We start from the raw sequence: 57,326 nt of genomic DNA, 5'->3' as shown, positions 1-57,326 counted from the left end.
CGACCTCGTATTCCGCCTCGATGGTGACGCCGAGATCCTCGGCTTCGGGCGCGGGTTCGGCCGCTGCCATCTCATCTACTCGCGTGCCTGAAACCGGTACGGACCGATAGACCCGCTGCTCGCAGGGATTCTCGTCATGATACTCGACCAGACGCGGGGCGGTATAGGCATCGAGATGGCCGATCAGGCCGGGATTGGCGACATTGATCTGCTCACGCTCGGGCACTTCGACCACGGGAACGACCATGGCGAATTCTGACGGTTCGCCGCGATAGTCCGACGACATGGTGATCACGGTGCGGTCCCCGTCGCGCGCCAGCGCCACCTTGGAGGCGTCGTTGAACAGGTCGGTATCGGCCTTGGCGACATAAAAGCCGCAAAAGGCCGAGGCCGGGGCGCTAAGGGCGAGCGAGCCGAGACCAAGCGCCGCCGAGCCTGCCAGATGTCTGAGTTTCATAGTCACGTCCCTCCTTGGACTTTTGGTGTATGCCCCACTGGAACCGGCGGGCGGGAAGCCACCGGTCGAGAAATGGTGTGAAGACCGACAGCGCCGCCAGCGCCATCATCGGCGCGGCGATCACATTCGGGCCGATGATGAGCCAGGCCGTCAGCCCCGCCACTCCGGCCGCGAAGAGCAGCCGGCCCGGACAGGAATCCGGCGTCGAGCGCGGATCGGTAATCATGAAGAAGGTAAAGACCAGCAGCGTGCCCGAAGAGAGCTGATGCATCGGGATCGCCATCGGATCGCCGAGCCAGAGCGCGCGGCCAAACAGAATGGCGGCGAAGGTCGCGATAAAGCCGAGCGCGATGTCGAGCCGCTTCACGCTGGAGAGCACCAGCGCGGCCAACGCCATGGCCCAGCCGGCAATCAGCGGCGCCTGTCCCCACTGTCCGGGCGACACCCAGACATCCCGGCCGAAAAGAAGGATCATGGCGACGATGCCGAGACAGGCCGGGTTGAAGAGGTGCTTGCCCTTGTAGCGGATCGCAAACTTCGCCCCGACGCCGACCAGGCCAGCCGCCACCCACATCCAGGGCTCGCTTGCCCGCAACAGGATCGAGAGCGAGAGCGCAGTGATCGCCGCCGACTTCCACTCGAACCGGCAGCCAACGGCCCACGCGCCAATGATCTGCGCGGTGAGCGTGCCGGTCAGCGCGGCAATGAGGTGTTCGGGCCGGGCACCGAAATCCGTGGTCCAGACAGAGATCGCAAACAGACCTGACAAGGCCAGGATCTGCCAGTGGCGCGCGTCACGGTTGAGCCCGCGAAACACGCTGAGCGGTGCGTCCCTCACATCCATTCATGACAGAGAATACACGAAAAACGGGCAAAATGGGGCGAAGATTTGGAATCTCGCCCCGCCTGGTTGGCCGGCTTACTTGCTCGCCGCGCTGGCCAGGGTCTTCACCGACTGGGCCTCGGCCATGTCGCAGGCCATATAGTGGTCGCCGGTGGCGATGACGATCTTGTCCGTCAGACCGGACACCGAGAGCGGACCGGCTTCGGAACGGATATAGCAGTTGCGGCAGCCCGTGGCCGTGACCGGCCCCATCAGGACATTGCCGTCTGCATCCTTTTCCGACAGCTCCCAGAGTGCCTTGTAGTCGCCGACATCGCTCCAGCCCATTTCGACCGGCACAGCCATGACGGAAGGAAATTTCTCCATGATGGCGTAGTCGATCGAGGTGTTCGGGCAGGCATCGAAGACACCGGCGTCGATCTCGCTTTCTTCCTGGGTCGCAATCGCTTGCGGCAGGGCGCGGGTGACATTGTCGAGAATTTCGGGCGCATGGGTACGGAACGCGTCCAGCATTGTCCCCGCCCGGAACAGAAAGATCCCGGCATTCCAGAGATAGTGTCCGGAATCGAGATAGGCTTGCGCCTTGTCCAGAAGCGGCTTCTCGACAAATTTCCGCGCCTTGCGCACACAGGTCTCGCCCGGCTCGATATCGATATAGCCATAGCCCGTGGCCGGGAAGGAGGGCGTGATGCCGAAGGTGACGATATGGCCGTCCCGCGCAGCCGCCGCGCCAGCCCCGACGGCCTTGCGGAAAAGGTCCGGGCGCAGGATGGAGTGATCGGCCGGCAGGACGAGCAGCAGGGCGTCTTCCGGCGCGGCCAGCGCGGCCGCGGCAACCGCAGCGGCGGAATTACGCCCGAACGGCTCCAGGATCCGCCGGGCGCCGGGCACCTCGTCGCGGATCATGTCCCGATGGCGCACACTGCCGACGACGAGCGTCTGCGCGAAACGCAGGCCGGCCTTATCATCATCGCACATGCGCGCGGCTGTCTGGGCGAGCATCGAGGCCTGCCCGTCCAGCTTCAGAAACTGCTTCGGGCGCTCGGGCGTCGACAGCGGCCACAGCCGCGTCCCGCTACCGCCACAGAGAATGACAGGGGTGATCTCAAGCGTTTCCAAGGCGCTCTCCTGTTCCGCCCGCACGGCAAGGGTCCGCTGCAGGCATGCTGGTTCGTCGCATGAGCTCCTGCAAGAACCATGTCAGTTTGCCCCGGCACCGCGGACCGGAACGATCAGGGGGATTTTGCGATTTTTTCGAGATAAGCGCCATAGGTGGACGATTTGAGCTTCCTAGCCTGTTTCAGGAGCTGTTCACGCGTGAGATAGCCGAGCCGGTAGCCGATCTCCTCGAGGCACGCGATCTTCATCCCCTGACGCTCCTCGATGGAGGCGATGAACTGGGCAGCTTCCAGCAGCGAATCGTGGGTGCCGGCGTCGAGCCAGGCAAATCCGCGCCCCATCAAATTCGCCCGCAACTGCCCCTCTTCCAGGTAAAGGCTGTTGAGCTCGGTGATTTCAAGCTCCCCGCGGTCGGACGGCGTCAGCGTGCGGGCCTTGGCGGGCGCTGTTGAATCGTAGAAATAAAGCCCGGTCACGGCGAAGTTGGACTTCGGCTTGCGCGGCTTTTCCTCGATCGACAGGACCCGGCCTTCACCGTCGAACTCGACCACGCCATAGGCGCGCGGATCGGCCACCTGATAGGCGAAGATCTCCGCGCCGCTCTCGAAGCCTTTCGCCTCCGCCAGAATTTCGGGCAGGCCGTGGCCATAGAAGATATTATCACCCAGCACGAGCGCACAGGGCTCTCCGTCGAGGAAGTCCTCGCCGATAATCAGGGCTTCCGCGATGCCGCGCGGCTGGTCCTGTTCGGCATAGGTGATGGAGACCCCGAATTCCGATCCGTCGCCCAGCAGCTTTTCGAAGGCGGTGCGGTCTTCCGGCTTGGTCAGGATCAGGAAGTCCTGGATCCCGGCGAGCATCAGCACGCTGATCGGGTAATAGATCATCGGCTTGTCATAGACCGGCATCAGCTGCTTCGAGATGCTGCGCGTCAGGGGATAGAGGCGCGAGCCATTGCCCCCGGCCAGTACGATGCCCTTCATTTGCGCTCCTCCTGCATCAGGCCGAGTCTCGATCCGGCACGCCCGTCGGCGGCCAGCCTGTTCAGCCACTCGCCCTGGCCGAGATACCAGTCCACCGTGCGGACCAGGCCCTCTTTCAGGTCGCAGGCCGGGTGCCAACCAAGCGCCTCGGTGATCTTTGCGTGGTCGATGGCATAGCGCTGGTCATGACCGGGTCGGTCCGCCACCATCTCGATGAGCTGGCGGCTCGCACCCGCCTCCCGGCCGAGACGGTCATCCACGAGGTCGCAAACGGTGCGCGCGAGGTCGAGATTGGTCATGGTGGCGTCCCCGCCGACGCAATAGGTCTCGCCCGCCTCTCCGCTATTGGCGACCCGCAGCAAGGCGTCGGCATGATCGTCGACGAACAGCCAGTCACGCACCTGCTGGCCGTCACCATAGATCGGGATCGCCTCTTCACGCAGCGCCTTCATCACGATGGTGGGGATGAATTTTTCCGGGAATTGCCACGGCCCGTAATTGTTCGAACAGTTCGTGATGATGGCTGGAAAGCCATAGGTGCGGTGCCAGGCCCGCACCAGCATGTCCGCCGAAGCCTTGGAGGCTGAATAGGGCGAATTAGGCTGATAGGGCGAGGCTTCGTTGAAAGCGCCCGAGGCGATGGAGCCATAGACCTCGTCGGTCGAGATCTGAATGAAGCGGAAGCCGTCTTCGTCTCCAGCTTCCTGCAGCCAGGTCCGGCAGGTGTCGAGCAGCGTATGCACGCCGTTGATATTGGTGCGGATAAAAGCCTGCGGATCGTCGATGGAGCGGTCGACATGGGTTTCCGCGGCCAGGTTGAAGACCCGGTCCGGACGAAAGGCCCGGAGGCTCTCGGCCATCGTCGCGCCATCGCAGATGTCGGCCTGCAGGAAGCTGTAGCGCTCATCGCCCGCAATCGCCGCGAGGCTGTCGGGATTGGCCGCATAGGTCAGCTTGTCGATATTGAGGACACTATGGCCCTGCGCAAGCGCGCGGCGGATGAGGGCTGACCCGATGAAGCCGGCGCCGCCGGTGACGAGAAGTCTCATTTCTCTACCCTACCGCAATCACGTTCGACCGGAATGCCCGCAAGACACTGTGCGCAGATCATGGCCGGCCCTCTTCGGCACCAGAGGGTGGCCTAGCCTTTCGCCCCGCCTCTCGGCAAGGGATTTTGCACGAAGGCACACAACCGTCTGGAGAAGGCCTTGGGGCGCCCTGCACTCAGAAACGACATTGACGGGGATGACCGCGCAGGCAATCAAGCCCGCATGGGCATACAGAATCTCGAGACATTTTCCATTCCGGGCCCCGCCCTGATCACGCTGGCGACGCATGGCGACGAGCGCGGCTGGTTCTGCGAGACATGGAATGCGCGCGACTGGGCCGTGGCCGGCCTGCCCCAGGTCGACTGGGTGCAGGACAATCAGGCCTTTTCCGCCGCGCCGGGCACGACGCGCGGCCTGCATTTTCAGGCCCCGCCGCATGCCCAGGCCAAGCTGGTCCAGGTCATCCGGGGCGAGATCTTCGACGCCATCGTCGACCTGCGCGAAGGCTCACCGACCTATGGCCGCAGCCTGCACGTGACGCTGAGCGCGAAACAGCCCCAGCTTTTCTATGTGCCGGTCGGGTTTGCCCATGGCTACCAGACGCTCGCGACCAATACGCTGGTGACCTACAAGGTGTCCGACCACTACGCGCCGGACTGCGAGGGCGGGCTGCTCTGGTGCGATACCGGGCTTTCCATCCCGTGGCCGCGCCCGGACGATGTCGTCATGTCGGGACGCGACTTTACCTGGCCGGGCCTTGCGAAACTCGACTCCCCCTTCACCTACGACTCATGACCGAGACGAACCGCATATTGGTGGCCGGCGGGATGGGCCGGCTCGGCCAGGCGCTGGCGCGGCAGGGCTGCCGGGCGCTGGGCCGCGACCGGATGGACATCACCAACCCGACCCAGCTCGCGTCCGTGATCGAACAGACCGCACCGTCGGTCATCATCAATGCCGCTGCCTACACGGCGGTCGATCACGCCGAAGCCGAGCCCGAGACCGCCAACCGGATCAATGCCACCGGCGCAGGCCTGCTGGCGCGTCTGGCCGCCGTCGCCGGCATCCCGCTGATCCAGGTCTCCACCGACATGGTGTTCAGCGAGGGCGATCCCGGCGAGCCAAAGCGCGAATCGGCCTGGACCGCGCCGACATCGGTCTATGGCGCCTCAAAGCTCGAAGGCGAGACGCTGGTGCGTTCGGCTGGCGGGCGCCATCTCGTCACGCGGGTAAGCTGGCTTTTCTCCGATGAGGGCGAGAGCTTCATCACCAAGATCCTGGCGCATGGCGCGAAGAATGCCGAGTTGAAACTGGTCGATGACGAGACCGGCCGCCCGACCCATGTCGATGCCCTGGCGAGCCAGCTCGTGGCCCTGGCGGCTAAATTGGCAAAGGGCGAGAGCTTGCCCGGCGTGCTGCATCTCGGGCCGCCCAATCCTGTCAGCCGGTTTGGCTGGGCCGAGCAGGTCTTTGCCGCCGCCGCGAAGGCCGGTGGGCCGTCCCCAGCCCTCACGCCTGTGCCCGGCTCCGCATTCGAGACCCCGGCGCCGCGCCCGAGAGGCGTCGTGCTCGATGTCAGCGCGGCTGAAAGGCTGCTGGGGCCGATGCCGGACTGGCGGGCCGCCAGCGATGAGGTCGTGCGCCTGGCCCTGAAGGCCTAGCCGAGCGCGGCCTCGTAGATGCGCTCATAGTCTTCCTGTCCAGCCGGCTTGGCATTGCCGCGGTGGGCAAGGTCGGCCAGGGCATATTCGACCACGCCCGGCCCGTCGGAAGCTTCCAGACCGATGTCCTTCAGCGTGTTCGGAATACCGATCGCCTCATTCAGCCGTGAGATGGCATCGGCGAGGTCGGCCCCCTCCTTCAGCCCCATGGCAAAGCGCAGGCGCTCGTATTTGCGCTCGGCCGCGCCCTCATTGAAACGCAGAAGATGCGGCAGGAAAATCGCGTTCAGCGTGCCGTGGTGCAGCTTCTTCTCATGCAGGCGCCCGGCGGCATGCGACAGGGCGTGGACACTGCCAAGCCCCTTGGAAAAGGCGAGCGCGCCTTCATAGGAGGCCATCATCATGTTCCAGCGCGCATCCGGATCGGACCCATCCTCGACGGCGCGCTGCAGCCAGCCATCGCCAATCGCGCGGGTGAGCCCGTCATAGCCGACACCCTCGGCCGGCGGATTGGAGGCCGGCACCAGCACCGCCTCGATACAGTGGGTGACCGCATCCATGCCGGTCGCCGCCGTCATCATCTTCGGCAGGCCAAAGGTGAGGTCCGGGTCGCAGATTGCCACCGGCGGGATGAGGTTGGGCGACGCAAAGGTCTCCTTACGGCCATTGTTCAGCGTGGTGATCATGCCGACCGAGACTTCCGACCCCGTACCCGCCGTCGTGGGAATGGCGATCAGCGGCGGCAGCTTGCTGATATGTTTCGAGCCGCCCGACATGGCCGCATACTTCTCAAGCGGGCCGCCATGGCTCGCCAGCAGGCCGACCGCCTTGGAGAGGTCCATACTGGAGCCGCCGCCCAGAGCGATGATGCCGTCGGCACCTGCGCTCTTGTAGAGATCGGTGACCTTGATGGCCTGGTCTTCGGTCGGGTTCGCGACCGTTTCAGCGAAGACGCCTGCCGGCTCGACGCCCAACGCATCGAGGATGGTCTCGAGGATCCCGGCGGTCTTGATGCCCGGATCGGTGATCACGAAGGGCTTCGACACCCCTTGTCCCCGCAGCACGCCGGGCAGCTTCTGGATCGCGCCGTGGTCGAAGATGCAGGTGTTGAGGAAAGTCATGACAGGCATGGATCGTCTCGCTTTCAGGCGTGGAAATAAGTCACTTCCCGCCAAGTAAGACGAGCGGGATCGGCGACGCAAGACTGCCCCGCGCGTCAATCTGCCCGCACGCCCCCTTGAGACAGGCCTTCACGTCCGGCAGGACAAGGGCCACAACAGGAAGAAAGGCGAGCAGAATGGCAGACACTCTCCGCATCGGATTGCTTGGCGCCGCCCGGATCACGCCGAAAGCCGTCTGCGATCCGGCGCATGTCATCCCGCGCGTCCGGCTGGAAGGCGTTGCCGCGCGCGACAAACGCCGCGCCGCCGAGTTCGCCGAACTTCACCGGGTCCATCAGGTCTTCGACAGCTACGAGCCGCTCCTGGAAAGCCCGGACATCGACCTCATCTACAATCCCCTGCCCATCAACCGCCACGCGGAATGGACCATCCGCGCCCTCGAAGCCGGCAAGCATGTGCTCTGCGAGAAGCCCTTCGCTATGAATGCCGGGGAAGCAAAGGAGATGCAGGCGGCCGCCGGAAAAGCGGGCAAGCGCCTGATCGAGGCATTCCACTATCGCTATCATCCGGCCTTTCAGCAGTGTCTCGACTGGATCGAGGCGGGCCGCATCGGCACGGTGCGCGAGATCGAGGCCGATTTCTGCGTCGAAATCCGCGACAGCGATGACGAGATCCGACAGCTGCCCGAGACCGGTGGCGGGGCGATGATGGACCTTGGCTGCTACCCGTTGAGCTGGACGCTCCAGGCCCTGGGCGAAGCGCCGATCTCGGTCGAGGCGGAAGCCACGCTGACCAGGCGCGGCGTCGATGAGAGCCTGACGGCGACCCTCGGCTTCGAAAGCGGGGCCGTGGCGAAACTCTCCACCAGCATGGCGCCCGGCACACCGTTCAAGGCGGCCATGACCATTGCTGGCAGCAAGGGGCGCATCCACTTCGAAAAACCCATCTTCCCGCACCGGGGCGGGCACCTCCGGCTGGAAACAGAAAACGGCGGGCACGAAGAGGCCACGATCAGCCCCATCTCGACCTATACCTGGCAGCTCGCGGCTGTGCTCGATGCGCTTCACACCGACACACCGCTGCCGACCGAAGGCGCGGTGATCCAGACCCAGCAAACCCAGCTCGACGCGATCTATGAGGCGGCCGGCCTGCGCCACCTGCGCGATCGCTGACTGGTGCTGCCTGTTGACTTGGCCCGGCCCGTCGGGCCCGATACCGGCTGGATATTCTTCAAAGACAACAGGACGTGCCCGTGAGCGACCCCATCCTTTCCGTCCGAGACCTGAAGATCGATTTCGACACCCCGGACGGGACGGTGAACGCCGTGAAAGGCACGAGCTTCGAGGTCGCCCCGGGCGAATGCGTCGGCATTGTCGGGGAGTCCGGCTCCGGCAAGAGCCAGTCGGCGCTCGCGGCCATGGGCCTCATCGCGGACAATGGCACAGTCACCGGCTCGGTCAAATTCGGCGGCCAGGAAATGGTCGGCGCGAAGGCGTCTACGCTGCGCAAGGTGCGCGGCGCCCAGATGTCGATGATCTTCCAGGATCCGCTGACCTCGCTCACCCCGCACATGACGGTCGGCGCGCAGATGCGCGAAGTGCTGGCCCTGCACAAGGGGCTGAAGGGCGAAGCGGCCACCAAGCGCTGTGTCGACTGGCTCGAACAAGTGCGCATCCCGGAAGCCCGCCGCCGGCTCGACCAGTTCCCGCATGAGCTCTCCGGCGGCATGCGCCAGCGCGTCATGGTCGCCATCGCCATGCTGTGCGGGCCGAAACTGCTGCTCGCCGACGAACCGACCACCGCGCTCGACGTCACCGTTCAGGCGCAGGTTCTGGACCTGATGTACGACCTGAAGAAAGACACCGGCACCGGCATTGTCCTGATCACCCACGATATGGGTGTCGTCGCGCGCATGTGTGATCGCGTGGTCGTGATGAAGGATGGCGAGATCGTCGAGACCGGTACCAGCGACGACATCTTCTACGCCCCGCAGCACGACTACACGAAAATGCTGCTTAACGCCGTGCCGCGCATCGACCAGCCGAACCGCGAAGGCCGCCCGAAACTGGGCGAGGTCCCGCAAGCAGCCACCGAGCCGCTGGTGAAGGCGCGCGATGTGAAGGTGCAGTTCCCGGTCAATATCGGCGGCGGGCTGTTCGGCAAGACCAAGATGCTGCGGGCCGTCGACGGCGTCTCCTTCGACCTGCGCCCCGGCGAGACGCTGGGCGTGGTCGGCGAATCCGGCTGCGGCAAGTCCACCCTGGCGCGCGCGGTGCTCAACCTCGTGCCATCGACCGCCGGCACCGTCGCCTGGATGGGCCGCGACATCACCCAGGCCAGCCACAAGGAGATGAACAATCTCCGCGACGACCTCCAGATCGTCTTCCAGGACCCGCTTGCCTCGCTCGACCCGCGCATGACCATCGGCCAGTCTATCGCCGAACCGCTGACGGTGCACAAGCCGGAGCTGTCCAAGGCCGAGCGCGAGAAACAGGTGAAGGACTTCCTGCCGCGCGTCGGCCTGTCCCCGGCGCTTATCAACCGCTATCCGCATGAGCTTTCTGGCGGCCAGAACCAGCGCGTCGGCATCGCCCGCGCCATGATCCTGCGGCCCAAGCTGCTCGTCTGCGACGAGGCGGTCTCCGCCCTCGATGTCTCGGTGCAGGCCCAGGTGGTCGACCTGCTGATCGAGCTGCAGAAGGAATTCGACCTCGCCATGATCTTCATCAGCCACGATCTTTCCGTGGTGCGCGAGATCAGCCACCGCATCATGGTGCTCTATCTCGGCAAGGTGGTGGAGCTGGCCGACCGACACGCGATCTACGAGGATGCCCGCCACCCTTACACAAAGGCGCTGATCTCGGCGGTGCCGACACCGGACCCGAAATTCGAGCGCGGCAAGGACCGCGTCAAGCTGCATGGCGACCTGCCCTCCCCGCTCGACCGGCGCTCGCCGCTGCGCTTCATGAAGTCCGTGATCGTCGACGATCCGGATGCCGAGCAGTACAATCCGAAGCTGATCGAGGTCGCCCCCGGCCACCTCGTTGCCGAGCACGACCCGTATGAGGGCGTTGAAGGGCTTTACTTAAAAAGGACCGAGGCGGCATGAGAGGCTGAGACGCCAGCGAAGCGACGTGTGGTCCCCTCTTGCATAAGGTCCCTGGCGGAATCGATCGAGCTGAGGGCTATTTCGAAAAATTCCAGTTCCAGCTCACTCTCTGCCGCTTGTTTAAGCTCCTGCAAATCAAACATTATCTTGGCAATAATCGTGTGACGGCGTCTATCGACCCTGAATGCGCCAAGCAGGTTTTCCGTACTACATGCCCAGCTTTCAGCCTTGGAGCGTTGCTTGAAGGTCCTTGAGAGATAGGCTGGTTTGCGGCGAATTTGCACACGCCAGCTGCCGGAAGGGAGTTGATAAATCGTTGCCATTCCAGTCTCCTGCTCGAGGGTGCGGTCAGCCATTGCGCCGACAAACCCGACGCCACCGATTGTGAAATAAGTGTAGCGCCGTTTAGCTGGCGGTTCAGTGTCATTGCAGGCCGAACGATGCAAAGAGGTACACTGCCATACACAATGCCGATGGATACGCCTCAATAAGCGCAAGGTAACGGCCTCCGCCTGGCTTTCCGATACATACCCCGAAACCAGTATCAGGCGCGCCCTCACTCCCCTGCCCGCCGCAGCACGATCTCCCCGCCCGAGCGCTCCACCTCCAGCGGCAGGAAGAGTTCAAGATTCTCGGAAAAGGCGTCCGGCTCACCGGCCGGAAAAGCCCCGCTCACCCGTTCGCCAGCGAGCCCTTCATCGGCAATCACAAGCGTCACATCGGAATACCGGTTCATCTCGGCGACGGCCTCGGCAAGCGTCGTTGCGTCAAACACAATCATCCCGGCCTGCCAGCCGGTGACCTGCGCGGGATCGACCCCGGTCACAGACACCGCCCCCGCACGATCCATAATGAGCTGCTCGCCCGGAGAAAGCCTGCGTCCGGGCCTGCCCGTCCCGCGCACCTCGACGGAGCCGTCCACCAGCGTCACTGCGACCGCGTCGTCACCGGTGCGGATATTGAACCGCGTGCCAAGCGCCTCCGTGCGGCTTGGTCCCGCCCTGACCACAAAGGGCCGGTCTTCCTTTGCCACATCGAACAGGGCCTCGCCTGAAGAGAGGAGAATGCCGCGCGTCTCCTTGCCAAGCGTCACCTCGACCCGGCTCGCCGTGTTCAGCGTCACGGATGAACCATCGGCAAGCGCCACCTCCCGGATCTCGCCCACCGCGGTCTGGTAGACCTCCGGCTCGGCCGCCCTGCCCTGCGGCCAGAGACCGATCACGACCAGTCCGACAAGCAGCGCGGCGGCCACCCCGCCAAGCCAGCCGGCCCAGGCGGGAACACGTCCGTCCCTCCGCTTGTGGCCACCCGCCTTCGCGGCCCGGCCGAAGGCGGTGCGGTCGGTGACCACCAGCGTGCGTTCGATTTCGGCAAAGGCGGCGGCATTGGCCGGATCGCTCTCCCAGGCCTGGAACGCGTCCCAGCGCTCGGCAGAGAGGTCGGGCTCCTGCAATTCGCCATACCAGGCCGCGGCGGCTTTCAGCCGCGCGGAATGCGTGTCGTCACCAGCCGCCATGCGTATCACCCTGCCGGGGGATCTCCCCCGCCTTCCAAGCGTGAGAGGCGTTCGGCAATGGCTGCCAGCGCCTCGGCGACATCACTCTTGGCGGTTCTGACCGAGACTGACAAGCGCCGGGCGACCTGGCTGTAGGTGAGCCCCTCATAGCGGTGCAGCCGCAGGGCCTCGCGCCGGCGTTCCGGCAGGGCGGCAATCGCCTGTTCGGCAATCCTGAGAAGCTGGGCATCCATGAGCTGTCTCTCCGGGGTGGCGGTCCGGGCACAGGCGATCACCTCGCCTACCCCGCTGAATTCGACAGACGCCCTCGCCTGGCGCCGGTATCCGGATTTCAGGAAATTGACCGTCAGATTGCGCAGCGTCACGAACAAGAGCCGGCGCAATTCCTCGCCCTCCCTGTCCGGATAGGCCCGCCCCACAGCCACAAAGGCCTCCTGCACCAGATCCTCGGCATCCGCCCGGTTGCCCACCCGCAGCCGCGCCAGCCGCAGGAGCTGCTCGCGCTGGCCGGAAAAGACTGCTTGCAATGAAACGGCACATTGTACTGAAGAAACGGACGTTTCATCGGGTGCCGAAACGCTAGTCGTAGCGATCAATTTCTGAGTCATAAGCAAGTCACAATAGCTGAGTGCAACTATCAAAGCAGGCAGTGTGATCGCCATCCTGACGTCTATGCCCGCAAAAAGGATGAGGCTTTACTCTCAAGCTGGATCTGTTCGGCACCAGTTACCTCCTACACAGACGGTGGGCATCCTCACTACTGAAATACACACTATAGTACATAACACAAGAATATGTAAGCGATATTCTTGTGGCATGGATATGCGGAAGCTGGTGGGCCGAAATTTTGCGCGTCTGCGCCGCGAGAAGCACCTGACCCAAGAGGAGGTCGAGGTCCGTTCCGGTTTCAGTCAACAATATCTGAGTGGTCTGGAGCGGGGCAAACGAAACCCGACCATTGTAACCTTATATGAACTTTCCCAAGCACTTGGCGTATCGCACGTGGATCTAGTGATGCCAGACAAGAAGACCCACCTAAAAGATTGAAAGCCTACGCTGCGCTATTCCTCTAAGAACGAATATATAAGCCAAATTTGCGATGTCTAAGACCGCTCCCTTGGCAGATCCGGCTACGGTAATTCCACTCTAGAACACGCGGTATTCAACCTTGTTTCATCCCGGCTCGACTGTCGCTCGCCGCTGCGCTTTATGAAGTCCGTGATCGTCGACGATCCGGATGCCGAGCAGTACAATCCGAAGCTGATCGAGGTCGCCCCCGGCCACCTCGTTGCCGAACACGACTCGTATGAGGGCGTCGAAGGACTCTACGTGAGAGAGACAGAGATGGCTTGAGGCACAAGCGCTGTTGCCTTCACCGCCAATCGGGTAAGACGCGGCATGTCTCTTCCACCGGACCTACAGGACAGTCTCCTCGCCCTTGGCCGCGCATTGCAGACCTGCCGGGATGATTGGGCGCTGATTGGCAGTGCCGCGCTTACCCTTCATGGTATAGACGCCGGCGATGTAGGTGACCTTGATATCCTGCTAAGTGCGGACGACGCCCGCTCGATAGCCAAAGACTACGGCATCGCCGTCCAGGCCCCGGCAGAGCATTCGCTCTTCAGGTCCGACGTCTTTTTTGGGCTACGCCTTGGACAGTACGACGTGGACTTCATGGCAAATTTCCATGTCAGGAAAGCCGGAGAATTGCACCAGGTCCCGGTTCCCGAAACCGAACCGGTTCAGCTTGGTAAGATCACCCTCAAAGTCGCCACGCTGGATGCGATGAAAGCGCTGCTGACCCTCTTCGGGCGCCCAAAGGATCTAGCCCGCCTGAGACGGCTTTGAGCCTGGCGAAAGCCTAGGCCCGCACCGTTTCATGGATGGTCTTGAGCGTTTTCAGCAGCGGTTCGGCACTTTCCAGCGGCAAGCAGCTTGGCCCGTCGCAGAGCGCCTTGTCCGGGTCCGGGTGGAATTCCAGGAAAATGCCGTCAGCACCAGCCGCCACAGCCGACTTCGCGATCACGGAAACCCCTTCGCGCCGCCCACCGGTCGAGCCGCCGGCGGTGCGCGGGTCGGCGCCCGGCAGCTGCACGGCATGGGTCGCGTCGATCGTCACCGGCACGCCCAGCGCCTTCATCGCCGGAATACCCAGCATGTCGACGACAAGATTGTTGTAGCCAAAGCTCGCGCCGCGCTCGCAGAGGATGGTCGGGTTCTTCGATCCCGTAACTTCCCCCACCTTGGAAATGATGTTCTTGCAGTCCCACGGTGCCAGGAACTGGGCTTTCTTCACGTGCAGCCAGCCATCGCGCGCGGCGACGGCCTTCGCCCCGGCGACCACGAGATCGGTCTGGCGGCAAAGGAAGGCCGGCACCTGGATCACCTCGGCCACTTCGGCGACCGGCTCTGCCTGCTCAGGCGTGTGATAGTCGGTGATGACCGGCACATCGAAGGCGGTCTTCACATCGGAGAAGATCTTCAGCCCCTCCTCGAGCCCCGGCCCGCGATAGGAACTGATCGAGGAGCGGTTCGCCTTGTCGAAGCTCGCCTTGAAGATATAGGGCAGCTCCAGGCGCTCGCAGACGGCTTTCAGATGCTCGCAGATGGTGAGCGCCAGATCGCGGCTCTCAAGCACATTCATGCCGGCCATGACGGTCAGTGGCTGGCCGTCCCCGATGGAAATGCCGTGTGCGGGAAGGGTGAGTTTCGCCATGTCAGGAGCCTTCTCTCTTTGCGCTGAGCGATTAGACAAGTCCGGCGAAACGGGCAAGGTTCCGGGCGTGGGCACGCTGCAACTTGACGCTGTCGGACACAGAGCCCACAGAGCTAGACACTTATAGCGGATGTATTTTTCAGCGCATGCAGACCCTCATCGTCATCCCGGCCCGCCACGGCTCCACACGCTTCCCGGCGAAGCCCCTGCATCAGATCGCCGGTCATACGCTGGTCGCGCGCGTCGCCGACATTGCCCGGCGCACCGCTGAGACCCGCCCGGATGTGGCCTATGTCATCGCGACAGATCACGATGAGATCGAAGCGCATGCCAAGGAAATCGGCGCGCCCGTCGTGATGACCGATCCGGACCTGCCCTCCGGCACAGACCGGGCGCTCGCGGCCGCGCGGGGCTTCGGTGAAGCCCCGGATTTCGTGCTCAACCTGCAGGGCGATGCGCCTTTCACGCCGCCGGCCTATCTGAACGCCCTCATCGAGGCCGCCGAGACGAGCCAGACCGATGTCGTCACCCCCGTCATCCAGCTCGACTGGGCCGCCCTCGACCTGGTGCGTGACCAGAAGACGCGCGAACCGTTCAGCGGGACGAGCTGTATCCGCACAGCCGACGGCCGCGCCCTCTGGTTCTCGAAACAGGTGATCCCGGCGATCCGCAAGGAAGCAGCCCTGCGCCAGAGCGATCCGCTCTCGCCGGTGTTCCGGCATATCGGACTTTACGGCTACCGCATGGACGCGCTGGAGCGCTTCGCCAGCCTGCCGGTCGGTCATTACGAACAGCTGGAAGGCCTTGAGCAGCTGCGCTTCCTTGAGAACGGCATGACGATCCAGACCGTCGCTGTCGAGCCGGGCGACAATGCCATGTGGGGCGTCGATACGCCGGAAGATGCGAGCTATGCTGAAGCCCTCATCGCCCGCCATGGCGACCCGATGGAGGCCCCGAGCTAATGGCCCGCACGCTTTACATCGTCCGCCACGGCAACACATTCGACTCCGGCGACACCGTGACCCGTGTGGGCGCCCGCACCGACCTGCCCCTCTCACGCTCGGGTACGGCTCAGGCCGAAGCGCTGGCGCGTCATTTCGCCGAAGAGGGCCTCGCCTTTACCGACGCCATTACGGGCCCGCTGCGGCGCACGCGCGAGACGACCGAGATCATCATGGAAGGCCAGGCCCGGCCGCCACTGATCGAGATCGCCGACTTTCTGCGCGAGATCGATTACGGCCCCGACGAGAACAAGCCGGAAGAGGACGTCATCGCCCGCATCGGGGAAGACGCTCTCAAGGCCTGGGAAGAGCGTGGCGTCCCGCCGCCGGGCTGGATTGTCGATCCGGACATGCTGATGCGCGCCTGGCAGGACCTGTTCACCTATCTCGCCCGCCGCGGGAACCAGGATCCAGCCCTTGTCGTCACGAGCAATGGTATTGCGCGCTTTGCCCTTCTCGCTGGCGGCGCGCCTTTCGAAGAGGCCCATGACCTGAAGCTTAAGACCGGCGCGTATGGCGTGCTCGAGGTCTTGCCGGGCCGGACGCCACATATCGCGGCCTGGAACGTCCGCCCCTGACAGGCCTTCAAGCCAGTCCTGCAAAATCGCACGGGCCATGGCTTGCCCCGGCTTCCCCGCAGGCATAGGGTCCGCCGCGCCCGTAGACAGGACAGGATACAATGACCGAGACACTGCCGATCAGCCTTGAAGACGTGAAGGATGCTGCGCGGATTCTCGACGGCCAGATTGAGCGCACCCCGCTGCGCAAGTCGCGCACCCTGTCCGAAATCACGGGGGCGGACGTCTGGGTCAAATTCGAGAACCAGCAATTCACCGCCGCCTTCAAGGAGCGCGGCGCGCTGAACAAGCTCGCCCGCCTCACCGATGCGGAAAAGTCCGTTGGCGTCATCGCCGCCTCCGCCGGCAACCATGCCCAGGGCGTTGCCTATCACGGCCGCCGGCTGGGCATCCCGGTGACCATCGCCATGCCCGTCACCACACCGTTCAACAAGGTCGAGCATACCCGCGCCTTCGGCGCCCGCGTGCTGCTGGAAGGCAAAACGTTCGACGAGGCCAAGGCCTATGCCGAAAAGGTGCGCGAGCGCGAGGGGCTGACCTGGATCCACCCGTTCGACGACCCGGACATCATGGCCGGACAGGGCACAGCGGCGCTCGAAATGTACGAAGACAAGCCGGACTTCGATGTCCTCGTCGTGCCGATCGGCGGCGGCGGGCTCATTTCCGGCATGTCGACGGTCTCGAAGGCGATCAGCCCGGAAACGAAAGTCATCGGCGTGCAGGCGGCCATGTACCCGGCCATGTATGCAAGAATGCAGGGCCGCGAGGCCAAGGTTGGCGGTGCTTCCATTGCCGAGGGCATCTCGGTGAAGGAGCCCGGCGAGCTGACCAGCAAGGTGGTCCGCGCGCTGGTCGACGACATCGTCCTGGTCGAGGAAGAGCATCTCGAACGCGCCATCACCCTGTTTGCCGATGTCGAGAAGACGATTGCCGAAGGCGCCGGCGCCGCCGGGCTCGCCGCCCTGCTCGCCCATCCGTCGCGCTTTGCCGGCAAGAAGGTCGGCCTGATCCTGTGCGGCGGTAATATCGACACTCGCCTGCTCGCCTCGGTGCTGACACGCGCGCTGGTGCGCGAAAAGCGGCTGTCGAATATCCGCATCATCGGCGATGACACGCCGGGCCTGCTGGCGCTGGTCTCCAAGATCATCGGCGACAATGGCGCCAACATCATGGAAGTCGCCCATAACCGGATCGCGCTCGACGTGCCGGCCAAGGGCGCGGAGTTCGACATCCTGATGGAAACCCGCGACGCCCAGCATACGCAGGAAATCATCGACGCGCTTGCCCAGGCCGGCTATCCGCCCCGTCAGAATTAGGGCCGGCCTGCGCGGGACATCGTGACAGCGCGTGACGGCCTATCTAGGCTCGCGCCGGAATTGAGGATTGCAGGAGGCACGCGCCCCATGTTCAGACGTCTATCGACCGCCCTCATCGCGCTGACCCTTGCCGCCTGCGGCGGGCAGACTTCGGCTGATTTCGAGAGCTACTTCCCCTGGGACCCGGAGGCCCAGGAGATGCAGGAAACCGATAGCGGCCTGCAATATCTCGTCGTCGAGGAAGGCCCGGAAGACGCCCCTTCCCCGGAGATCGATTCCACGGTGCAGGTCTTCTATGAGGGCCGGCTGCCCGACGGCACGGTGTTCGACGGGAACTTCGACTCCAAGCGCCCGGCCATCTTTGGCGTCGGCCAGGTCATTCCCGGCTGGACGCAGGGCCTGCAGCTCATGTCGGAGGGCGACGAATACATCTTCTACATCCCCTCCCGGCTCGGCTATGGCGACAGCCCGCGCCCCGGTGGCAAGATCAAGCCGGGTGACGATCTCGTCTTCCGGGTGCAGCTGCAGAAGGTCTTCGAGCCGAAACCGGCCGATGCGGAAGCCTGGAGCGAATATACCCCGTGGGACTCTTCCAATGAGGACGTTCAGAAGACCGATTCCGGCCTCGAATATGTCGTGCTGGAAAGCGGCGATGAAAGCGGCAAGAGCCCAACGCCGAGCGATACCGCCGTCGTCTACTATGAAGGCCGCTTCGCCGAGAACGGCGAGGTATTCGACAGCGCCTTTCAGCGTGGCGAGCCGATCATGTTCAAGCCGGGCGAGGTTATCCCCGGCTGGAAGGAAGCGCTCACCATGATGAAGCCCGGTGACCGCTGGCTGATCCACATTCCTTCCGCGCTTGGCTATGGCGAACGCGGCTATCCCGGCGCCATCCCGCCCAACAGCGACCTCGATTTCGAGGTCGAACTCGTCGACGTGCTGCAAGGCGAATAGCCGGCCACAGCAGGCAGACCATCAAGGCGTGCCGCCCTAGGTCTCCGTCCGGCGCGCGATCAGGCGTTCGCAGATCTCGCGCACGGCCCCCTTCCCGCCGGGCTTGTCCAGGACGAGGCCGGCGGACTTGCGGACCGGCTCGAAGGCATCGCTGGGCGTGACGGCAAGCCCGACAAGCGCGAAAAGCGGCAGGTCGTTCAGGTCATTGCCAACGAAAACGACTTCCGAGAGCGGAATGCCGGTTTCCTTCGACCAGGCGGTGACATTGGCGACCTTGTCCTCGACGCCGTACACACACGGAACGTCGAGCTTCCTGCAGCGCGCAGCGACAACGGGATTGGTCTCCTTCGACACCACGGACACCTGTATATCGGTGTGCTTTTTCAGGCGCTCGATCCCCATCCCGTCCGAGCGGCTGACCCTGACCGCCTCCTTGCCGTCCTGATCGACGATGGCGCAGTCGTCGGTCAGGACGCCATCGAAGTCGAGCAGCAGGGCGGAGACCTTTTCGGGGAAGATATCCTCCACGCCGGCAGTCTCGATCTCGTTGGCAATTTCTTCGGCGATGGAGAGGTCGAGCGGCTCATCGATTTCAACGGAGCGCCGGGGCTCCACAACGTGGTGGGCAACAGTACCGAAGAAGCGGTGCCGGGCCGCCTTGAACCCCTCGGCCTTCATCGCATAGACCGCGCCGGTCTCGAGGAAGGCCGGGTCACGGTCCTGGCGTCTTGGCCGATGCTCCTTTTCATGGCCGACAGGCTCCACGCCCTTGCCCTCGGGCCTCCATAGGAAACCGTGGAAGGGCGTGACCGTCAGCGCGCAGTCGGCGTCGCCTTGCTTCAGCGGCGCCACGACGCCTTCGACATCGCCAGCCTGCACGAAGGGCGAGGTGCACTGCATGAAAACGATAATGTCAGGGCTTTCGCCGTTCTCCTCGATGACGCCAATGGCGTGAAGGAGAGCGGCTTCCGAACTGGCGGTATCATTGGCCAGATCTGCCGGCCGCCGGATCGTCTTCGCTCCACTCTGCGCAGCTTCGGCCAGGATCGTCTCATCGTCGGATGTGACATAGACCTCCGACACGCTGGAAGCGCCGCTTGCCGCCTCGACGGCACGGCGCAGGAGCGAGCGGCCGCGGATCGGCTTCAGGTTTTTTCCGGGAATGCCCTTGGACCCACCGCGGGCGGGGATGATTGCCACAGTTTTCACACTTCTTCTCCCTGCGGGTCGCCTGGATTTCGCGACATTGCCTGTAGCGGCACGGACCTCGGCCAGCCGGTGCCGACCCTGCCCCTGTAGATATCCGACCGGAAGGGCCGTCAACTATCCTGTGCGCAGTTATCCGACACCGAACGGGAATAGCCGCCATGACACCCAATCTTCTCCTGCCTTACCTGCAACAGAACCAGGCCCAGAAACATGTCACCCTGAACGAGAGCCTGAAGCGCCTCGACGCGCTGGTCCAGCTCGCGGTGGAGACCATTCAGCCGGAGCCGCCCTCCGCCCCAGCCGAGGGCGCGCGTTATATTGTCGGCCCGGCCCCGCAAGGCACCTGGACCGGGCACGCCGGAGAGGTCGCAGCCTGGTATGATGGCGCCTGGGATTTTCTTGTGCCGGAGGCCGGCTGGCAGGCCTGGATCCGCGATGACCAGCAGATGCGCGTCTGGAGCGGCGCTGACTGGACGGCGCAGGGCGCGCTCGACCAGCCGGCCCTTCTCGGCATCAACGCCACGCCCGACACGACGAACCGCCTGGCGGTGAGCGCGCCCGCCGCATTGTTCACCCATGAAGGCGACGGCCATCGCCTGACGGTCAACAAGGCTGACACGCCGGATACGGCAAGCCTGGTCTTCCAGACCGGCTATAGCGCGCGTGCCGAAATCGGCCTGACCGGCGACGACGCCTTCAGCGTCAAGGTCAGCGCCGACGGGTCGGCCTGGACAACCGGGCTGACGGTGAAGTCGGAGACAGGCGAAACCCTCGCGACGGGCCTGCATTCCGGAGAAGTCATGATCGCAGATGATGCGGCTGTGCTTGTCGTTCCGCCTGCCGCCGGAGGGATGATGGCGATCGCGCTCTTCTCGGAAACATTTCCGCAGGTCTCTTATTCCGGCATTGTCTGCTTCGACACCGGCACCACTCCGGGCCTCCTTGCGCTCGCCAATGGCGGCAAGCTCGGCCTCTATCCCGACCAGGCGCTTTCGGGCACCACAGGCGCGGATGTGCAGCTGAATGTCGGGGCGGTCACGGACAGTCTCTGGATCGAGAACCGGTTCGGCTCGGCCCAGACCTTCCGGTACTTCTTCTTCTGCTAGTTCGCGGTCTCGCCGGAGCGGCCGAGAAGCCGCTGCACGCGGGCTTTCAGCGAGGTTCGCGCCAACCCGTCCTCGAGGATATCGGCCTGCGCCAGCAAGGCGCCCAACCCAGGCCGGCCGGCTTCGATATCCTGGCGCACATGATGATTGATGAGGTGCGTGCGCATTGCCTTGTGCAGGTCCCGCGCCCCGGTGATGGAGTTGGCCGTGGTGCCGGAAGCCTGTTCGCGGACATGCTGATAGGCCAGCGTCTCCTCCAGGCTGGCAAGGTCGCCCTGCAGGAGGAGGCGCAAGTTGAAATCCCAGTCTCCAAGGACGGGCAGCGTCTCGTTGAACCCGCCGGCAGCCTCCCAGGCCGTCTTGCGAAAGAGCAGGGCTATGGGTGGAAAGCGGTTACGTACGGCCAGGCGCGGAAGGGTGAGTGCGCCGGCTGACTGGGCCGCGCCCTCGCTTTTCGGCGTGATCGCCCCCCCGGCCTCCGTCTCGAGGATTTCCTGCCACTCGCATACCACGCCTGCCAGGTCCGGTTTTGACGACAGGGCCCCCGTCATGCGGACAAGGAAGTCCGGCGCCCAGCGGTCGTCATCGTCATGAAGGGCTGCATAGTCGGCGCCCTCGCCCAACCGGCTGCGCATGCCGATGTTTCCCGCCGCCTCCATGCCGGCATTCTCGTCCAGATGGATGACTTCGGCTTTCAGGGTCTCAGGAAGCGTTTCCAGGACAGCATCGACCGGCTCGCGCTCGCCTGCATCATTGACGATGACCCAAGCAAAGGCGTTATGCGTCTGCGCGCAGAGGCTCTCGGCAGCCCGGCGCAGGAAAGCCGGCCGGTTGCGTGTGCGCGTGACCACAAGCGTATCGATTGGCGCCATGGGGCGGGAATCCCTCTATCAACAAGGCCGTCTGCAGGAATGAGACAGCAATTGCCGATTTGTCAAACCAGTGTAGCAAGAAGCAGACACCGCCGCGTCCGGCAATCGCCACCTTGGCCTTCCGCCGGACCGTCGCCCTCGATGCCGACCAAGCGAAGCTGAACCATGCCCTCTGACCGCCCTCTCGAACATGTCGTCGCCTTCTGCGAATCGGACACGCATGCCGCAATGATCGAGGCCATGCTCGACCGCGGCATAGCCGGTATCGAGCATGTCCTGGCGACCGGGACCTTTGACCGGCTCGCCAGACTGAACATCCCGGTGACGCTGCTCCCCGCCCCGGCCGGCCAGTCCCCCGGGACCGCGTGGGTGCTGGCCCAGGAGGTCGCGCGTGAGATGCTGGAGGGCCGCCAGCTCCTCCAGTTCCAGGACCAGGGCTGGACGGCGCAGGCCGTCAGCATGGCGGCGAAGGCCATGGGCGTTCCGCGGACGCTGGTCCAGGATGGATACCTGACCTTCGACACCCGACGCAGTTTCGGCGCCCGCCGCTGGCTGTGGCCGCTCACCGCGCGGCTGGACCGGTTACCTCTCACGACGCCGCGTCCACGCCGCCGCGTCCTGCTGAACAGGCTCCTCTACAGAAATCATTTTTTCGGCATCACACGGCCCGACAAGGCGCTGGTCTTCGGGGAAGCCATGAAGACGCGGCTCAGGCAGCAATGGGGCATCCCCCCCGGCGCAATCCACGTGACAGGCCCGCTCCTGCGGCCTGCCAGCCTGCAAACGGGCTATGCCGCACCCGATCCCGGACAGCCCCTGCGGGTCCTCTTTCTCGACCAGTGCTTCCTGCGCTACGGGCGTATGGACCGCAGCGACTGGGATGAGCGTTACCTACCCCTCATCCGGGCGCTGTCGGCATACGAGCTGACGGTCAAGCTCCACCCCTCCCAGCCGGAGCCGGAAGTGGGCGATATTGAAGCGGCCGCCGGCAAGAAGGTCCTGATTGCCGGCCGCGAGCGCCTGCCCGAGAAGCTCGACATGGCGGTGGACGTCGCGGTGACCGTCTCCTCCACAGCGTTCATATCGTGCTTGGCCACAGGGATACCCGTCATATTCTGTGATTGTGGGGCGCTGGACGTCATGCCGGCGTTTCATCACCCCCTGATAAAAAACTGTTCGGCAAGCCACCGCGTCGAACAGGCCCTCGAAACCTTCCGGAATTCCGGCACTTTTCCGGCAAATACAGGCGGTGAACCCCTTGAGGACCACCTTCTTCTGGCCGGTGACAAAGCCTTCATGTCTGCGCTTCAGGCATAGCTAGATGACGGCATTGTATGGTTGTATCCGTCACCCGACTTGGGATATCGGAGTAAAGTCTGAGAACAATATGGAGCGCGATGTGCAAGCCCCAAAGGTAGTCGCCGAAATCGGCTGTAATCACAAAGGCGATATAAAAATCGCCAAGGAAATGATTTCCATCGCCAAAGTGTTTTGTGGCGCAGATTTCGTGAAATTCCAGAAGCGGAACAACCGGGAGTTGCTTCCGCCCGACCAGTATGATGCGCCCCACCCCGTGCCGAGCAACGCGTATGGCGACACTTACGGGGCCCACCGTGAGTATCTCGAATTCACCGTGGACCAGCACAGGGAGCTGATGGACCATTGCGCGGAAACCGGCATCGGCTATTCGACCTCGGTCTGGGATGTCACCTCGGCGCGCGAAATGGCGTCTCTCCAGCCCGAATTCCTGAAAGTCCCGTCCGCCTCCAACCTCCATTTCGAAATGCTCGGCGTCCTGTGCGATGAGTTCAAGGGCAAGATCCAGCTTTCGCTTGGCATGACGACGCAGAAAGAAGAAGAGGACATCGTCCAGCTCTTCGAGAAGAAAGGCCGCAACAAGGATCTTCTCCTCTACGCCTGCACGTCCGGTTATCCGGTCCCGGCGGACCAGACTGCCCTTTTCGAAATCACGCGCCTGAAGAATAAGTTCGATGACCGGGTGGAAGCCATCGGCTTTTCCGGCCACCATCTCGGCATCGCCCTCGATGTCGCCGCCTACACGCTCGGCGCGGAATGGATCGAACGCCACTATACGCTCGACCGCACTTGGAAGGGCACCGACCACGCCGCCTCGCTCGAGCCCGACGGTCTGCGCAAGCTGGTTCGCGACCTTCACCTTGTCGCCGACGGCATGACCTACAAGGCCGAAGAGCTTCTGCCTATCGAGATCGAGACGCGCCGCAAGCTGAAATGGGGCGAACCGGCTTCGGTTTGATGCTTTCCGCGGATCCATCCGCCTTCGAGAGCCGGTCAGCCCTTCTGACCGGCTCTTTTTGCATTCCTGCCTGTACAGTGAGCCAGAGGCCCGACGCCTGATTTTCACGGAGGACCCGCATGCCCCTCTTCGTCACCGATATCGAAAGCCTGAAAACCTCGCGCGAGCTCCCACGGGACCTGCGCATGCAGGAGGCCCAGGCCCGGCGGCAGGCGAACCGCCCGGCCATTCTCTATTTCCTGCATATTCCCAAATGCGGCGGCACGAGTGCGGCGCATCTCTGGCGCTCGGCCTATCCGGGATGTGTCGCGACCGCCCGCCTCAATGCGAAATCCGACATCAAGCACTGCCGCCTACATGAAGTGGACGACGTTTACGACGTCTCCTTTGCAACGGTCCGGCACCCGCTGACATGGTATGAATCCTGGTGGCGCTACCTGTTGAGCCCGAAAGTCACGGACCGGGAAGAGACGCTGGACGCGGACGGCCGGCCGAACTTCGACACATGGATCGGCGAAGGGGTCTGGCATCCGCTGCGGCGCATCGCGCCCTGCCATGCCCCCTCCTTCAGCACCTTTATCGACAATGTGATCAGCCACCAGCCGGGCTTCGTTTCCAGCATGTACGATGAGTATTTCGGCCAGAGCTCCGGGACATTCGCCGTCGACCATGTTCTGAAAATGGAAAACCTGTATGCCGGGTTCGGATCGCTGTGCGAGCAATACGGGCTGAAACGGCCGCCCGGCGAAAAACATGAAAACCAGTCCCAGACCCTGCGGACCGACTGGTCTGAACGACAGGTCGAGAAGATGCTCGAGCTGGAAAAGGACGCGCTGAAGCGCTTCGGATACGATCAGGCCTGAGCAGGAGGCCGGTCGTCATCAGGCGACGTCGGCGTCGTCTCCGAATTTCCATTCCGCAGGCAGGCGCACCACGCCGATGGAGCGTGCGCTCGAAACGACGCTGATTTCCTCAAGGACATTCCGGTAGAGGAGCAGACCCTTTTCGGAAATGGCAATCGTGGTGACATAGCGGCCGGGCACCAGCGAGAACTGGGGCAGGGAAACTTCGCCCTTTACCTTGCCGGAGGCCTCCCGCAGGCGGTCGGGCTGGACGAACTCGGTCGTGATCGGGGCGAGCTTGTTGCCCTTTTCATCCCAGATCATCAGGCCGATCTCGATATCCTGGATGGTCTCCAGGCATTCGATCTCGAAATGGAAGGAGGCCGGCTTGCACGTATCGAGGACGTTGGCGGGCTTGCCATCCATTTTCCAGTAATGGTCGGCGCGCGAGACCTTCTTGCGGTCCATCGCGATCACGCCAAAACGTGTGTCCTTGATGATGTTGGCTTCGGGACTGTCGGGCGTCTTCGCCGGCGAAGCCGCTTTCGCGGGCTCTTTCGGGGGCGCCTTTTCCGGTTCCTTGCGAGCCGGGGCGACGCGCTTGGATTCGATCTGCGCCTGCATGTCGGTATAGAAGTCGATGGCGAGATCGGGTTCGCCACGGAACATGATCTGGCCCTTCTGGAGCACGATGGCCTTGGTGCACATCGACCGGATGTCGCTCATCGAATGCGAGGCAAAGACGACGCCGGCGCGTTCCGACATCTCATTGAGGCGGCTTCGGCATTTCTGTTTGAAGCTAAAATCACCCACCGAAACGATCTCGTCGAGCAGAAGGAGATCCGGTGTTATGGTCGATGCGATGGCAAAGGCCAACCGCAGGCGCATGCCGGAGGAATAGCCGGAGATCGGCGAATTGATGAAGTCCCCGAGCTCGGAAAACTTGTGAATGGCCGGGAACATCTCTTCCATCTCGCGCCGCGACCGGCCCATCAGGGCCCCCTTGATGAAGACGTTCTCCCGGCCCGAGAGGCTTGTCTCGAACCCGGCCCCCAGTTCGATCAGCGCGCCGGTCTCACCATTCACCTCGATCTCGCCGAGGTCCGGTGCCATCAGGCCATAGAGGACCCTGAGCAGCGTGCTCTTGCCCGCCCCGTTGAGTCCGATCACCCCGAGAACCTCACCGCGTTGCACTTCGAGATTGATGTCCTGGAGCGACCAGAAATCCCCTGTCCGGATACGCTTGTGCCGGGCAGACCGGCCCGTCAGGACAGCCCCGAGGCGTGCCGCTAGCTGGCGCCGGGCGACGAGGTTGCTGCGCCCGAATTTCTTGTAGACTCCGGAGGCCTTCAGAATGACGTCGTTCGATGCTTCGGTCATGGCGCCCGCCTATCCCGAGGCTCGCAGATGCGGCTCGGCCCTGTAGAAAAGGGTAATCGCCACAAGAAAGATCACCATGCCAAGGCCTCCGGTCCAGGCCATGACGGCAGGATCCGGCAGATAGCCTTTGACGAGCAGGGTCCTGAGCCCGTTCACATAGGTGTGGATCGGGTTGAAATCGGTCAACTGGCCGGAGAGCCCGCCCTGCGGCATGGGAAAGAAGACCGCCGAAAAGAAGACCCCGAACCGCAGGATAACGCTGACCACCTTCTCCACGTCGGCCGCCACCGCATTGAAAATCGCCAGTAGCAGGCCGACGCCGAGCGATGACAGGAAGACCACGCCCAGCAGCGGAAGGAAGGCTGCCGACCACCAGTGCGTCGGATACCCTCCGAAGAACACCATCAGGATCGCGATCAGGCCAAGGCGGACCAGCGTCTCGAACACGACCGTACCGAACCGTCCGAGAATGACGGAGAACACACCGATATGGGTCGAGGACAGCAGCGCCTTGTCGCTCTTGAGCGCAGCCATGGTCTGCTCGATCGGCGCGGTGACATAGGCATACAGCGTCACCCCGAGGGCGATATAGACCAGGTGCGACATGTCATCGGTCGTCGACACCACCCGCATGGTCGCCAGCAGCGTATAGGCGCCGATCGGCACGAGTGGCAGGGCAAAGGCCCAGAACATGCCGGCAAAGGTCGTGCTGTAGGAGGATTTGAACTTCCTGAGGAAGTTCATCCAGACCTGCCAGCGGTCGCGCCGGATTTCCCGCGCATAGGCGGAAATCGCCTCTATCGGGCCGCTGCGGGCCCGATAGCCCGGACTGTAGACAATGGAGCGCCCGGACCGGGCCTTGGCCGCGTCTTCCCGGCCCCGCTCTTCCTTGTCCGCGGAAAGATCAGTAGCCAAGCCCCGCCTCCCCGGCCGGCCGATCAAAGTCACGGTCGTGCAGGGCCACCAGGGCGTTGATCACCTCTTCCGGCAGCGGGCCGGCCGAAGCATCCTCGATAAGGCCGCCCAGGTGTTCCGGGCGGCCAACGCCGCAGATGACGCGGTCAATGGAAGGATGGTGCATCAGGAAGCGCCGGGCCGCAGACGGCACGCTCATGCCGTCCGGCAGGACGCTCTCAATGGCTTCCACACGCTTGACGATAGAAGACAGGCGCTCGCCCTTCAGCCACCCCGAACGGTGATCGTCCGGCGGGAAGGTCGAGTTTTCCGACAGCCGGCCCGACAGCATCCCGGTCGCCAGCGGCGAGCGGGCAAAGAAGGTCCTGAAGCGCGGCCGTGCGCCATCGGCCTCCTTGAGATAGAGCAGGTTGGCATCCTGCTGGAACATGTCCAGCCGACCTTCCGGCACGGCGGAATAGTCATATCCCTTCGCACCACTGAGGCCGATCTGGTTGACGACGCCGTTTGCCTTCAGCGCCTCGAGACGCTCGATCACGGGCTCGTAATCCTCGACCTCGGTCCGCGGATTGTGCAGGAAGACGCCTTCGATGCTATCGCGCTTCAGGCGTTTCAGCGAATTGCCGATGGAGGCTTCCAGCGCGTCCGGCGAGAAATCCTTGCCCACGAAAGGCACGTTCCCGCACTTGGTGAAGACCTGCACGTCGTCCTCGCCGGCCAGAACCATGCCCAGCGCGCTTTCGGCGAAGCCGAGGCCGTAATTGGGCGCCGTGTCGAAACTGCGGATCCCGGCATCCATGGCCCGGGTGATGCAGGTCTCGATATCGGCCAGGGAGCGTACGCCGAAATCACCACTCAGCGGCCAGGTGCCGATCACGATCTTGTTCGTCAATGTCATCGAAACTGGTCCCTATGCGCTCACACGTTTCGGCGTGGAAGCGCCGACGCCGCCGTCCTGCGCGGCCTGCTCGCGGAAATACTCCGCCTTCATGGCCTCGAGGTCGTCCAGACCATGCTCGACGAGATCCTTGAACTTCGCCTTGTAGAAGCAAAGCGTGTCGGGATCGACCAGCGTGTCGTGGCTCATCGTGCGCAGCTGGCCGTCGACGTGGAATTCGTACTCGTCGAAATAGCCGAGCTCGTTGCCCTTCTTCTGCTGGGCCGTGCCCTGATAGGGCGAATAGAAGGCCACCGTCACATTGTCCGGATCAATCAGGCGATTGAACTCGATCGTGCTCTTGATGGATTCTTCGTCAGCATCCGGCAGGCCGATAATGTTGTAGGAGGTGCGCTTGATGCCGGCCTCCTTGAGGACCTGGAACGCCTTGATGATGCGGTCCTGCGAGGCGAAACGGCGCAGCTTGTCTTCGCGGAAATCCTGCGTGGACAGCTCGACGCCCATGCCGATGCCATCGACCTTGAGCTTCTTCAGCAGGTCGATCGTCTTCTCGTTGATGCCTTCGGGACGCGTCTCGATATAGAGCTTGATGTCGAGATCGCTGGCATCCATCAGCTCGGCCAGCTCGGTCAGCGTCGAGCGCGTGATCGTCAGGAAGTTGGTATCCTGGCAGCGGAAAAGCGTGACGCCCTGCTCCTTGTGCAGGCGCGTCATCTCTTCCATGATCCGCTGCGGCGACTTGCTGCGCAGGTATTCCGGCGCGCGCTGGATGGCCCCGGACCGCGTCGTCTTGTCGAAGCCGTAATAGCTCTGGATCACGGTCTCGACACAATACTCGCAGGCATAGATGCAGCCACGCGACATCTCATAATCGACGGCCTTCACCACCTCGCCATTATAGGCGCGCCAGAAGGTCTGCGGCTCGAACAGCGAATAGTCGTAGGCCGGCAGTTCATCGAGGTCGCGCAGGATGGGCTGGGGCGGGGTCGTCTTGACCTCTTCCGGTCCATTGATCGCGAGGCCGTTGATCGCCTCGAAACTGTTCTTCTTGGCATCGATCGCGTCGGCAATCTCGCCGAGCGCCTTCTCGGACTCGCCGCGGATCAGGATGTCGATGGCCGACAGCCCTGAGAGCACATCCTTCGGCGCGGCCGTGGCCTGCAGGCCCGCCGTCACCAGGAGCGCATCGTCCTTGAACAGTTCGGCCAGTTCATAGCCGTACTGGATGTTCACATACTCGCCTTCCCCGTGGATGTGGGAAGAGATGGCCGACCAGAAGATGATGTCCGGCTTGAACTCCGCGACCTTCGCCTTGAGGTCTTCGACCACCGAGCCATCATTATAGGTGATGTGGCTCTTGTAGTCGGTCGGCTTGTACTGGCCGTTCTGGGTATTGTAGCCGATCTCATCCACGGTCCACTCGGTATAGAAGGTGGCGTCGAACAGTTCGACCTCGTGTCCCTTCTCCCGGAGCAGGCCGGCATGGGCCGGAATCCAGATCGCCGTGATGCCTCGGCCCCATTTGTTGGGGTTGATGAAGAGGATCTTCGCCATTCACTCGCCTCCTTCGGCGTATATCATGAAACATTGAGAGTGGTTGGCCCCAACCCGCTTGACGGTTCATGCCATGACAGGGGTACTCGGCGCACTGGCCGTCGCTTCGTCGAGAAACCTTATAAAGTGATTGCAGTCGATGAAAGGCCGGGCATGAAAAAACAACCGCATGTGATCAGCCGGATCGCCGATTGCACGCTGGAGCTCTTTCAGGACCTCGCCGGGCTCACGGGTATGGAAAACGCCGCAGCCCGGCATACCTTCGATGATCTCGCAGACGCCGCTGTAGTGATAGCTGACAATCGGCACGCCCCAGCTCAGCGCCTCCAGGCACGAAAGCGGGAACGGATCATCCCAGGACGTGAGCATGAAACGGTCGACCTGCCGGATAAGCTGTTGCAGCTTGTCGGCCGGCTGGTGGCCAATCCACTCGACATTTTCCGAAAGCTCACCGACAGGCTCGGTCTGGTGACCGGCCCAGATGAAACGGTAGGGCAGGCCCTTTTCTTTGGCGAGGTCGGCGACCTGGCCGAATAGTTCCGGCCCCTTCCGGCGCTGGATCGTGCCCACCATCAGGATGGTCTTCTCGCCGCCTGTGTCTTCCGGCCCCTTCCGGACCATTGAGAGATCGAGATTGCCGTCGGAGGCGACGTTGTAGACCAGCTTCGTGTAAGGCGGGGAGAAGGTCCGCTCGATATAGTCCTGCTGCAGCTTCGAGACACATAGCACCGGATAGGACTGAACGCCCTTCACGATGTTCTTGTAGAGTTCTGGCTGTTCTCTCTGGATGCGCTCGAAGATCCAGTCCATCTCGTGGAGATAGAGGAAGACATTGTCGGGCTTCGCGGCCAGGAAGTCGTTCACCGCCTTCCACTCGAAGGCGGCAATGGAATTGATGATCGTCTTCTTGGCCTTCGGGAACGGGACATGCGCCTGCTGCGAGGGATCCGTCTTTCGAAGGTCGAGCAGCACCGTGTCGCGCCCGGCCGCCCGCGTTTCCTCGACATAGTTCTTGATCGGGCGATAGCCGCCGGTCTTCGACGAGGTTTCGTGACAGATGGCCAGCAGCTCCACCTCGGAGGCTGCCAGGACCGGCTTCTTTGCCACAGCCGGCGGCAGGGCACTGGCGGCAGCGGCGCCAGCCTTGGCGAGGACAGGCCGCGCCGGCCCTTTGGGCGCCGGGCTGTCCAGCGACGGCGCCGGCACCCCATTGGCCCGAACCCTTGCGGGATCTGCGTCGGACTCCCGGCGTTTTGGAAGGCTTCTCAAGCCTTCCAGGCCCTGTTTCATCTTGGCCGCCGGCTTGAAGATGGCCTGCCCCACCCGGAACGACCGGCTTGACCGCAAGGCCGCCACTTCGGCGCTCAGACGTTGCACTTCAGTCTGCGGGTCGATCAGGCCACCTGTCGGACGGGGGACGATCGGGCCGCTCGGAACCTCGATCGGCGTGCCATGCATGATCGGCGAATCAGGCAGGACATCTTTCAGCGGGGATACCGAGGACGCATTGTATATCTTCGCATCCGGGAAGGTCTTCATCAGGTGCGACAGGAAGGCGAGATCCCGGCGCTCGGAATGCGCGGTCGGCTCGTAGCCCGGCTTTCTGTGCTTCTCGGCAAGCCGGGACTTGATGTCCTCGGAATAGTCGTGCGCGTAGCGCTGGCCCTTGTTGCGGTACATGTCGATCCCGACAAGGTGAATCTCCCGGAAGCCAAGGATGAGGGCGGTCGCCACGGCCTGGAATGTCTGTGTCGGAAGCGGGCGCAGCAGCATGTTGCGCACGACGTCGGGATGATGCCCGATCAGCCACCAATGGTCATAACGCGGATGCAGGATCTTCCGGCACTTGTCGGCAATGGCCTTGCCGGAGGGGCGCTCCGGCCTGATCTCGTTCGGCGTGAAGAAGAGCTTGTAGTCATAGACCTTGTTCTCGTGGGTCGACTGCATCAGCTCGTACATAACGTCGAGGTCGTTGGCCCAGAAATAGCCGTCCACACGCTCGCCGAAACGCGGTGTCGGCTCGGTGAAGAACATGTTCATGCGGAACCGGATGACCTCGTCGGGAATATGGGACGGATCGATATCGTTGATCGTCGGCCCCGGCCCGATGATGGCGAGCGGCAGATGGTTGCGCTCGGCGAGGTATGACAGCTCCCCCGCAAGGACATGGTCGGGCAGACCGGACCAGCGAACCTCTCTCATCTACTTGCCTCCCACGAACTCTGCCGTTTGGCGTTTCTGTTCCGGCAGCCACAAGCCTTCGCGTTGTTCGGGATGCGCGTCAAAATAGTTTTCCTGACCTGTCGAGAGGTAGAGCCCTGCCGCCTCGAGACGGTCAACGAGGCTTTTCTGCATCGGCCGCACCCCGAAATCCCGTTCATGATTGAAGTAGGAATAGAACCGCGAGGAATGCGGGTTATCGGCCCCGTATATGAGGGACAGGAACGACTTGTCGTCCTTGATCTCCTCAGTGAATTCGCCGGACAGGACGTCGGTCAGACGCCCGCAATGGAAGAGGCGCTGATCGAAGATCAGGGCATCACCGGGTTTGACGGGAGCGAGATAGGGCTTGTTGTCCAGAAGCACGCCCGGCCTCTGGTTGTGAATGCTCACAAACTCATGATCGGCGAGCTTCTTCGAAATCCGAGTGCGGTCGATATCCTCGCGATGCGACCTGGGATAGACCCCCATCGAGAAGTTCTTGCACTCGAAGTACAGGATGATCTTGGCGACGCTGTACTTGTGCTGGCTCTCGTCCCAGTCCAGCCCGACATTGAAGGTCCGGTAGCCCCCGTCGCGATGCCAGGGGAAGGACATGTGGTTGAGCTGGTATGTGGCCCATTGCAGGAACCGGATATCGTTGCCGAGGCAGCCGCGAACCGCCGCCAGCACGCGCGGATCAAAGACATACTCCTGGGCCGGCGGATACATCGCCGCGACATCCTTCGTCGTATGCCCCGCCTCCGGCATGGGATCCGGCACGAGGTCGGACTTGAACTGCTTGGCCCGCCCATTCGCTTCGCGTTCGGTCAGGACATTTCGGACGATGGCGAAGCCGTTCTTCTCGTAGAACTCGCGCATATTCGCCACCTTGCGCGCCACGAGCCGGGCCTGCTCGAGTTTTTCTTCCTCTAAAATTTCCGCAGACATCGTTGGCAGGATGGCAGGCTTGGCCACTTCCTTGGCGGCTAGCTTCTTGTCTTTGTTCGGTGCGGGCGAAGCGGGCTTGCCCGTCACAACCGGAAGGACCGGCTTTACGGGTGCAGACCGGCGGTCCAGTTCGTCCTGGGATGGCGGGGTAAGGAGGGACTGGCGAAGCGCCGCCTTGCCGGTCTTGATATATCTCAGAGGCAGCGTGATGGCCGAACCGACGCGGAAAGTGGTCGATTGCTCGACATCCTGCAGGAGGGTCAGCAGCCCGGTATACTCGGTCGCCAGCCGCCGTATCTTCGCATTGGCCTCTTCAAGAGCCCGCTCATATCCGAGCATGTTGTCCTCGAAGCGCACCCTGGAGGTCTCGAGCTGACGCGAATATTCCTCCGACTGCCGGGAATAGTATTCCGCCACTTCCTTGCGATAGAGATCGTTCTTGATCTCCATCTCGTCATTCAGCGACTGCACCTTGCTGCGCTCGCGCTCGAGGTCAGCCTTCAGGATGCTAACCTTGCCCCGCTGCTTGTCCTCAAGCCTCTGGACCTCCTTTGCCAGCATCGCATTCTCAGATTGGAGGCCGGCATTCTGTTCTTCCAGAGCGTAATATGACTTTTCCCTCTCCTGGAGCTCTTTCTCGACCGTCTCACGCCGCTTCTGCTCGCCTACGAGCTTTTCATCCAGTTGCGTCTTGGCTTTGGCAAGCTCCTTTTCGGCCCAATTCTTGTTCGTTTTGAGGGCCTCGCGCTCACGCCGAACCGCTTCTTCCACGGCTTTCGTGCCCGCCAAGAACTGAGAGGCCTGCTTCCGCTGGTTTTCCAGTTCTTTTCGAGCCTTTTCGCTCATGAAAAAGAGTTTCTCATATCCTTTCCGGTCAAGCCCGATCACGCGCTCCGCCGAAGGGACGTTCTCCCGGATAAAACTCGCGAGCTCCCTGTACGTCTTGCGCATGGCTGTCAGCATTTCCAGTTCTCGCCGACGGGCGTTGAACAGGCTTTCGGCCACAACCGGGGAAATGGCTGACTTTCGGGCCTTGGGCGCCGGTGTAACGGCACGCACCTTGCGCTGCATGACGGCGCGCAGCCAGATGCCATCGGGATTCTGGTCGATCCCAAACGCCATCTTCTCCAGACCTTCATAGAAGGAGACACGGGAAACCCCGCACTGCTCATTGCCCACCAGATCGAAGCCTTTCGCCTTGGCGAGCATTTTTTTCAATGTCTTCTGTTCAAAGTGGAAGAGATGTCCAAGACCGGGCTTCATGTTTTCAAGCTGGAGGCGGATAACCGTTTCATCCTCGGTCGGCACCTCCAGGAAGAGATACCCCTCGGGCTTCAGCATAGTCTGCAGCCGCTCAAGCTCGAAGAGGGGATCACGCATGTGCTCTAGCACATGAGACAGGATGATCAGGTCGAAACGTCCCTTAAACGCCTCATCCTCGAACAGCTCAGGCCCAAGCACCTCGACACCCTTGAGCGTTTCGAGATGCTCTCGAGCGAGCGGGTCCATCTCATAGATAAAACGCTCGCTCTCCGGAAAAGCCGCCAGCGCGCCGCCAAAACCGCCACCAAAATCGAGAACGGCCGGGAAGTCGCCAGCACCCGTCAACTTCTCGACAAAGGCGCGCTGCTCCAAGCCTCGCTGCCTGGCGGAATCAAGATAATCTTGCGAGACATGTGCCTTGCGATCCGAGGAGTAGCTCGACGCATAGGGGCCGTCCAAGAACACCTCCGGCAAGGATTCGGTCTGGATCAGGGAACACGTGTCGCACCGGTAGACAGGGACGCCAAACTCGACGCTCTGCTGAACAACGGAACAATCTTTCCCGCACAGATAGCATTTGTACTTTACCGACATCGACGTCACCCAGATCACATTCCGGCACTGCCATTAGAAACCAGTAGACTAGCGCAGAGTTGCGAAATGCCTGTTAATTCCCTGACAAAGATACCTATTAACCAGCGCCATACGCGCCGGCCGCGGAAGAATAACTTTTTTCGCGCTGGGAGAACAAGGTCAGGTCAGTCAGGTTCTGCAATCCCGGCAGTTTTCGGCGCTCATTCAATCTGAAACTCAAACTTTTCGCACCACGAGACGCATGCCTGTGGTGTAAAGGTCACGGTCGGAGAGCTTTGAGAACCGGCGAATCAGTTTCTTCCTCAACTGGTCGGGCAACTTCTCTTCCTGGGGCGTCATGGTGATCACCTTAAAGCCCTGCCGCTTGAAAATCTCGACGATTTCCGAGGCCCGCAGGCGATTGCAGAAAGGACCGTCCGGATCGTCTTCACACAGGAACGACCAAGGCGTAGCATCCGGGCGATAGTATGAACGGTGATCGCGCATATCGATGACGTGCGCATGAACGCCCCCGGACGTCGTTCGCTTGGACAAGGCCGCAATGACGTTTTCGAATTCGTCGACATGCTCCATTACACTTTGCGAGAACACGAAGTCGAAGCCATCCTCATCGAGCTCGCGGACATCGTCAATAAAGCGTTCGATACCCTGGGCAGGCTTGTCCTGCCACTTGCCTTCTTTCAGGGCTTTCATATCGAATGCCTGAACCCGCTCCCGTGCCTCGGCATCACCTTCCAGCCAAGCTTCGAAAAGCGTGTCAGCAAGACATTTCGCGGCCCGCTTGGGCAGGAAACGCGGGTCGAGTTCGACCCCCACGCCATCCGAACCGTAGAGAACGCGGAACCGGGCGACATTTGCCAAAGGATGGTACATACCTGCCCCGAAATCCATGACTTTGCGCGGTGGATGGTCCAGATGCTTCTCAGCCAGCACGACCCATTTCTGAAATGTCTCGCGGATACGGATGCCCCCCAGTCTCCACTGAGAGTCTTTTTCCAGCTTCTCAAGTATTTCCCGCATCAGATGATCCTGCTCGATCCATGGCAGCGACATAGCCAAGTCTCTAGCTTCAGGAAGTCTGGACATTATCACCTCGGCGCGTTTTGGGAGTGGACCTGACAGCGACAATATGTAGACCGCCCTGGCGATACAACAGCCTGCGGGTGATAAAGCTCCATGAGACTGACAATAGCGTCGACCGCCCGGGCCGGCCGTTTTGTGAAACACACAGATCAAACAATTGCCAGTTGCACTCAGCGCGGGTTCATGCTGCTGATGGGGCGGATGCGCGGCCTGCCCGTTTTCTGACATGATGCTGCGCGACACGTGAATGGCTTGGAGTACCAAAAGTTGTCCGCCCCATTTAGCGCCAGCGTCATCATCGTGAACTATAATGGCGGGGATTTCATCCAGTCCGCGCTGGACCATCTGAAATCGCAGACGCTGAGACCGGCGGAAGTCATCGTCATCGACAATGCCTCCAGCGACGGCTCAGCCGACCGGCTGGACCTTGAAGGGCTCGACAATGCCCGGCTCTTGCGCATGGACGACAATCTCGGCTTTGCCCAAGCGAACAATATCGCCGCGCGCGAAGCCAAGGGCGACTGGCTGATCCTGCTCAACCCCGATGGCGAACCGCGTCCGACCTGGCTGGCCAAGCTCGCCGACGCGGCCGAGCGCTATCCGGATGTCACCTCTTTTGCCAGCGCGCAGATCGACGCGGAAAACCCGAAACGCCTGGACGGCACAGGCGACTGCTATTCGGTTTACGGCTTCCCCTGGCGCGGCGGATTCGGTGCCGCCCGCGAGGCCCTGCCCGAGGAAGGCGAATGCTTCTCGCCGTGCGGCGCGAGCGCCATGATCCGCAAGGACACCTTCCTTCAGGCCGGCGGGTTCGACGAAAGCTATTTCTGCTATTGCGAGGACGTCGATCTCGGCTACCGGCTGCGCCTGATGGGGGAGCGCTGCATCTTCGTGCCGGACGCCATTATCGGCCATCATGGCAGTGCGATTACCGGCCGCCTCAGCGATTTCACTGTCCGGCTCGGCACCCGCAACCGGCTCACCACCTATCTCAAGAACACACCGCCCGTGCTGCTGGTGCTGTCGCTTCCCGCCCATATTGTGTTGACGCTTTACCTTTACCTCTCCGCGCTCGGCCGGCCGCGCGCGCGTTCGATCCGGCGCGGACTGGGCGAAGCCTTCGGGCGGTTCGGGGAGACGATGAAAGCCCGCCGCGACATCCAGCGGCAAAGGCAACTCTCGAGCTTCGCCATTGTCCGGGCGATGAACTGGGACCCGATCGTGCTGCACCGCCGGCGTCCGCATGTCTGGCCGGCCCTTGAGCAGACCAAGACCGACAAATCGCTGGCGAGCTAGGCGCCTGACGCCACTCCAGACGGCCTAGCTGGAGAGCACGCCCGCCTGCTGCAGCATCGCGATCACACGGTCTGCCCCGTCTTCGGGCGAGAGCTTGTCGGTCTCCAGATGGACCTCCGGCTCGAGCGGGGCCTCGTAGGGGCTGTCGATGCCGGTGAAGTTCTTGATCTCGCCGGCCCGCGCCTTCTTGTAGAGGCCTTTCACGTCACGGCTTTCGGCAACCTCCAGCGGCGCGTCGACAAAGACTTCCCAGAACTCGCCATCCTCGACCATCTGGCGCACGATCCGGCGCTCGGCGCGGAAGGGCGAGATGAAGGAGACGAGTACGATCAGGCCGGCATCGACCATCAACTTCGAGACCTCGCCCACCCGGCGGATATTCTCCACCCGGTCGGCATCGGTGAAGCCGAGATCGTGGTTGAGCCCGTGGCGGACATTGTCGCCATCGAGCGTGTAGGTGTGCTTGCCCATCGCCGCCAGGCGCTTCTCGACAATGTTGGCCACCGTCGACTTGCCGGCGCCGGAGAGCCCCGTGAACCAGAGGATGACCGGCTTCTGCCCCTTCATCGAGGCCCGCAGCTCCTTGCTCACATCGAGCGACTGGCGGTGAATATTGGAGGCCCGGCGCAGCGCGAAATTGATCAGCCCCATGCCGACGGTCTCGTTCGTCATCCGGTCGATGATGATGAACCCGCCCATGCGACGATTGTCGCCATAGGCATCGAAAGCGATCTCGCGGTCGAGCGCGATGTTGCAGACGCCGATCTCGTTCAGGTTCAGCGTCTTGGCCGCCTCATGGGCGCGAGTGTTCACATCCACCCGGTAGCGCTGTTCGGTCACCTGCATCTGGCATTCGCGGGCACCGATCTTCATCACATAGGAGCGCCCCGGCAGCATGGCGCTGTCGGACATCCAGAGAATGGTCGACTGGAACTGGTCGGACACTTCCGCCGGCGCCTGGTCGGCACAGAGCACATCGCCGCGCGAAATGTCGATCTCGTCCTCGAGCGTCAGCGTGATGGACTGGCCTTCAACACCTTCATCGAGATCACCGCTATAGGACACGATGCTCGCCACCTTGCTGGAGCGCCCGGAGGGCAGCGCACGCACCGACTCGCCCGGCCGGATCCGGCCGGAAACGATCTGGCCGGCAAAGCCGCGGAAATCGAGATTGGGCCGGCTGACCCACTGCACCGGCATGCGGAACGCCTTGTCCTGATCCTCGGCGCGAATCTCGACGGTATCGAGATACTCCATCAGCGGCGGGCCGTCATACCAAGGCGTGCGGTCGCTATTGGTGACGACATTGTCGCCGGCCAGCGCCGAGACCGGAATGGCCTGCACGCTCTCGAAGCCGAAATCGGCCGCGAAGTCGCGATAGTCCTTCAGGATCTTGTCGTAGACCGCCTTGTCATAATCGACGAGATCCATCTTGTTGATGCAGAGCACGACATGCTTGATGCCGAGCAGCGAGACAATGAAGCTGTGGCGGCGGGTCTGGGTCAGCACGCCCTTGCGCGCATCGATCATCACAATGGCGAGGTCGGCCGTCGAGGCGCCGGTCGCCATATTGCGGGTATACTGCTCGTGGCCCGGCGTGTCGGCGACAATGAATTTGCGCCGGTCGGTGGAGAAGAAGCGGTAGGCAACATCGATCGTGATGCCCTGCTCGCGCTCGGCGGCCAGGCCGTCGACCAGCAGCGCGAAGTCGATCTCCTCACCCTGCGTGCCGAATTTCTTCGACTCATTCTTCAGCGAGGCCAGCTGGTCGTCGAAGATCATCTTCGACTCGTAGAGAAGCCTGCCGATCAGGGTGGACTTGCCGTCATCGACCGAGCCGCAGGTGATGAAACGCAGGAGCGACTTCTTCAGCTGGCTGTCGAGATAGGTCTCGATGTCGGCGAATTGGGGGGCTGCATAGGCGTTCATCAGAAATAGCCCTCCTGCTTCTTCATCTCCATCGAGGCGGGCGCATCCTTGTCGATGGCGCGGCCTTCGCGCTCAGACGTCGTCGTGCGCAGCATTTCCTCGATGATCTCGGTAATGGTGGAGGCGGTCGATTCCACCGCGCCGGTCAGCGGGTAGCAGCCGAGCGTGCGGAAGCGGACGGTCTTCATCATCGGCTCTTCGCCGGGCTCCAGCGGCAGGCGGTCATCGTCGACCATGACCAGGATGCCGTCACGCTCGACCACCGGGCGTTCGGCGGCGAAATAAAGCGGCACGATCTCAATATTCTCCTGGTAGATGTACTGCCAGATATCGAGCTCGGTCCAGTTGGAGATCGGGAAGACCCGCACGCTCTCGCCCGGCTTGATGCGCGTATTGTAGAGCGACCAGAGTTCCGGGCGCTGGTTCTTCGGGTCCCAGCGGTGCTGCGCGGAGCGGAAGGAGAAGATGCGCTCCTTGGCGCGGGACTTCTCCTCGTCGCGGCGCGCGCCGCCAATGGCCGCATCGAACTTGTACTTGTCGAGCGCCTGTTTCAGCGCCTGGGTCTTCATCACATCGGTATGCAGTGCCGAGCCGTGCGTGAACGGGCCGATGCCCTGATCGACACCTTCCTGATTGATATGAACCAGAAGATCGGTCTGCGGATCGTCCTTCAGCACATCCCGGAAGGCGATCATTTCGCTGAACTTCCAGGTCGTATCGACATGCAGCAGAGGAAACGGGATCGGCCCCGGATGGAACGCCTTGCGGGCCAGGTGCAAGAGAACAGAGCTGTCCTTGCCGATGGAATACATCATGACAGGGTTCTGCATCGAGGCGGCGACCTCGCGCAGGATATGGATGCTCTCGGCTTCCAGCCGGTCAAGATGGGTCAGTTGCGTCATGAAGGGCCCGGGGTTCGGTTCAAGATGGCGGTTAGCTAGCAATCAGGGTTTGCATAAACAATGTAGCGATGGTCAACCGAGACACAGCATTTTGCTAAAGTGGCAGCCCTTCGCACGGGGACGGCCGCGCCCGGAGTTTGCCAAACCGCAATCTGCCAGTTGTCGCATGCGGCCGGAGGCGCTAGGCGATTAGTCCGCTGTTGAGTAGGACCCGGTTGCCAGGATGACTGCGCTTCGTTTCGCCGTTTTCGGAAAGAGCAGGCTCGCGGCCGCCCGCTGCCACGCCATCGCAGACCACGCGGGAACACAGATTGCGCGGACCTGGTCGGCTGAGGATGTGGCCGGCTTTGACGACGCCGCTTGGCAGGCCGCGCTCGATCCGGATGAGATCGACGCCGCCGTCTTCGCCCTGCCGGCGGACCTCGCTGCCAAAGCCTCACTCGCAGCCCTGCGCGCAGGGGTTCACGTGCTGAGTGAATTGCCGGGCGGGCAAAGCGTCGAGGACATCATCAATCTGCGCGAGGCCGAGCGCGCCAGCCGGGCCATCCTGAAATTCGGGTGCGGGCTTCGCTATCATGACAGCGTGCGCGCCGCCTGCGACCACATCGCGGCCGCCAGTCTCGGCGAACTCCTGACGGCCCGCGCCGTCTACGGCCATGCCGGATTTCCCGACAAGGAAGCCGGCCAGACCGGCATCCTCGCCACGCATGGTATCCACATGCTGGATATGCTGCACCTCTTCTGCGGCCCCTTCGAAGCCGTAAAAGCGATGCGCGACGACGGCCCCGGCGGGGAAGCCAACCTCTTCGCCCTCCTGAAAAGCGCCCGCGGCAGCCTTGCCCAGCTGCATTCCTCCGCGACGTCCTGGCGCCAGACCTTCCGGCTCGAGCTCGGCTTCGAGGAGGGCTATGTCTGGCTCGACGGACACCTGCCCGGCCTGGAGGGCTATGGCCCGGAAATGCTGATCCATGCCCGGATCGAGCGGGACCGGGAAGGCCGTCCGCAGCCCAACCCGGAAGAAGCCGTCCGCGAATTCTCCATCGCACACACGGCCGACGAGGAACTCAGGGAATTCGTCGAGGCCGTTGGCGGCCGCGCACCGTTGGAGCACGGGACCAGCCACCAGGCCTTCGATGCGATGAACATCGCCCAGCGCATTTGCGCGGCGACCGAAACATGGGCATAAGCGCGCCCGCCTGCAGCCGACCTGATCTCAAGGAGCCATGATGAGCCTGACCGCCGACCAGCTAGCCCGTATCGCGCTCGATGCCGGACACCTCATCATGGAGATCTATTCCACGGATTTCGACGTCGAGCGCAAGGATGACGCCTCGCCCGTCACCGAAGCCGATGCCAAGGCCGAAACACTGATCCTGCAGGGCCTGAAAGCCGCCGATCCGGAGCTTCAGGTTATTGCCGAGGAGTCCGTCTCCGCCGGGCACATGCCCGAACACGGCGCCCGCTTTGCCCTGGTCGACCCGCTCGACGGCACGAAGGAATTCATCAACCGGAACGGGGAGTTCACCGTCAACATCGCCATCATCGAGCATGGCAAGCCGGTGATGGGCGTCGTCTTCGCTCCGGCGCTGTCGCGTCTCTTTGTGGCTGAAGCGCCCGACACGGCCTGGCAGGCGGATGTGAAGCCGGGCGAGCCGGTGCCCGCCAGCGATGCCCGCCTGCCCCTGCACGTCCGAAAGGCCCCGGACGAAGGCCTTACGGCGATCGCGTCGAAATCCCACCGCTCGCCCGACACCGATGCGTTTCTGGACAAGTTCACCGTGGCCGAGATCATCTCGGCGGGCTCGTCGCTGAAATTCTGTCTTCTGGCAGCCGGCGAAGCCGACCTTTATCCGCGCATGGGCCGGACGATGGAATGGGACACAGCCGCCGGTCATGCCGTCGCCGAAGCCGCCGGCGCGCGCATCCTGACGGAAGACGAAACACCGCTACGCTATGGCAAGCGCGAGCGCGGCTACGACAATCCGCATTTTATCGTCTATGGCGATGTGACCCCGGTCTGAGCCCTACTCGGCCGTCGCCGCCTTCCGGGCGATTTCCTTCTTGTGCCAGGCATAGGCCGTCTCGATGACGCTATCGACATCGGACTGGACCGGCTTCCAGCCAAGAATGCGCTCGGCCTTTTCGGCCGAGGCGACGAGCGCCGGCGGGTCGCCCGCCCGGCGCGGGCCCACAGACCGCGGCACAGGCTTGCCGGTCACGCGCTCGACCGCCTGGACGATTTCCATGACGGTCGTGCCCGTCCCGGTGCCAAGATTAAACGCGTCGGACTTGCCGCCATCATCGAGATAGTCGAGCGCCTTCAGGTGCGCGTCGGCCAGGTCCATGACATGGATATAGTCGCGAACACAGGTGCCGTCGCGGGTCTCGAAATCGTCGCCGAAGACGGTCAGCTTGAAAGTATCGTTCAGCACACCCTCGATGCAGAGCGGGATGAGGTGGGTTTCCGGCTCGTGGCGCTCACCGACCTCACCATCCGGCGAGGCCCCGGCGGCATTGAAGTAACGCAGCTTCACCGAGCGGATGCCATGGGCGACTTCATAATCGTCCAGCACCTTCTCGACGAAAAGCTTCGACATGCCATAGGGGTTGATCGGGTTCTGCGGGAGGTCTTCCGTCATCGGCATCTTTTCCGGCACGCCATAGGTCGCGCAGGTGGACGAGAAGATGATCTTGTCGGTGCCGGCCTTTGCCATGGCATCGAGCAGGCGGACCGTGCCCATCGTATTGTTCTCGTAATACATGCCCGGTTTTTCCACCGACTCTCCGACATAGGCCAGCGCGGCGAAGTGGGCGACGGCATCGGGCTTGTATTTCGCGAAGGCGGCATCGAGGTCTGCCGGGTTCAGCAAATCGCCCTCGAAGACCTCGCCGAATTGCGCGAAGTCACGCCAGCCGCGCGAGAAATTATCAAAGACGACGACATTCCAGCCGGCTTCCTTGAATGCCTTGCAGCAATGGCTTCCGACATAGCCGGCACCGCCGGTCACGAGGACTGTTCTGCTCACGGGGATCATCCTTCAGGGTCAGTTCGGAACACTTTAACCGCCACGACAGCGGCTTGTCCCTCCCGATGCAATAGCGGTTCCACCCGGTCAGGAAAACATACGACCGGCTGGCGATTGCAGGGAAACGGTCCGCGCAAAAAAAGAGCGGCCCGTTTTCGGTGCCGCCCTTCTTCTCCTCCCGGAATATTTATTCTTATCATGCCCGCATCTTTTTGGTGGCCGGCTTGAAACGAAGCTGGCGCACTTTGGACTGTAATAAAACAGTTTTTTATGCTGCGCCGCACCAAGAATTCGCCCGTGGGCGGCATGCGGGGCGCGCCCGTCCGTCCCTCCCCCCGGCAGGACGCGGGACACCTCGCCGCGTCACAACCGCTCAGGAGAAAATTCGCGTCTCCCGCATTGCAGAAGGCGGAAAGACCTGCCAACAGATCGAGGTGTCATGACAAAATCGCCCCCTATTCTCGACATCGCCAATGCCTTCGCAGACGCAGCAACGCCGGCGGATTTTCCGAGCGCAGTGTTGCGTTTTCGCAACAACCGCTGGGCCAGCCATGTTGGGTTGAACGATCTTGCCGAGGACAAGTGGATCGATCACTTCGCCAGATTCGCGCCCTTGCCCGAAAATCTCGAAACGCCGCTGGCCATGCGCTATCACGGCCACCAGTTCGGCGTGTACAATCCCGAGCTGGGCGACGGGCGGGGCTTTCTCTTCGCCCAGCTGCGTGACGATAAGGGCCGCCTGCTCGATCTCGGCACCAAGGGCTCCGGCCAGACGCGCTGGTCGCGCCAGGGTGATGGACGCCTGACGCTGAAGGGCGGCGTGCGTGAAGTGCTCGCCGCGCAATATCTCGAAGCCCACGGCGTGAAGACGTCCAAGCCGTTCAGCCTGATCGAAACCGGCGAGCAGCTGGTGCGCGGCGACGAGCCCTCGCCCACTCGCTCGGCGGTGCTCGTGCGCCTGTCGCACAGCCATATCCGCTTCGGCAGCTTCCAGCGCGTGGCCTATTACGACGACCGTGAGAGCCTCGCCCGCCTGATTCGCCACGTCATCGCCGAGTACTATCCCGATGCCGCCGACGAGGACCTGACCATTGCCGCGCCGGCCCTCCTACACCGCATCACTGTGGAGACAGCGCGCATGGTGGCCGGCTGGATGACGGTCGGCTTCGTCCACGGCGTGATGAACACCGACAATTTCAACGTCACCGGCGAGAGCTTCGATTATGGCCCGTGGCGCTTCCTGCCCTATTCGGACCCGAACTTTACCGCCGCCTATTTCGACCAGCAGGGGCTTTACCGTTTCGGACGCCAGCCCACCCAGGGGCTGTGGGCGCTGCAGCAGCTCGCCGCGCCGCTCACCCTGATTGCCGATGCCGAGCCGCTGACAGAGGCGCTGAAGACCTTCGAGGGCGCCTATCAGCGCGCCTATGCCTGCCATACACTGGCCCTCTTCGGCCTGAAGGATGGCGAGAGCCTTGAGGCCGATCTGGAGTTCCTGCAGGCGCTCTATGGCTGGATGACCGAGACCGCGGCTGCCTGGCCCCAGGTTTTCTTCGACTGGTTCGGCGGCAAGCTGAGCGAGACCCGCGCGGAGAAGAGCCCGCTCGCCTCGCGCTACGCCGAAGAGAAGTTCGCCCCTGTCCGCGAAGGCCTCTTTGCCCGCGAGCCGGACCGCCCGGAACGCCTCGACCACCCCTACTTCCAGCGCGAACGCCCCGTCTCGCTTTTCTATGAAGAGGTCGAGGCCGTCTGGGACCCGATTGCCGAAAAGGATGACTGGTCGGCCTTCGAGAAAAAGCTGGAGGAGATCGACTCCGCACGCACAGCGCTCGATCTTGGCGACTCCGCCGTCGAGGCCTAAGCTCCAGCTGTGACACTTTTTTCTGCTGCGCCGCAGCAAATTTTGTGTCAAACCGCGCGCAGAAAACTAATTTCAAGTGCGCAAAGACGCTCGGAGGGAAGCAATGGACGGAACGGCCACCAAGACCGCATCGCCGGTAATGGATGATCTCATCAAGACCATGCAGGCGGCAGTTGTCAGCCTCGAAGCCTATGGCGAGGACGCGAAAGCCGCGATGAAGGCGAAGCTCGCGCCCGAGGGCAAGCCGGACCGCAAATTGCTCGACGCTCAGCAGCATTCCGCCCACGGCCTCTCCTGGGTGATCACCTATGTCGAGACGCTGCGCGAGACGGCCCACTGGGCCGAAACCATGCAGGCCGAAGGCAAGTTCGGCGAGATTGAGCAGCTGCTGTCGCAGATCCTTTTCTCGGAATATTGCGCCCAGCTGATCGGCGGCATTCCGATGAACCAGGGCGAGATCATCCGCCCGGCCGATCTCGGCGTCACCAAGGCCGGCATGCAGCGCCTGTTCGAACCCGCCGTCCAGCGCTTCCTCACCGAAGGCAAGACCTCCGAGGCGATGGCCGCGGCGGCGAAACACCTGCCCGACGCGCTCGGCCGCGCCACGGTGGAAGAAACCGGCCTCGACGAAACCCTCACCATGATCCGCGACCAGTTCCGCCGCTTCGCCGAGGACAAGGTCGTGCCCTACGCCCATGACTGGCACCTGAAGGATGAGCTGATCCCGATGGAGGTCGTCACGCAAATGGGCGAACTCGGCGTCTTCGGCCTCACCATCCCCGAAGAATATGGCGGCCTCGGCCTCGGCAAGACGTCGATGTGCGTTGTCTCCGAAGAGCTGTCGCGCGGCTATATCGGCGTCGGTTCGCTCGGCACGCGCTCGGAAATCGCCGCCGAGCTGATCCTGAATGGCGGCACCGACAGACAGAAGGAAAAGTGGCTGCCGGTCATCGCGTCGGCCGAAATCTTGCCGACCGCCGTCTTCACAGAGCCGAATACCGGCTCCGACCTCGGCTCGCTGCGTACCCGCGCGATCAAGGAGGGCGAAACCTACAAGATCACCGGCAACAAGACCTGGATCACCCATGCCGCACGCGCCGACATGATGACCCTGCTCGCTCGGACCGACCCGTCGACCGACAATTTCTCCGGCCTTTCCATGTTCCTGGCCGAAAAGCCGCGCGGCACCGACGACACCCCCTTCCCGGCCGAGGGCATGACGGGCGGCGAGATCGAGGTGCTCGGCTATCGCGGCATGAAGGAGTATGAGCTCGGCTTCGACGAGTTCGAGGTGCCGGCCGACAACCTGCTCGGGGCAACCGAGGGCATGGGCTTCAAACACCTCATGGCGACCTTCGAATCCGCGCGCATCCAGACCGCGGCGCGCGCTGTCGGCGTCGCCCAGTGTGCCTTCGAGATGGGGCTGAAATACGCCCTCGACCGCAAGCAGTTCGGCCGTGCGATCTATGACTTCCCGCGCGTCTCGAACAAGCTTGTCATGATGGCCGCCGAACTCGTCGGCGTACGCCAGCTCACCTATTTCTCGGCCCGCCAGAAGGATGGCGGCAAACGCTGCGACCTCGAGGCCGGCATGGCGAAACTGCTCGCCGCGCGCGTCGCCTGGGCCGCGGCCGACAATGCCGTCCAGATCCATGGCGGCAACGGCTTCGCCCTGGAATACCCGATCAGCCGCGTCCTGCAGGATGCGCGGATTTTGAATATCTTCGAAGGCGCGGGTGAGGTGCAGGCCATGGTGATCGCGAGACGGCTCGTGGAGAAGGGGAATGCGTAGGAATCAGAAATCGATCCAGTGAATCGATTTCCCGGAGCATTGCCTGAGCGCAAGCGAAGGCTATGGCCTAGGTGTAAGCAAAGGCCCGCGTACGAGAAACCCGGTCCCACCAGTATTCGCCCGGCTTTGTCTGTCCGGCCGCCAGCGCGAGCGTCAGGGGCCATACACATAGCGCCACGAATGCAGCGAAGGTCCGGTGTGCATATTGTGATGCCCCGCTCCGAACCGGTGACGGCTCGACACGATACCCCATGATATACTGGCCAATCGTTGCGCGTCCGACTTTCGGCAAAAGCCAAAAATAGCTGAATACGCCACCCAGCATGAGGAAAGTCAGCAAGGCGTGCACCCAATCCGTCGGACGCGAAAAATCACGTTCAACTTGCCAGCTAAAATGCCCTGTCCATGACGCTTCCAGCCCGAGCTCAAAGAGGACAAGGGGCGACGTGAAAATCGCCACGCTGACAAAGAAGTCGATGAAAAAAGCCAAAAAGCGCTTCCACAACCGAACCGGACCGTAAGTGGGTCGGCCTTCCCGCTGCGGGAAACGCAATGCGAAGATGGCAAATGGTGCTGTGACCAGCATTCCGAACCAGGACACGCTGGAAGCCTCCCCATAAGGCAGGATAACGGATGCCTGTGGCCCAATGGGAAGTGAAATCAACACCACCCATCCCAGGAATATCCAGAGAATCCATCGTCTGCTGATACCCTCCCTCACCGCGCCAGCCCCACAACCATAACCGTGCGCGTGTTCGTCTCGCGGTCCCAGGCATAGTGGCCGGGCACGGCGTCCTTCTGTGAGGCGCTGATGATGGTGAAAGGCCAGAGGCAGGTAGCGAGAAAGGCGGTGACGGTGCGCATGGCATATTCCGGTTCGCCATTGGCGCCCTCGGCCGCCACGATGCGGTAGCCCATGATCGTCTGGCCCGCGCTGGGACGCCCGGCGCGGGCCTGCAGCCAGAAATAGCAGAAAACGAGCGTCAGCCCGATCATGATGGCGGGCGCGACGCGCAGCATGCTCAGGACCGGATGCAGCGCGAGGAAGAGGACGGCCAGGTCGATCAGGAAGGCTGACAGGCGCCGCCAGAGGCGCACCGGATCGCCCGTCTCGATTGTGCCGCCGGCCGGCGTATAGCCGATCGCGAAGGCCCCGAGCGCAAGACCGGAAAAAAGCCGCACAGACCCGTCATCCGGCACGACGCCGAGAAGCGGCACACCGACCCACACGCCCGCCAGGGCGAGCACGACACCAAGGACCATCCAGCGGCTCATCGCGAGGGGCATTAGGCGCGCGCAAACCGGATGCGTCAATGCAGATTCGAGCGCCCGGAAATCCGCGCGGGAGCCAGTCCTGCCTTGAGCTGGGCACGCCCTTGGCAATCAGAGTCGCACGCCACAAAGCGTAATGCAAAATTGCGCAAACATTTTCATTGAAGTCCGCGCATCGCCACGATAACCTTCGCAATGACAGCCTCAAAACCCTGACAAGGCTGATACAAAACAAAGCCCCGGAACAGGGGTTGGGAGGATCAGGTGACAGACACACAGATGCCGGCGGGCCGGTTCGAGGGCGATCTTGTCTTCGTCCTGCTGATCAGCTGCGTCGCCACGCTCGGCGGCTTTCTCTTCGGTTTCGACAGCGGCGTGATTAATGGCACGGTCGCCGGGCTGGAAGCCTCTCTGACCATGAGCGAGCCGCTGCGCGATGCCGCCGTCGCCTCCATGCTGGTCGGCTGCGCCATCGGCGCGGCACTAGCGGGGCGGCTGTCGGACATTTTCGGGCGGCGCTCCATGATGATCGTGGCCGCCGCCTGCTTCATCCTCAGCGCCTGGGGCTCCGGCATCGCCTCGGGTCCATGGGTCTTCATCGCCGCGCGCGTGCTCGGCGGGCTCGCCGTCGGGGCCGCCAGTGTGATGTCGCCGGCCTATATCTCCGAAATCGCCCCGGCCCAGTTTCGCGGCCGGCTCTCCTCCATCCAGCAGGTCGCCATCATTATCGGCCTCTTCATCGCCTTCCTGTCGAACTATGCGATCCAGCAGGCGGCCGGCTCGGCGCGCAATGAGTGGCTTTGGGGCTTCGAGGCCTGGCGCTGGATGTTCTGGGTCGAGCTGCTGCCGGCCACCTTGTTCTTCCTGGCCCTGCTCTTCATCCCGGAGAGCCCGCGCTTCCTCATCTTCAGGGGCGCGCGCGAAAAGGCGCAGGCCATACTCGTCCGCATCGGCGGCGCCAACAGGGCGCCCGCAAAAGTCGGCGAGATCGAGCAGTCGCTCGCCAGCGGGCGCAAGCCCCGGCTGAGAGACGTCCTGGCGAAGCGCGGCGGGCTCAAACCGATCGTCTGGATCGGCATCGGGCTTGCCGTCTTCCAGCAGCTCGTCGGCATCAATGTCGTCTTCTATTATGGGGCCGTTCTCTGGCAGGCGGTCGGATTCTCGGAAGGCGACGCGCTGCTGATCAATGTCATCTCCGGGGCGGTCTCCATCCTGGCCGTGGTGATCGCGCTCGCCCTGATCGACCGGATCGGGCGCAAGCCGCTGCTGCTTGGCGGCTCGATTGGCATGGCGCTCACCCTGTCGATCCTGGTCGTCTGTTTCTCGCAGGCCCGCCTGGTCGATGGCAGTGTCACCCTGCCCGGCCAGACCGGCCTGATCGCCCTCATCGCAGCGAATGCCTATGTCCTCTTCTTCAACGCCTCCTGGGGTCCGGTCATGTGGGTCGCGCTGGGCGAGATGTTTCCCAACCAGATCAGAGGATCCGGCCTCGCCGTGGCGGGCTTCTTCCAGTGGTTTGCAAACTTCATGATCACGCTCACCTTCCCGCTGATGCTGCGCACCACCGGGATCGGGCTGACGGGGGCTTACGGCTTCTATGCCGTCTGCGCCTTCCTCTCGATCGTCTTCGTGATGAAGGCCGTTCGCGAAACCGGCAACCGGGAGCTGGAAGACATGCGAGACTAGGCCGCCGCCGTCTCAAGCGGGCGGGCCCACGCTCTCACGTTCGACAATCCGGATTATGTCATTGACGCGGTTGAGCGGCTGGCCGTCCCAATCCTCGCCCGTCACCTCGGTGATGAGGCCGATGGCGGCCTGCGCCATCTCCGCGATGGGCTGACGCACCGTCGTCAGCGGCGGCCAGATCGCAGCGGCAATGGCGGTGTCGTCGAACCCGGCGACCGAGAGCTGCGCCGGCACCTGCAGCCCGCGCCGGTGAGCCGCGGCAATCACCCCGGCGGCCATGTCGTCATTGCTGGCAAAGATGGCCGTCGGCGGGACGGTCTGGCCGAGCAGCACCTCCCCGGCGGCCATGCCCGAGCGGAAGGTGAAATCCCCGTGGCAGACGAGCTGCTCGTCCAGCGCAAGGCCATGCTCCGAGAGGGCTTTCTCATAGCCGGCCGCGCGCTGCGCGCTGGAGGGGTGTTCGTCCGGCCCGCGCACGAAACCGATGCGGCTGTGCTGGTGGGCGATCAGGTGTTCGGTCATGGCGTGGGCGGCGGCGGCATCGTCAAAAACGACACTCGACTGGCCACCGCCCCCGGCATTGCCGAACAGGACCGTGGCGATGCCAAGCCCCTCGATAAGCTGCAGCAGCGCCGCGTTGCCGCTAAGCGGCGGGGTCAGGATCAGCGCGTCGAGATGGATGGTCCGCAGGCGCTCGACGATGGCCGAGGTGTCGAGCGCGTCCTCGATGTCGGAGAGATCCTCGATGACGAGGTGGTGGCCAAGGTCCCGGCACTGCTTCAGCGCGCTGACGAGCAGCTCGCTCAGATAGCTCGGGCTGGGGTTGTAATAGGCCAGGCCGATCAGCTTTGAGCGACCGCCGGCGAGGCCGCGCGCCATCAGATTGGGCTGGTAGTTCAGCGCGGCAATGGCGGCTTCCACCTTCTCGCGCGTCGCCGCCTTCACGAGCGTCTGCTTGTTCAGCACCCGCGAAACGGTCATTTGCGAAACGCCAGCCTTCTCGGCGACATCCTTGATGGTGATTGGCCGTCGCTTGGTCAAAGGCTCGCCGTTCACTCCACTTCTGCCTGTCCCTTATCTGTACCGATTGGCCACTGGCGATGGCAAGGCCGGCCCCGCCCTTGCCAAGGCTCGAACTTATGGCATGGTATGTGTCATAATCTGCGGTGGTGCCCATGCTTCGAATCTTTCTGGCTGTCTTCTTCACCTGTCTTGCGAGGATGGCCACAGCGCCGCTCCAGGCCGGCGCGCAGGAGGAGGAAACAGGAGCGCCGCCCCAGCAGCCGAATTTCGTCATCCTGCTGATCGACGATGCCGCCTTCATGGACCTCGGCGTCTATGGCGGCGAAGCCCGCACGCCGAACATCGATGCGCTGGCCGCGCGCGGCATGATGTTCACCCGCTATTACACCTCGCCCCTCTGCGCGCCGTCCCGGGCCATGCTGCTGACCGGCATGGACAATCACCGCGCCGGAGTCGGCACGATCGGCGAGATCATAACGAAAGAGCAGAAAGGCGAGCCCGGCTATTCGCTGGAGCTTGAACCCGGCGTGTTGACGATTGCCGCCCGGCTCAAGGCCGCCGGCTATCGTACCCTGATGACCGGCAAGTGGCATCTCGGCCATGAGCCGGATTCCCTGCCGTCGGCGCACGGCTTTGACCGCTCCTTCGCGCTCGATGCCTCCGGGGCCGACAATTGGGAAGACAAGCCCTACATGCCCTATTACCGGGAAGCGCCCTGGTACGAGAATGGCGAGACGGCCAGCCTGCCGGACGACTTCTATTCCTCGCGCTTCATCGTCGACCGCATGATCGACTATCTTGGCGAGACAGAGGCCGACAAACCCTTCCTCGCCTATCTGGGCTTCCAGGCCATCCACATCCCGGTCCAGGCCCCGCCGGAATTCACCGCAAACTATGACGGCGTCTATGACGAAGGCTGGCAGGCCCTGCGCGAACATCGCTGGCAGACGGCCAAATCGCTCGGCCTCATCCCGGCGACGGCGAAGCTTGAGCCCATGCCCTCGGATCTACGCCCCTGGGCCGCGCTCGATGAAGACGAACAGGCGCTCTATGCCGCCCGCATGGAGGTCAATGCCGGCATGCTGGAAGCGATGGACCATCATGTCGGCCGGCTGATCGAGCACCTGAAACAGCAGGGCCTCTATGAGAACACCGTCTTCATCGTCACCTCCGACAATGGCCCCGAGCCCTCGCGCGGCGACAATGACTGGCGCCTGAAGCTCTGGATGAAATTCCACGGCTATCATCTCGGCACCGACGACATCGGCGAAGCCGGCAGCTGGGCCTTTATCGGGCCGGAATGGTCGATGGCGGCGGCCTCGCCCGGAAACCTTTTCAAGTTCTACAGTGCTGAAGGCGGCATCCATGTGCCCCTGATCATAGCCGGTCCCGGCATCGCCGCCGGCATGCGACAGGGCGCGCTTGCCAATGTCACCGACCTTGCCCCGACCCTGCTCGACCTCGCCGGCGCGACCGCCCCTATGGAGGAGGCCAAGCCCATGACCGGGCGCAGCCTCGCCGGGCTGCTCCGCGGGGAAGCGCAATCGGTCTACGGGCCCGAAGACCCGCTCGCCATCGAGGTCAGCGGCAATTCCGCGCTGATCCGGGGCGACCACAAGATCACCCGCAACCAGCGGCCATTCGGAGACGGCGAGTGGCGGCTTTACGATGTGAAAGCCGATCCGGGCGAGGTGCATGACCTGTCCGATGCCGAGCCGGAGCTGATGCAGTCCATGCTCGCCGACTATGAGACCTATGCCCGTGAGGCCGGGGTGATCCCGGTGCCGGACGGCTTCAACTCTCGCAAGCAGATTTCGCGCAACACGATGAAGCGCCAGCTGCGGTCCTACTGGTGGATCCTCGTCGGGGCGCTGATCCTGCTGGCGGGGCTTGTCGCGCTGGTCTGGATGGGTGTGCGGCGGCTGGTCCGCCGCTGAAACGCGGCATGAAGAGGCAGGGAGGAGAAGCGAGGCCATGTGGAAGACACTCCTGCTCGGCGGCCTCGCGCTCATCCTGGCCGGCGCCACCCTCCTCTGGCTCAACCGGACATCGGTCATTCTTTTCCTCGCAGCCCATACCGGCCAGCAAGCCGTCGCGCCCACCCGGTCAGTGAACTGGCAGCACGGCCCGGCGACACCGCAAACCGGAGCAGACCGGCCGCCCAATGTCGTCTTCATCCTGGCCGACGATCTGGGCTTCAACGACATCTCGACCTTTGGCGGCGGCGTGGCGAGCGGGCGCGTGCCAACACCGAATATCGACCGGCTCGCCCGGGAAGGCGCCATCTTCACCAATGCCTATGCCGGCACGGCGAGCTGCGCGCCCTCGCGCGCCATGATCATGACCGGGCGCTATCCGACCCGTACCGGCTTCGAGTTCACGCCGATACCGGACGGGATGGGCCGGATCCTCGCCATGGTCTCAAAGGACCAGCCGAACGGCCTGCCGCCCATCGACTGGAACCGGGCCGCCGCTGAAGCCTCCCCACCCTTTGCCGAGCAGGGCTTGCCGGGCGCCGAAGTCACGCTGGCCGAAGTGCTCGGTGACGCCGGCTATCATACCGTGCATATCGGCAAGTGGCACCTCGGCCGGGGTCCGGAATTCGGGCCGAACGCGCAAGGCTTTGACGAGAGCCTGCTCATGGCGAGCGGGCTTTACCTGCCGGCGGACGACGAGGACGCGGTCAATGCGCAGATCGATTTCGACCCGGTCGACAAGTTCCTCTGGGCGCGCATGCAGTTCGCCGCGAGCTATAATGGCGGCGACTGGTTCGCGCCGGGCGGCTACCTTACCGACTACTGGACCGACGAGGCCGAGAAGGTGATCCAGGCCAATCGCAACCGGCCCTTCTTCCTCTATCTCGCCCATTGGGGCGTGCACACGCCGCTGCAGGCGACACGCGCCGATTACGAGGCGGTCGGCGACATCGAGCCCCACCGGCTGCGGGTCTATGCGGCCATGATCCGCGGCCTCGACCGCAGCGTCGGCGACATCCTCGACACGCTTGAGACAGAGGGCCTCAGCGAGAATACCATCGTCATCTTCTCCAGCGACAATGGCGGGCCCGGCTATATCGGCTTGCCGGATATCAACGCGCCTTACCGGGGCTGGAAGCTCACCCTGTTCGAGGGCGGCATCCGGGTGCCGCTCTTCATGCGCTGGCCCGGCCACATCCCGGCCGGGCGCGAAGTCTCCACGCCGGCAGCCCATATCGACCTGCTGCCCACCGTCGCCGCAGCCTGCGGGGCCAGCCTGCCGGCGGGCGTGGCGATTGACGGGCGCAACATCCTCCCGCTGGCGACCGGCGACAACCAAGCCCCCGCCTCCGACGCCATCTTCTGGCAGAGCGCCTACAATCGGGTCGTCCGCAAGGGCGACTGGAAGCTCCAGATCAGCAAGCGGCCCGACAAGGTCTGGCTGTACGATCTCGCCAGCGACCCGACCGAGCAGACCAATCTCGCCGAAACCCGCCCCGACAAGGTGGAGGAGCTTCAGGCCGTGCTCGAGGCCCATCAGCAAGGCGCGCGCGAACCGCTCTATCCCTACACGATGGAAGGACCGGTCGCCGTCGACAAGACGCTCGCCGACACGATCGAGCCGGGCGACGAGATCATCTACTGGCCGAACTGAGCCCGGTTCACCGGTCTTTCAGAAGCGCCTCAACGGTGCGCAGGATCACCGCTTCAGCCGCTTCGGCCGAGAGCTCCTGATCCTGCCGCATCCGCCGCCAGGCCTGGAAGCCTGTCAGCATTTCCAGCGCGCCCAGAAGCGTCTCGTCCGCCTTGATGTCGTCGGGCAGGATGCCCATCAGGCCGGCGCGCTCCATGGTCAGGAAGCGGCGATAAGCATTCATCAGATGCGGCGAGGAGAAGCGCCGCAGATTGGACGCCACCTTGAGCGGCAGGATACGCTCATAGATGCCGGCCCGCCGGGCGACGAGTTCGCGCAGCCGGTCATGCCATTCGCTCGACTGCCAGGGCGTCATGACAATTGGCAGGATCTCGGCTTCCAGCCGCTCGGTCATCTCGCGGTAGAGCCCGTCCATATCCTCGAAGTGGCGGAAGACGGTGCGTAGGCCCACCCCGGCCTGCTCGGCCACGCTGGCCGCGCTCGGCTCCATCTCGCCGTCCTGGATCAGCGCGAACAGGGCATCGACGATCTGGAGGCGGCTACGCTCGCTGCGCGCCTTGCGCCCATCGCGATCGGGCGGATTGCTGGCAACAACGCTGAGACGGGACTTGTCTGTCATCGCTTCAGTGTTCCCGCGAAGCATGCGGCGGTCAATCGAGCAAATGCGCATAACCGATGGCCTGGCTATCTGCCGGCAAATGGACCACGAGGCCGTCCTCGCCCACCCGGAGCGCGCCATCGAAGTGCCCGCCGGCCCCATCGAGAAAGGCCGGCTTGAGCAGACCCACCGGCAGCGGCGGCACGATATGGGTGAGGACCAGCGCTTTGGCGCCGGCGGCCTCAGCCACATCGGCGGCCTCTGTGGGGCTGGCATGATAGTCGAGAATGTCGCTGAAGATCTTCGACAGCGCCACGTCGCCATTGTCAGCCGCCGCCTCGGCCATGACGGCGACCATGTCGCGGTTGAGCGCTTCATGGACGAGAAGGTCTGTGCCTTTTGCCGCCTCGATCACGCTTTGCGTACGGACCGTGTCGCCGCTGACCGTGACCGATCGGCCTTTATAATCAACGCGGTAGCCGAACGCCGGCGCAACGGGCGCATGGTCGACCAGAAAGGCCGACACGGTCACGCCATCTTCGGAAAACACCTCCGCAACGCGACCGCCCGGCGGCAGGGACAGTTCGGCCGCGCGGGCGCCAAAACCTTGAGGGTTCGCGATTTTTTCGCCGTGATGGGCGGTGCGGTAGGTAGCGTCTATGGCATAGGCCTGGCCAAAGCCGGCCACGACCTCGCCCGTGCCCGCCGGCCCGGAGACCGGCACAGGCTGAGTGCGCGAGCCGCCGATCCAGGCCTGCAGGATCAGTTCGCCGAGCCCGTCGATATGGTCGGAATGCAGGTGCGTGAGAAAAACATGGTCGATCCCGCCCATCGGGAAGCCCATGCGCGCGAGCTTGCGCATGCTACCGGATCCGGCATCGAAGACGAGCGCGGTTTCGCCCGCCAGCACGGCGAGGCAGGGCCCGGCCCGTGTCGGATCCGGCAGGGGCGATCCGGTGCCGCAGAAATAGACATGCAGGCCATCCTCCAGCCTGGCCGTCTGGTCGGCGCCGACAAGGCGGTCTGCCGTGCGCTCGAAGACCGCCGCCCCGATCCGGGCCTGGAAGGCCTTGAAGACCACTGCCCCGGCGAGCACCAGAACCAGCAGGACAAAAAGAATCCGCCAGACCCAACGTGTCATCGCCATCCCTCCTTTTCGGGCCGCGAGGACGGTACACCTGGAGAGTGCAGTAGAGGGTACAGCTGGCGGGTACAGTTACGGGGCATGGGCGGCGTCCTCCTTCAGGGCGTCCTCAACCGCCCAGAGCCGGTCCTGGCCCCAGACCGCGACATCGCCGACACGGAAGCTCGGCACACCCCAGAGGCCGAGCGACATCATCTCGGCGCGGTTGGCCTCGGCCTCGCCCTGCCAGTGGTCGCCGCCAATGAGTTTCTTCGCGCTTGCCCAGTCGAGACCGGCGCGTTCGGTGATCTTCTTGAGGCCCTTGTCGCTGCCGGCATCGATACCTTCGGCCCAGACCCCGCGCAGGAAGCTCAGCGCAAAGTCGAGGCCCTTCTCCTCACCCATGGCCCAGGCCAGCACGGCATAGCCGCGCTCGACCGCCTCCCCCACCGGGTCGACAACCTTGCCGAAGGGAATGCCCAGGCGGTGCGCCTCGCGGGCAGTGTCTTTCAGGATATAGCGCCCCTTCATGCGCGGCACCTGCATGCCCCGCATCACCATGGGCAGGACGTAGCGCAGCTTCAGCGGCGCGCCATAGGCCGCGGCCAGCGCTTTCACGCGCTCGGCGGCGATGGCGGTATAGGGGCTGCGGAAGGAAAGGTAGAAGTGAAGCTCTTTCGCGCCGGCCGGTGGCGTGGCGGGCGCATCGTGGAGGAGTTCCGGCGGCGGAAAGATCAGCGCCTCGTCGCCCGGCGTCTTCGCCGCGCCGAGCGCCTGCAGGCGGCGCTCGAGATGGTGCAGCCGGTCGATGCCCCAATACCACTCGCCTTCATAGTGGAAAGTGGCGCCCAGATAGTGGCCGAGCGTTTCGCGCCGGGCCGCGCCATCGGTTTTCAGCGTCTCCGCATCGCCCACCCCGGATGGACGCGGCCCCTCACCCGTCCAGAGCCATTGCCCGATGGCGGCCGCATCGCGGACAAAGCGGCCCTCCGCGATGGCCGCGGCAAGGCCAGCCCCGGCGGCGACAAGGCTCTCAGGCGCCGGCTGGCGGCCCGGATCGTAAAAGGACAACCCGGCCTTGCGAGCCAGCAGGGTGGCATCCCGGCGCGAATAGGCGACGAGCTTTTCCCGGTCGGGGGCGGCCCAGTCCGGTGGCGGGGGCACGAGCCGGGGGGCGATCTCCACATCGTAACGCGCGGCCAGCGCGGGCAGGACCTGCGCGGCGAGATGCGAATACGGGTCCGAGGCGTCGTGGAAATACTCGATCATGTGCGCGCGTCCCTTCCGCTGACGGGCGCGTTCCGCCTTGCCCCGCGCCCGTTCGAGCCGATTGCGGCTGGTCAGCCTGGCACTGATGCGAGAGGACAGAAATGCTTTCAGCGACATGCGATGACCAGCCTCCCCAAGGCCGGAATCTATCTATTGGCATTATATGTGTCAATTTAATTGGAGGGGACCTTCAGGCCGCGCAGGAAACTTCCGAGGCGGCTGCCGCAAGATCGGCGCGCGCCTGCTCCGAGACCCGGGTGTCGCCGGTCTTCCCCGCCGCCTGTATCAGGGCCTCGAGCGCGCCTGTCTCCTCCAGACGCTGGCAGGTTCTGGGCTCATCCTGCCTCAGCGCGC

General features: G+C 63.3%; 51 protein-coding genes (1 of these 51 running past the window's edge). 23 read left to right on the top strand and 28 right to left on the bottom strand.

Annotated features, from left to right (window positions below):
• The 5 genes from B8784_RS14770 to rfbB form a co-directional block, all read right to left on the bottom strand.
• On the bottom strand, nt 1-457 hold the beginning of the coding sequence (locus tag B8784_RS14770; protein ID WP_084398705.1) for a DUF2330 domain-containing protein. It extends 665 nt beyond the left edge of the window; the window shows 457 of its 1,122 coding nt (coding positions 1-457); it begins with the start codon at nt 455-457; the stop codon falls past the left edge of the window.
• Complete coding sequence (locus B8784_RS14765; RefSeq protein ID WP_233356165.1) at nt 399-1,295, bottom strand: RnfABCDGE type electron transport complex subunit D; 897 nt, start codon at nt 1,293-1,295, stop codon at nt 399-401. The genes B8784_RS14770 and B8784_RS14765 overlap by 59 nt, the downstream gene beginning before the upstream one ends.
• 81 nt (nt 1,296-1,376) lie before the next feature.
• Entirely contained in the window at nt 1,377-2,420 is a 1,044-nt protein-coding gene (locus tag B8784_RS14760; protein WP_158085699.1) for a mannose-1-phosphate guanylyltransferase, read from the bottom strand.
• Nucleotides 2,421-2,533: 113 nt separating this feature from the next.
• Nucleotides 2,534-3,403 (bottom strand): glucose-1-phosphate thymidylyltransferase RfbA, encoded by an 870-nt coding sequence (gene rfbA, locus B8784_RS14755; protein WP_084398702.1) that lies wholly within the window; start codon nt 3,401-3,403, stop codon nt 2,534-2,536.
• Nucleotides 3,400-4,452, bottom strand: a complete 1,053-nt coding sequence (rfbB, locus tag B8784_RS14750; protein ID WP_084398701.1) for a dTDP-glucose 4,6-dehydratase — start codon at nt 4,450-4,452, stop codon at nt 3,400-3,402. Before rfbB ends, rfbA begins: the two co-directional genes overlap by 4 nt.
• 222 nt (nt 4,453-4,674) lie before the next feature.
• Here rfbB and rfbC point away from each other — a divergent pair, with 222 nt between their 5' ends.
• The gene (rfbC, locus tag B8784_RS14745; protein ID WP_084398700.1) at nt 4,675-5,247 is read left to right on the top strand and encodes a dTDP-4-dehydrorhamnose 3,5-epimerase; all 573 of its coding nucleotides are present in this window, start codon (nt 4,675-4,677) and stop codon (nt 5,245-5,247) included.
• Nucleotides 5,244-6,113 carry a dTDP-4-dehydrorhamnose reductase gene (gene rfbD / locus B8784_RS14740; RefSeq protein ID WP_084398699.1) on the top strand — a complete coding sequence of 290 codons (870 nt, stop codon included), beginning with the start codon at nt 5,244-5,246 and terminating at the stop codon, nt 6,111-6,113. The genes rfbC and rfbD overlap by 4 nt, the downstream gene beginning before the upstream one ends.
• On the opposite strand, the gene B8784_RS14735 is transcribed toward rfbD, so the two are convergent.
• On the bottom strand, nt 6,110-7,243 hold the full coding sequence (locus B8784_RS14735; protein WP_233356164.1) for an iron-containing alcohol dehydrogenase: 1,134 nt from the start codon (nt 7,241-7,243) through the stop codon (nt 6,110-6,112). The genes rfbD and B8784_RS14735 overlap by 4 nt on opposite strands.
• A gap of 167 nt (nt 7,244-7,410) precedes the next feature.
• Between B8784_RS14735 and B8784_RS14730 the strand changes: the two genes are divergently transcribed.
• Nucleotides 7,411-8,406, top strand: coding sequence for a Gfo/Idh/MocA family protein (locus B8784_RS14730; RefSeq protein WP_084398698.1), 996 nt, complete (start codon nt 7,411-7,413; stop codon nt 8,404-8,406).
• 80 nt (nt 8,407-8,486) lie between these two features.
• Nucleotides 8,487-10,343, top strand: coding sequence for an ABC transporter ATP-binding protein (locus tag B8784_RS14725; protein WP_084398697.1), 1,857 nt, complete (start codon nt 8,487-8,489; stop codon nt 10,341-10,343).
• Here the strand turns inward: B8784_RS14725 and B8784_RS14720 are convergent.
• From B8784_RS14720 to B8784_RS14710, 3 genes are all read right to left on the bottom strand, one after another.
• The gene (locus B8784_RS14720) at nt 10,316-10,666 is read right to left on the bottom strand and encodes a hypothetical protein (protein WP_084398696.1); all 351 of its coding nucleotides are present in this window, start codon (nt 10,664-10,666) and stop codon (nt 10,316-10,318) included. The two genes, B8784_RS14725 and B8784_RS14720, sit on opposite strands and share 28 nt — an antisense overlap.
• Nucleotides 10,667-10,899: 233 nt before the next feature.
• The gene (locus B8784_RS14715) at nt 10,900-11,859 is read right to left on the bottom strand and encodes a FecR family protein (RefSeq protein WP_084398695.1); all 960 of its coding nucleotides are present in this window, start codon (nt 11,857-11,859) and stop codon (nt 10,900-10,902) included.
• Between the two features lie 5 nt (nt 11,860-11,864).
• The gene (locus tag B8784_RS14710; protein WP_158085698.1) at nt 11,865-12,386 is read right to left on the bottom strand and encodes an RNA polymerase sigma factor; all 522 of its coding nucleotides are present in this window, start codon (nt 12,384-12,386) and stop codon (nt 11,865-11,867) included.
• Nucleotides 12,387-12,675: 289 nt separating this feature from the next.
• Here B8784_RS14710 and B8784_RS14705 point away from each other — a divergent pair, with 289 nt between their 5' ends.
• The 3 genes from B8784_RS14705 (at nt 12,676) to B8784_RS14700 (ending at nt 13,707) form a co-directional block, all read left to right on the top strand.
• A complete protein-coding gene (locus tag B8784_RS14705) occupies nt 12,676-12,906 on the top strand; it encodes a helix-turn-helix domain-containing protein (protein ID WP_084398693.1) in 231 nt (76 codons plus the stop codon).
• A 162-nt stretch (nt 12,907-13,068) separates the two neighbouring features.
• A complete protein-coding gene (locus B8784_RS21655; protein WP_158085697.1) occupies nt 13,069-13,212 on the top strand; it encodes a hypothetical protein in 144 nt (47 codons plus the stop codon).
• Between the two features lie 45 nt (nt 13,213-13,257).
• Nucleotides 13,258-13,707 (top strand): hypothetical protein, encoded by a 450-nt coding sequence (locus B8784_RS14700; protein WP_084398692.1) that lies wholly within the window; start codon nt 13,258-13,260, stop codon nt 13,705-13,707.
• A 13-nt stretch (nt 13,708-13,720) separates the two neighbouring features.
• On the opposite strand, the gene kdsA is transcribed toward B8784_RS14700, so the two are convergent.
• Entirely contained in the window at nt 13,721-14,575 is an 855-nt protein-coding gene (gene kdsA / locus B8784_RS14695) for a 3-deoxy-8-phosphooctulonate synthase (RefSeq protein ID WP_084398691.1), read from the bottom strand.
• 146 nt (nt 14,576-14,721) lie between these two features.
• Here kdsA and B8784_RS14690 point away from each other — a divergent pair, with 146 nt between their 5' ends.
• From B8784_RS14690 to B8784_RS14675, 4 genes are all read left to right on the top strand, one after another.
• The gene (locus B8784_RS14690; protein WP_084398690.1) at nt 14,722-15,537 is read left to right on the top strand and encodes a 3-deoxy-manno-octulosonate cytidylyltransferase family protein; all 816 of its coding nucleotides are present in this window, start codon (nt 14,722-14,724) and stop codon (nt 15,535-15,537) included.
• Nucleotides 15,537-16,154: a histidine phosphatase family protein gene (locus tag B8784_RS14685; protein WP_084398689.1), complete on the top strand. Its 618-nt coding sequence runs from the start codon at nt 15,537-15,539 to the stop codon at nt 16,152-16,154. Before B8784_RS14690 ends, B8784_RS14685 begins: the two co-directional genes overlap by 1 nt.
• A 101-nt stretch (nt 16,155-16,255) precedes the next feature.
• On the top strand, nt 16,256-17,470 hold the full coding sequence (locus tag B8784_RS14680) for a threonine ammonia-lyase (protein ID WP_143435535.1): 1,215 nt from the start codon (nt 16,256-16,258) through the stop codon (nt 17,468-17,470).
• A gap of 87 nt (nt 17,471-17,557) precedes the next feature.
• Nucleotides 17,558-18,424: an FKBP-type peptidyl-prolyl cis-trans isomerase gene (locus B8784_RS14675; RefSeq protein WP_084398688.1), complete on the top strand. Its 867-nt coding sequence runs from the start codon at nt 17,558-17,560 to the stop codon at nt 18,422-18,424.
• A gap of 36 nt (nt 18,425-18,460) precedes the next feature.
• Here the strand turns inward: B8784_RS14675 and B8784_RS14670 are convergent, their stop codons facing one another.
• Nucleotides 18,461-19,633 carry an acylneuraminate cytidylyltransferase gene (locus B8784_RS14670; RefSeq protein ID WP_084398687.1) on the bottom strand — a complete coding sequence of 391 codons (1,173 nt, stop codon included), beginning with the start codon at nt 19,631-19,633 and terminating at the stop codon, nt 18,461-18,463.
• A 158-nt stretch (nt 19,634-19,791) separates the two neighbouring features.
• On the opposite strand from B8784_RS14670, the gene B8784_RS14665 reads away from it, so the two are divergent.
• On the top strand, nt 19,792-20,739 hold the full coding sequence (locus B8784_RS14665; RefSeq protein ID WP_084398686.1) for a DUF2793 domain-containing protein: 948 nt from the start codon (nt 19,792-19,794) through the stop codon (nt 20,737-20,739).
• On the opposite strand, the gene B8784_RS14660 is transcribed toward B8784_RS14665, so the two are convergent.
• The gene (locus tag B8784_RS14660) at nt 20,736-21,611 is read right to left on the bottom strand and encodes a glycosyltransferase family A protein (protein ID WP_084398685.1); all 876 of its coding nucleotides are present in this window, start codon (nt 21,609-21,611) and stop codon (nt 20,736-20,738) included. The two genes, B8784_RS14665 and B8784_RS14660, sit on opposite strands and share 4 nt — an antisense overlap.
• Before the next feature lie 165 nt (nt 21,612-21,776).
• Here B8784_RS14660 and B8784_RS14655 point away from each other — a divergent pair, with 165 nt between their 5' ends.
• The 3 genes from B8784_RS14655 to B8784_RS14645 all read left to right on the top strand — a co-directional run bounded on the left by B8784_RS14655 (nt 21,777) and on the right by B8784_RS14645 (nt 24,749).
• Nucleotides 21,777-22,928, top strand: coding sequence for a glycosyltransferase family protein (locus tag B8784_RS14655; RefSeq protein ID WP_084398684.1), 1,152 nt, complete (start codon nt 21,777-21,779; stop codon nt 22,926-22,928).
• 70 nt (nt 22,929-22,998) lie between these two features.
• Complete coding sequence (locus B8784_RS14650) at nt 22,999-23,886, top strand: N-acetylneuraminate synthase family protein (RefSeq protein WP_084398683.1); 888 nt, start codon at nt 22,999-23,001, stop codon at nt 23,884-23,886.
• 119 nt (nt 23,887-24,005) lie between these two features.
• The gene (locus B8784_RS14645; protein WP_084398682.1) at nt 24,006-24,749 is read left to right on the top strand and encodes a hypothetical protein; all 744 of its coding nucleotides are present in this window, start codon (nt 24,006-24,008) and stop codon (nt 24,747-24,749) included.
• 18 nt (nt 24,750-24,767) lie between these two features.
• Here B8784_RS14645 and B8784_RS14640 read toward each other — a convergent pair whose 3' ends face one another.
• The 7 genes from B8784_RS14640 to B8784_RS14610 form a co-directional block, all read right to left on the bottom strand.
• On the bottom strand, nt 24,768-26,108 hold the full coding sequence (locus B8784_RS14640) for an ABC transporter ATP-binding protein (protein WP_084398681.1): 1,341 nt from the start codon (nt 26,106-26,108) through the stop codon (nt 24,768-24,770).
• Between the two features lie 9 nt (nt 26,109-26,117).
• A complete protein-coding gene (locus B8784_RS14635) occupies nt 26,118-27,023 on the bottom strand; it encodes an ABC transporter permease (RefSeq protein ID WP_084398680.1) in 906 nt (301 codons plus the stop codon).
• On the bottom strand, nt 27,013-27,921 hold the full coding sequence (locus B8784_RS14630; protein WP_084398679.1) for an aldo/keto reductase: 909 nt from the start codon (nt 27,919-27,921) through the stop codon (nt 27,013-27,015). The genes B8784_RS14635 and B8784_RS14630 overlap by 11 nt, the downstream gene beginning before the upstream one ends.
• A gap of 12 nt (nt 27,922-27,933) precedes the next feature.
• Nucleotides 27,934-29,475 (bottom strand): B12-binding domain-containing radical SAM protein, encoded by a 1,542-nt coding sequence (locus B8784_RS14625; protein WP_084398678.1) that lies wholly within the window; start codon nt 29,473-29,475, stop codon nt 27,934-27,936.
• 66 nt (nt 29,476-29,541) lie between these two features.
• The gene (locus B8784_RS14620) at nt 29,542-31,677 is read right to left on the bottom strand and encodes a glycosyltransferase family 4 protein (protein WP_084398677.1); all 2,136 of its coding nucleotides are present in this window, start codon (nt 31,675-31,677) and stop codon (nt 29,542-29,544) included.
• Complete coding sequence (locus B8784_RS14615; RefSeq protein WP_158085696.1) at nt 31,678-34,260, bottom strand: methyltransferase domain-containing protein; 2,583 nt, start codon at nt 34,258-34,260, stop codon at nt 31,678-31,680.
• A gap of 438 nt (nt 34,261-34,698) precedes the next feature.
• A complete protein-coding gene (locus B8784_RS14610; protein ID WP_158085695.1) occupies nt 34,699-35,568 on the bottom strand; it encodes a methyltransferase domain-containing protein in 870 nt (289 codons plus the stop codon).
• 264 nt (nt 35,569-35,832) lie between these two features.
• Between B8784_RS14610 and B8784_RS14605 the strand changes: the two genes are divergently transcribed.
• On the top strand, nt 35,833-36,861 hold the full coding sequence (locus B8784_RS14605) for a glycosyltransferase family 2 protein (protein WP_158085694.1): 1,029 nt from the start codon (nt 35,833-35,835) through the stop codon (nt 36,859-36,861).
• 24 nt (nt 36,862-36,885) lie between these two features.
• On the opposite strand, the gene cysN is transcribed toward B8784_RS14605, so the two are convergent.
• Nucleotides 36,886-38,790, bottom strand: coding sequence for a sulfate adenylyltransferase subunit CysN (gene cysN / locus B8784_RS14600; protein WP_084398674.1), 1,905 nt, complete (start codon nt 38,788-38,790; stop codon nt 36,886-36,888).
• Nucleotides 38,790-39,692 carry a sulfate adenylyltransferase subunit CysD gene (cysD, locus tag B8784_RS14595; protein ID WP_084398673.1) on the bottom strand — a complete coding sequence of 301 codons (903 nt, stop codon included), beginning with the start codon at nt 39,690-39,692 and terminating at the stop codon, nt 38,790-38,792. Before cysD ends, cysN begins: the two co-directional genes overlap by 1 nt.
• A 223-nt stretch (nt 39,693-39,915) precedes the next feature.
• Here cysD and B8784_RS14590 point away from each other — a divergent pair, with 223 nt between their 5' ends.
• Together B8784_RS14590 and cysQ are read left to right on the top strand one after the other, a co-directional pair.
• Complete coding sequence (locus B8784_RS14590; RefSeq protein ID WP_084398672.1) at nt 39,916-40,878, top strand: Gfo/Idh/MocA family protein; 963 nt, start codon at nt 39,916-39,918, stop codon at nt 40,876-40,878.
• Nucleotides 40,879-40,918: 40 nt separating this feature from the next.
• Nucleotides 40,919-41,713, top strand: a complete 795-nt coding sequence (gene cysQ / locus B8784_RS14585) for a 3'(2'),5'-bisphosphate nucleotidase CysQ (RefSeq protein ID WP_407646487.1) — start codon at nt 40,919-40,921, stop codon at nt 41,711-41,713.
• Nucleotides 41,714-41,716: 3 nt separating this feature from the next.
• Here the strand turns inward: cysQ and galE are convergent, their stop codons facing one another.
• Entirely contained in the window at nt 41,717-42,718 is a 1,002-nt protein-coding gene (gene galE / locus B8784_RS14580) for a UDP-glucose 4-epimerase GalE (RefSeq protein ID WP_233356162.1), read from the bottom strand.
• A 439-nt stretch (nt 42,719-43,157) separates the two neighbouring features.
• On the opposite strand from galE, the gene B8784_RS14575 reads away from it, so the two are divergent.
• Both B8784_RS14575 and B8784_RS14570 read left to right on the top strand, forming a co-directional pair.
• Nucleotides 43,158-44,579, top strand: coding sequence for a protein adenylyltransferase SelO family protein (locus tag B8784_RS14575; protein WP_084398669.1), 1,422 nt, complete (start codon nt 43,158-43,160; stop codon nt 44,577-44,579).
• A gap of 103 nt (nt 44,580-44,682) precedes the next feature.
• A complete protein-coding gene (locus tag B8784_RS14570) occupies nt 44,683-46,371 on the top strand; it encodes an acyl-CoA dehydrogenase family protein (RefSeq protein WP_084398668.1) in 1,689 nt (562 codons plus the stop codon).
• 67 nt (nt 46,372-46,438) lie between these two features.
• On the opposite strand, the gene B8784_RS14565 is transcribed toward B8784_RS14570, so the two are convergent.
• Both B8784_RS14565 and B8784_RS14560 read right to left on the bottom strand, forming a co-directional pair.
• Entirely contained in the window at nt 46,439-46,972 is a 534-nt protein-coding gene (locus tag B8784_RS14565; RefSeq protein ID WP_143435534.1) for an RDD family protein, read from the bottom strand.
• Nucleotides 46,973-47,088: 116 nt separating this feature from the next.
• Complete coding sequence (locus B8784_RS14560; protein ID WP_143435532.1) at nt 47,089-47,634, bottom strand: hypothetical protein; 546 nt, start codon at nt 47,632-47,634, stop codon at nt 47,089-47,091.
• A 288-nt stretch (nt 47,635-47,922) separates the two neighbouring features.
• Between B8784_RS14560 and B8784_RS14555 the strand changes: the two genes are divergently transcribed.
• On the top strand, nt 47,923-49,329 hold the full coding sequence (locus tag B8784_RS14555; RefSeq protein ID WP_084398665.1) for a sugar porter family MFS transporter: 1,407 nt from the start codon (nt 47,923-47,925) through the stop codon (nt 49,327-49,329).
• A gap of 12 nt (nt 49,330-49,341) precedes the next feature.
• On the opposite strand, the gene B8784_RS14550 is transcribed toward B8784_RS14555, so the two are convergent.
• Nucleotides 49,342-50,370: a LacI family DNA-binding transcriptional regulator gene (locus B8784_RS14550; protein ID WP_143435530.1), complete on the bottom strand. Its 1,029-nt coding sequence runs from the start codon at nt 50,368-50,370 to the stop codon at nt 49,342-49,344.
• 134 nt (nt 50,371-50,504) lie between these two features.
• On the opposite strand from B8784_RS14550, the gene B8784_RS14545 reads away from it, so the two are divergent.
• Together B8784_RS14545 and B8784_RS14540 are read left to right on the top strand one after the other, a co-directional pair.
• Nucleotides 50,505-52,289 carry an arylsulfatase gene (locus B8784_RS14545; protein WP_233356160.1) on the top strand — a complete coding sequence of 595 codons (1,785 nt, stop codon included), beginning with the start codon at nt 50,505-50,507 and terminating at the stop codon, nt 52,287-52,289.
• A gap of 37 nt (nt 52,290-52,326) precedes the next feature.
• Nucleotides 52,327-53,982, top strand: coding sequence for a sulfatase (locus B8784_RS14540; protein WP_084398663.1), 1,656 nt, complete (start codon nt 52,327-52,329; stop codon nt 53,980-53,982).
• Between the two features lie 7 nt (nt 53,983-53,989).
• Here the strand turns inward: B8784_RS14540 and B8784_RS14535 are convergent, their stop codons facing one another.
• From B8784_RS14535 to B8784_RS14525, 3 genes are all read right to left on the bottom strand, one after another.
• On the bottom strand, nt 53,990-54,601 hold the full coding sequence (locus B8784_RS14535) for a TetR/AcrR family transcriptional regulator (protein WP_084398707.1): 612 nt from the start codon (nt 54,599-54,601) through the stop codon (nt 53,990-53,992).
• A gap of 31 nt (nt 54,602-54,632) precedes the next feature.
• Nucleotides 54,633-55,721, bottom strand: coding sequence for an MBL fold metallo-hydrolase (locus tag B8784_RS14530; RefSeq protein ID WP_084398706.1), 1,089 nt, complete (start codon nt 55,719-55,721; stop codon nt 54,633-54,635).
• Nucleotides 55,722-55,796: 75 nt separating this feature from the next.
• Entirely contained in the window at nt 55,797-57,089 is a 1,293-nt protein-coding gene (locus B8784_RS14525) for a DsbA family protein (protein ID WP_084398662.1), read from the bottom strand.
• Nucleotides 57,090-57,326 lie beyond the last annotated feature (237 nt).

The sequence above is a fragment of the Henriciella aquimarina genome, assembly GCF_002088975.1.
GTDB lineage: Bacteria > Pseudomonadota > Alphaproteobacteria > Caulobacterales > Hyphomonadaceae > Henriciella > Henriciella aquimarina.
Note: the sequence above shows the minus strand (reverse complement) of the source record. Positions and strands in the feature narration are given on the sequence as shown.

Excerpts from the sequence above, each read along its gene's own strand:
- B8784_RS14685 (WP_084398689.1), top strand. The coding sequence starts at position 15,537 with ATGGCCCGCACGCTTTACATCGTCCGCCACGGCAACACATTCGACTCC.
- B8784_RS14675 (WP_084398688.1), top strand. The coding sequence starts at position 17,558 with ATGTTCAGACGTCTATCGACCGCCCTCATCGCGCTGACCCTTGCCGCC.
- B8784_RS14660 (WP_084398685.1), bottom strand. The coding sequence starts at position 21,611 with ATGGCGCCAATCGATACGCTTGTGGTCACGCGCACACGCAACCGGCCG.
- B8784_RS14610 (WP_158085695.1), bottom strand. The coding sequence starts at position 35,568 with ATGTCCAGACTTCCTGAAGCTAGAGACTTGGCTATGTCGCTGCCATGG.
- B8784_RS21655 (WP_158085697.1), top strand. The coding sequence starts at position 13,069 with ATGAAGTCCGTGATCGTCGACGATCCGGATGCCGAGCAGTACAATCCG.
- B8784_RS14680 (WP_143435535.1), top strand. The coding sequence starts at position 16,256 with ATGACCGAGACACTGCCGATCAGCCTTGAAGACGTGAAGGATGCTGCG.
- rfbD (WP_084398699.1), top strand. The coding sequence starts at position 5,244 with ATGACCGAGACGAACCGCATATTGGTGGCCGGCGGGATGGGCCGGCTC.
- B8784_RS14545 (WP_233356160.1), top strand. The coding sequence starts at position 50,505 with ATGCTTCGAATCTTTCTGGCTGTCTTCTTCACCTGTCTTGCGAGGATG.
- cysQ (WP_407646487.1), top strand. The coding sequence starts at position 40,919 with ATGAGCCTGACCGCCGACCAGCTAGCCCGTATCGCGCTCGATGCCGGA.
- B8784_RS14530 (WP_084398706.1), bottom strand. The coding sequence starts at position 55,721 with ATGACACGTTGGGTCTGGCGGATTCTTTTTGTCCTGCTGGTTCTGGTG.
- cysD (WP_084398673.1), bottom strand. The coding sequence starts at position 39,692 with ATGACGCAACTGACCCATCTTGACCGGCTGGAAGCCGAGAGCATCCAT.
- B8784_RS14570 (WP_084398668.1), top strand. The coding sequence starts at position 44,683 with ATGGACGGAACGGCCACCAAGACCGCATCGCCGGTAATGGATGATCTC.
- B8784_RS14645 (WP_084398682.1), top strand. The coding sequence starts at position 24,006 with ATGCCCCTCTTCGTCACCGATATCGAAAGCCTGAAAACCTCGCGCGAG.
- B8784_RS14705 (WP_084398693.1), top strand. The coding sequence starts at position 12,676 with ATGGATATGCGGAAGCTGGTGGGCCGAAATTTTGCGCGTCTGCGCCGC.
- B8784_RS14690 (WP_084398690.1), top strand. The coding sequence starts at position 14,722 with ATGCAGACCCTCATCGTCATCCCGGCCCGCCACGGCTCCACACGCTTC.
- B8784_RS14540 (WP_084398663.1), top strand. The coding sequence starts at position 52,327 with ATGTGGAAGACACTCCTGCTCGGCGGCCTCGCGCTCATCCTGGCCGGC.
- B8784_RS14555 (WP_084398665.1), top strand. The coding sequence starts at position 47,923 with ATGCCGGCGGGCCGGTTCGAGGGCGATCTTGTCTTCGTCCTGCTGATC.
- B8784_RS14640 (WP_084398681.1), bottom strand. The coding sequence starts at position 26,108 with ATGACCGAAGCATCGAACGACGTCATTCTGAAGGCCTCCGGAGTCTAC.
- B8784_RS14720 (WP_084398696.1), bottom strand. The coding sequence starts at position 10,666 with ATGGCAACGATTTATCAACTCCCTTCCGGCAGCTGGCGTGTGCAAATT.
- B8784_RS14525 (WP_084398662.1), bottom strand. The coding sequence starts at position 57,089 with ATGTCGCTGAAAGCATTTCTGTCCTCTCGCATCAGTGCCAGGCTGACC.
- rfbC (WP_084398700.1), top strand. The coding sequence starts at position 4,675 with ATGGGCATACAGAATCTCGAGACATTTTCCATTCCGGGCCCCGCCCTG.
- B8784_RS14630 (WP_084398679.1), bottom strand. The coding sequence starts at position 27,921 with ATGACATTGACGAACAAGATCGTGATCGGCACCTGGCCGCTGAGTGGT.
- B8784_RS14665 (WP_084398686.1), top strand. The coding sequence starts at position 19,792 with ATGACACCCAATCTTCTCCTGCCTTACCTGCAACAGAACCAGGCCCAG.
- B8784_RS14620 (WP_084398677.1), bottom strand. The coding sequence starts at position 31,677 with ATGAGAGAGGTTCGCTGGTCCGGTCTGCCCGACCATGTCCTTGCGGGG.
- B8784_RS14560 (WP_143435532.1), bottom strand. The coding sequence starts at position 47,634 with ATGGTCCTTGGTGTCGTGCTCGCCCTGGCGGGCGTGTGGGTCGGTGTG.
- B8784_RS14700 (WP_084398692.1), top strand. The coding sequence starts at position 13,258 with ATGTCTCTTCCACCGGACCTACAGGACAGTCTCCTCGCCCTTGGCCGC.
- kdsA (WP_084398691.1), bottom strand. The coding sequence starts at position 14,575 with ATGGCGAAACTCACCCTTCCCGCACACGGCATTTCCATCGGGGACGGC.
- B8784_RS14715 (WP_084398695.1), bottom strand. The coding sequence starts at position 11,859 with ATGGCGGCTGGTGACGACACGCATTCCGCGCGGCTGAAAGCCGCCGCG.
- B8784_RS14735 (WP_233356164.1), bottom strand. The coding sequence starts at position 7,243 with ATGCCTGTCATGACTTTCCTCAACACCTGCATCTTCGACCACGGCGCG.
- B8784_RS14625 (WP_084398678.1), bottom strand. The coding sequence starts at position 29,475 with ATGGCGAAGATCCTCTTCATCAACCCCAACAAATGGGGCCGAGGCATC.
- B8784_RS14535 (WP_084398707.1), bottom strand. The coding sequence starts at position 54,601 with ATGACAGACAAGTCCCGTCTCAGCGTTGTTGCCAGCAATCCGCCCGAT.
- rfbA (WP_084398702.1), bottom strand. The coding sequence starts at position 3,403 with ATGAAGGGCATCGTACTGGCCGGGGGCAATGGCTCGCGCCTCTATCCC.
- B8784_RS14655 (WP_084398684.1), top strand. The coding sequence starts at position 21,777 with ATGCCCTCTGACCGCCCTCTCGAACATGTCGTCGCCTTCTGCGAATCG.
- B8784_RS14575 (WP_084398669.1), top strand. The coding sequence starts at position 43,158 with ATGACAAAATCGCCCCCTATTCTCGACATCGCCAATGCCTTCGCAGAC.
- B8784_RS14730 (WP_084398698.1), top strand. The coding sequence starts at position 7,411 with ATGGCAGACACTCTCCGCATCGGATTGCTTGGCGCCGCCCGGATCACG.
- cysN (WP_084398674.1), bottom strand. The coding sequence starts at position 38,790 with ATGAACGCCTATGCAGCCCCCCAATTCGCCGACATCGAGACCTATCTC.
- rfbB (WP_084398701.1), bottom strand. The coding sequence starts at position 4,452 with ATGAGACTTCTCGTCACCGGCGGCGCCGGCTTCATCGGGTCAGCCCTC.
- B8784_RS14650 (WP_084398683.1), top strand. The coding sequence starts at position 22,999 with ATGGAGCGCGATGTGCAAGCCCCAAAGGTAGTCGCCGAAATCGGCTGT.
- B8784_RS14590 (WP_084398672.1), top strand. The coding sequence starts at position 39,916 with ATGACTGCGCTTCGTTTCGCCGTTTTCGGAAAGAGCAGGCTCGCGGCC.